Annotated in this window: 54 protein-coding genes and 1 tRNA gene; 39 read left to right on the top strand and 16 right to left on the bottom strand. The window is 29.4% G+C overall.

The window, feature by feature from the left end; genetic code table 11:
* The first annotated feature begins 15 nt into the window (after window positions 1-15).
* Both ACEG17_RS03320 and ACEG17_RS03325 read left to right on the top strand, forming a co-directional pair.
* Complete coding sequence (locus ACEG17_RS03320; RefSeq protein ID WP_372582543.1) at window positions 16-2,061, top strand: transglycosylase domain-containing protein; 2,046 nt, start codon at window positions 16-18, stop codon at window positions 2,059-2,061.
* An 18-nt stretch (window positions 2,062-2,079) separates the two neighbouring features.
* The gene (locus ACEG17_RS03325) at window positions 2,080-2,337 is read left to right on the top strand and encodes a type II toxin-antitoxin system Phd/YefM family antitoxin (protein ID WP_372582544.1); all 258 of its coding nucleotides are present in this window, start codon (window positions 2,080-2,082) and stop codon (window positions 2,335-2,337) included.
* Window positions 2,338-2,419: 82 nt separating this feature from the next.
* On the opposite strand, the gene ACEG17_RS03330 is transcribed toward ACEG17_RS03325, so the two are convergent.
* The 7 genes from ACEG17_RS03330 to argH form a co-directional block, all read right to left on the bottom strand.
* Window positions 2,420-3,802: an NCS2 family permease gene (locus ACEG17_RS03330; protein ID WP_372582545.1), complete on the bottom strand. Its 1,383-nt coding sequence runs from the start codon at window positions 3,800-3,802 to the stop codon at window positions 2,420-2,422.
* Between the two features lie 49 nt (window positions 3,803-3,851).
* Window positions 3,852-5,204 (bottom strand): hemolysin family protein, encoded by a 1,353-nt coding sequence (locus ACEG17_RS03335; RefSeq protein ID WP_372582546.1) that lies wholly within the window; start codon window positions 5,202-5,204, stop codon window positions 3,852-3,854.
* A 293-nt stretch (window positions 5,205-5,497) separates the two neighbouring features.
* Complete coding sequence (locus ACEG17_RS03340; RefSeq protein ID WP_372582547.1) at window positions 5,498-8,242, bottom strand: N-6 DNA methylase; 2,745 nt, start codon at window positions 8,240-8,242, stop codon at window positions 5,498-5,500.
* A complete protein-coding gene (locus ACEG17_RS03345) occupies window positions 8,239-9,075 on the bottom strand; it encodes a DNA-methyltransferase (protein ID WP_372582548.1) in 837 nt (278 codons plus the stop codon). The genes ACEG17_RS03340 and ACEG17_RS03345 overlap by 4 nt, the downstream gene beginning before the upstream one ends.
* A 390-nt stretch (window positions 9,076-9,465) precedes the next feature.
* Complete coding sequence (locus ACEG17_RS03350; protein ID WP_372582549.1) at window positions 9,466-9,738, bottom strand: hypothetical protein; 273 nt, start codon at window positions 9,736-9,738, stop codon at window positions 9,466-9,468.
* 342 nt (window positions 9,739-10,080) lie between these two features.
* Entirely contained in the window at window positions 10,081-10,473 is a 393-nt protein-coding gene (locus ACEG17_RS03355) for a GNAT family N-acetyltransferase (protein ID WP_372582550.1), read from the bottom strand.
* Window positions 10,474-10,892: 419 nt separating this feature from the next.
* Window positions 10,893-12,272, bottom strand: a complete 1,380-nt coding sequence (gene argH / locus ACEG17_RS03360; protein ID WP_372582551.1) for an argininosuccinate lyase — start codon at window positions 12,270-12,272, stop codon at window positions 10,893-10,895.
* A 420-nt stretch (window positions 12,273-12,692) separates the two neighbouring features.
* Between argH and pepF the strand changes: the two genes are divergently transcribed.
* The 4 genes from pepF to ACEG17_RS03380 all read left to right on the top strand — a co-directional run bounded on the left by pepF (window position 12,693) and on the right by ACEG17_RS03380 (window position 15,805).
* On the top strand, window positions 12,693-14,492 hold the full coding sequence (gene pepF, locus ACEG17_RS03365; RefSeq protein WP_372582552.1) for an oligoendopeptidase F: 1,800 nt from the start codon (window positions 12,693-12,695) through the stop codon (window positions 14,490-14,492).
* 106 nt (window positions 14,493-14,598) lie between these two features.
* Complete coding sequence (locus ACEG17_RS03370) at window positions 14,599-14,874, top strand: type II toxin-antitoxin system RelB/DinJ family antitoxin (protein WP_006804298.1); 276 nt, start codon at window positions 14,599-14,601, stop codon at window positions 14,872-14,874.
* A complete protein-coding gene (locus tag ACEG17_RS03375) occupies window positions 14,867-15,139 on the top strand; it encodes a type II toxin-antitoxin system YafQ family toxin (RefSeq protein WP_372582553.1) in 273 nt (90 codons plus the stop codon). The genes ACEG17_RS03370 and ACEG17_RS03375 overlap by 8 nt, the downstream gene beginning before the upstream one ends.
* 297 nt (window positions 15,140-15,436) lie before the next feature.
* Window positions 15,437-15,805: a hypothetical protein gene (locus ACEG17_RS03380; RefSeq protein ID WP_372582554.1), complete on the top strand. Its 369-nt coding sequence runs from the start codon at window positions 15,437-15,439 to the stop codon at window positions 15,803-15,805.
* Window positions 15,806-15,854: 49 nt separating this feature from the next.
* Here ACEG17_RS03380 and ACEG17_RS03385 read toward each other — a convergent pair whose 3' ends face one another.
* The 4 genes from ACEG17_RS03385 to ACEG17_RS03400 are packed head-to-tail and all read right to left on the bottom strand — an operon-like array spanning window position 15,855 to window position 18,872.
* Window positions 15,855-16,667, bottom strand: coding sequence for a phospholipase D-like domain-containing protein (locus ACEG17_RS03385; protein WP_372582555.1), 813 nt, complete (start codon window positions 16,665-16,667; stop codon window positions 15,855-15,857).
* Window positions 16,639-17,550 carry an esterase/lipase family protein gene (locus ACEG17_RS03390; RefSeq protein ID WP_372582556.1) on the bottom strand — a complete coding sequence of 304 codons (912 nt, stop codon included), beginning with the start codon at window positions 17,548-17,550 and terminating at the stop codon, window positions 16,639-16,641. Before ACEG17_RS03390 ends, ACEG17_RS03385 begins: the two co-directional genes overlap by 29 nt.
* A 13-nt stretch (window positions 17,551-17,563) precedes the next feature.
* Window positions 17,564-18,097, bottom strand: a complete 534-nt coding sequence (locus tag ACEG17_RS03395) for a hypothetical protein (RefSeq protein WP_372582557.1) — start codon at window positions 18,095-18,097, stop codon at window positions 17,564-17,566.
* Window positions 18,081-18,872 (bottom strand): type III pantothenate kinase, encoded by a 792-nt coding sequence (locus ACEG17_RS03400; RefSeq protein WP_372582558.1) that lies wholly within the window; start codon window positions 18,870-18,872, stop codon window positions 18,081-18,083. Before ACEG17_RS03400 ends, ACEG17_RS03395 begins: the two co-directional genes overlap by 17 nt.
* 164 nt (window positions 18,873-19,036) lie before the next feature.
* On the opposite strand from ACEG17_RS03400, the gene ACEG17_RS03405 reads away from it, so the two are divergent.
* The gene (locus ACEG17_RS03405; protein WP_282705129.1) at window positions 19,037-19,162 is read left to right on the top strand and encodes a hypothetical protein; all 126 of its coding nucleotides are present in this window, start codon (window positions 19,037-19,039) and stop codon (window positions 19,160-19,162) included.
* A gap of 133 nt (window positions 19,163-19,295) precedes the next feature.
* Here the strand turns inward: ACEG17_RS03405 and ACEG17_RS03410 are convergent, their stop codons facing one another.
* Window positions 19,296-20,948: an OPT/YSL family transporter gene (locus ACEG17_RS03410; protein WP_372582559.1), complete on the bottom strand. Its 1,653-nt coding sequence runs from the start codon at window positions 20,946-20,948 to the stop codon at window positions 19,296-19,298.
* Between the two features lie 293 nt (window positions 20,949-21,241).
* Here ACEG17_RS03410 and asnS point away from each other — a divergent pair, with 293 nt between their 5' ends.
* The 12 genes from asnS (at window position 21,242) to ACEG17_RS03470 (ending at window position 35,892) form a co-directional block, all read left to right on the top strand.
* Window positions 21,242-22,630 carry an asparagine--tRNA ligase gene (asnS, locus tag ACEG17_RS03415; protein WP_021743824.1) on the top strand — a complete coding sequence of 463 codons (1,389 nt, stop codon included), beginning with the start codon at window positions 21,242-21,244 and terminating at the stop codon, window positions 22,628-22,630.
* A 198-nt stretch (window positions 22,631-22,828) separates the two neighbouring features.
* The gene (locus ACEG17_RS03420; protein ID WP_372582560.1) at window positions 22,829-23,518 is read left to right on the top strand and encodes a tetratricopeptide repeat protein; all 690 of its coding nucleotides are present in this window, start codon (window positions 22,829-22,831) and stop codon (window positions 23,516-23,518) included.
* 18 nt (window positions 23,519-23,536) lie between these two features.
* On the top strand, window positions 23,537-24,628 hold the full coding sequence (dprA, locus tag ACEG17_RS03425; protein ID WP_314115009.1) for a DNA-processing protein DprA: 1,092 nt from the start codon (window positions 23,537-23,539) through the stop codon (window positions 24,626-24,628).
* A 363-nt stretch (window positions 24,629-24,991) separates the two neighbouring features.
* Complete coding sequence (gene topA / locus ACEG17_RS03430; protein WP_372582561.1) at window positions 24,992-27,388, top strand: type I DNA topoisomerase; 2,397 nt, start codon at window positions 24,992-24,994, stop codon at window positions 27,386-27,388.
* Between the two features lie 188 nt (window positions 27,389-27,576).
* A complete protein-coding gene (locus ACEG17_RS03435) occupies window positions 27,577-28,689 on the top strand; it encodes a tyrosine-type recombinase/integrase (RefSeq protein WP_372582562.1) in 1,113 nt (370 codons plus the stop codon).
* A gap of 51 nt (window positions 28,690-28,740) precedes the next feature.
* Window positions 28,741-29,862, top strand: a complete 1,122-nt coding sequence (gene yqeH, locus ACEG17_RS03440) for a ribosome biogenesis GTPase YqeH (RefSeq protein ID WP_372582563.1) — start codon at window positions 28,741-28,743, stop codon at window positions 29,860-29,862.
* A 153-nt stretch (window positions 29,863-30,015) separates the two neighbouring features.
* Window positions 30,016-30,456 carry a competence protein ComE gene (locus tag ACEG17_RS03445; RefSeq protein ID WP_299570522.1) on the top strand — a complete coding sequence of 147 codons (441 nt, stop codon included), beginning with the start codon at window positions 30,016-30,018 and terminating at the stop codon, window positions 30,454-30,456.
* A 61-nt stretch (window positions 30,457-30,517) separates the two neighbouring features.
* A complete protein-coding gene (locus tag ACEG17_RS03450; RefSeq protein WP_299570524.1) occupies window positions 30,518-31,291 on the top strand; it encodes an MBL fold metallo-hydrolase in 774 nt (257 codons plus the stop codon).
* 31 nt (window positions 31,292-31,322) lie between these two features.
* On the top strand, window positions 31,323-31,856 hold the full coding sequence (locus ACEG17_RS03455) for a uracil-DNA glycosylase (protein ID WP_372582564.1): 534 nt from the start codon (window positions 31,323-31,325) through the stop codon (window positions 31,854-31,856).
* Window positions 31,857-31,880: 24 nt separating this feature from the next.
* A complete protein-coding gene (gene ychF / locus ACEG17_RS03460) occupies window positions 31,881-32,984 on the top strand; it encodes a redox-regulated ATPase YchF (protein ID WP_006803975.1) in 1,104 nt (367 codons plus the stop codon).
* 84 nt (window positions 32,985-33,068) lie between these two features.
* On the top strand, window positions 33,069-33,533 hold the full coding sequence (locus ACEG17_RS03465) for a hypothetical protein (protein ID WP_372582565.1): 465 nt from the start codon (window positions 33,069-33,071) through the stop codon (window positions 33,531-33,533).
* 826 nt (window positions 33,534-34,359) lie between these two features.
* A complete protein-coding gene (locus ACEG17_RS03470) occupies window positions 34,360-35,892 on the top strand; it encodes a contractile injection system protein, VgrG/Pvc8 family (RefSeq protein ID WP_372582566.1) in 1,533 nt (510 codons plus the stop codon).
* Between the two features lie 84 nt (window positions 35,893-35,976).
* Here ACEG17_RS03470 and ACEG17_RS03475 read toward each other — a convergent pair whose 3' ends face one another.
* Genes ACEG17_RS03475 through udk form a run of 3 tightly spaced genes read right to left on the bottom strand, consistent with a single transcriptional unit; the run spans window position 35,977 to window position 38,806 of the window.
* Window positions 35,977-36,759 (bottom strand): potassium channel family protein, encoded by a 783-nt coding sequence (locus tag ACEG17_RS03475; protein WP_314115419.1) that lies wholly within the window; start codon window positions 36,757-36,759, stop codon window positions 35,977-35,979.
* A 13-nt stretch (window positions 36,760-36,772) separates the two neighbouring features.
* Window positions 36,773-38,110, bottom strand: coding sequence for an FAD-dependent oxidoreductase (locus ACEG17_RS03480; protein WP_372582567.1), 1,338 nt, complete (start codon window positions 38,108-38,110; stop codon window positions 36,773-36,775).
* A 54-nt stretch (window positions 38,111-38,164) separates the two neighbouring features.
* The gene (udk, locus tag ACEG17_RS03485; RefSeq protein WP_021743808.1) at window positions 38,165-38,806 is read right to left on the bottom strand and encodes a uridine kinase; all 642 of its coding nucleotides are present in this window, start codon (window positions 38,804-38,806) and stop codon (window positions 38,165-38,167) included.
* A 221-nt stretch (window positions 38,807-39,027) separates the two neighbouring features.
* On the opposite strand from udk, the gene ACEG17_RS03490 reads away from it, so the two are divergent.
* From ACEG17_RS03490 to rpmA, 8 genes are all read left to right on the top strand, one after another.
* Window positions 39,028-40,305 (top strand): hypothetical protein, encoded by a 1,278-nt coding sequence (locus ACEG17_RS03490; protein WP_372582568.1) that lies wholly within the window; start codon window positions 39,028-39,030, stop codon window positions 40,303-40,305.
* Window positions 40,295-41,125 carry a hypothetical protein gene (locus ACEG17_RS03495; protein ID WP_372582569.1) on the top strand — a complete coding sequence of 277 codons (831 nt, stop codon included), beginning with the start codon at window positions 40,295-40,297 and terminating at the stop codon, window positions 41,123-41,125. Before ACEG17_RS03490 ends, ACEG17_RS03495 begins: the two co-directional genes overlap by 11 nt.
* A 21-nt stretch (window positions 41,126-41,146) precedes the next feature.
* Window positions 41,147-41,611, top strand: coding sequence for a hypothetical protein (locus tag ACEG17_RS03500; RefSeq protein WP_372582570.1), 465 nt, complete (start codon window positions 41,147-41,149; stop codon window positions 41,609-41,611).
* 343 nt (window positions 41,612-41,954) lie between these two features.
* A complete protein-coding gene (locus tag ACEG17_RS03505; RefSeq protein ID WP_372582571.1) occupies window positions 41,955-42,725 on the top strand; it encodes an SDR family NAD(P)-dependent oxidoreductase in 771 nt (256 codons plus the stop codon).
* A gap of 127 nt (window positions 42,726-42,852) precedes the next feature.
* Window positions 42,853-42,939, top strand: a tRNA-Ser gene (locus ACEG17_RS03510).
* A 114-nt stretch (window positions 42,940-43,053) separates the two neighbouring features.
* Window positions 43,054-43,362 (top strand): 50S ribosomal protein L21, encoded by a 309-nt coding sequence (gene rplU / locus ACEG17_RS03515; protein ID WP_021769501.1) that lies wholly within the window; start codon window positions 43,054-43,056, stop codon window positions 43,360-43,362.
* Between the two features lie 46 nt (window positions 43,363-43,408).
* On the top strand, window positions 43,409-43,753 hold the full coding sequence (locus tag ACEG17_RS03520) for a ribosomal-processing cysteine protease Prp (protein WP_372582572.1): 345 nt from the start codon (window positions 43,409-43,411) through the stop codon (window positions 43,751-43,753).
* A 69-nt stretch (window positions 43,754-43,822) separates the two neighbouring features.
* Window positions 43,823-44,116: a 50S ribosomal protein L27 gene (gene rpmA, locus ACEG17_RS03525; RefSeq protein ID WP_026746154.1), complete on the top strand. Its 294-nt coding sequence runs from the start codon at window positions 43,823-43,825 to the stop codon at window positions 44,114-44,116.
* A gap of 576 nt (window positions 44,117-44,692) precedes the next feature.
* Here the strand turns inward: rpmA and ACEG17_RS03530 are convergent.
* A complete protein-coding gene (locus tag ACEG17_RS03530) occupies window positions 44,693-46,327 on the bottom strand; it encodes a malolactic enzyme (RefSeq protein WP_372582573.1) in 1,635 nt (544 codons plus the stop codon).
* Between the two features lie 661 nt (window positions 46,328-46,988).
* Between ACEG17_RS03530 and ACEG17_RS03535 the strand changes: the two genes are divergently transcribed.
* From ACEG17_RS03535 to ACEG17_RS03590, 12 genes are all read left to right on the top strand, one after another.
* Window positions 46,989-47,483, top strand: coding sequence for a hypothetical protein (locus ACEG17_RS03535; protein ID WP_372582574.1), 495 nt, complete (start codon window positions 46,989-46,991; stop codon window positions 47,481-47,483).
* A gap of 301 nt (window positions 47,484-47,784) precedes the next feature.
* Window positions 47,785-48,897 (top strand): tRNA 2-thiouridine(34) synthase MnmA, encoded by a 1,113-nt coding sequence (gene mnmA / locus ACEG17_RS03540; RefSeq protein WP_372582575.1) that lies wholly within the window; start codon window positions 47,785-47,787, stop codon window positions 48,895-48,897.
* A gap of 45 nt (window positions 48,898-48,942) precedes the next feature.
* Window positions 48,943-49,389 (top strand): hypothetical protein, encoded by a 447-nt coding sequence (locus ACEG17_RS03545; protein ID WP_372582576.1) that lies wholly within the window; start codon window positions 48,943-48,945, stop codon window positions 49,387-49,389.
* Window positions 49,390-49,397: 8 nt separating this feature from the next.
* Window positions 49,398-50,342: an AEC family transporter gene (locus tag ACEG17_RS03550; protein WP_372582577.1), complete on the top strand. Its 945-nt coding sequence runs from the start codon at window positions 49,398-49,400 to the stop codon at window positions 50,340-50,342.
* Window positions 50,343-50,431: 89 nt separating this feature from the next.
* On the top strand, window positions 50,432-51,421 hold the full coding sequence (locus ACEG17_RS03555; RefSeq protein ID WP_372582578.1) for a YiiG family protein: 990 nt from the start codon (window positions 50,432-50,434) through the stop codon (window positions 51,419-51,421).
* Window positions 51,422-51,707: 286 nt separating this feature from the next.
* Window positions 51,708-52,496: an amino acid ABC transporter substrate-binding protein gene (locus tag ACEG17_RS03560; protein WP_372582579.1), complete on the top strand. Its 789-nt coding sequence runs from the start codon at window positions 51,708-51,710 to the stop codon at window positions 52,494-52,496.
* Window positions 52,497-52,498: 2 nt separating this feature from the next.
* On the top strand, window positions 52,499-53,155 hold the full coding sequence (locus ACEG17_RS03565; RefSeq protein WP_372582580.1) for an amino acid ABC transporter permease: 657 nt from the start codon (window positions 52,499-52,501) through the stop codon (window positions 53,153-53,155).
* A 51-nt stretch (window positions 53,156-53,206) separates the two neighbouring features.
* A complete protein-coding gene (locus ACEG17_RS03570; protein WP_372582603.1) occupies window positions 53,207-53,938 on the top strand; it encodes an amino acid ABC transporter ATP-binding protein in 732 nt (243 codons plus the stop codon).
* 215 nt (window positions 53,939-54,153) lie between these two features.
* Window positions 54,154-55,227, top strand: a complete 1,074-nt coding sequence (locus ACEG17_RS03575) for a methionine ABC transporter ATP-binding protein (protein ID WP_372582581.1) — start codon at window positions 54,154-54,156, stop codon at window positions 55,225-55,227.
* Between the two features lie 44 nt (window positions 55,228-55,271).
* Window positions 55,272-55,916, top strand: coding sequence for a methionine ABC transporter permease (locus tag ACEG17_RS03580; protein WP_197735206.1), 645 nt, complete (start codon window positions 55,272-55,274; stop codon window positions 55,914-55,916).
* A gap of 54 nt (window positions 55,917-55,970) precedes the next feature.
* A complete protein-coding gene (locus ACEG17_RS03585) occupies window positions 55,971-56,777 on the top strand; it encodes a MetQ/NlpA family ABC transporter substrate-binding protein (protein ID WP_372582582.1) in 807 nt (268 codons plus the stop codon).
* A 48-nt stretch (window positions 56,778-56,825) separates the two neighbouring features.
* Window positions 56,826-57,641 carry a MetQ/NlpA family ABC transporter substrate-binding protein gene (locus ACEG17_RS03590; RefSeq protein ID WP_372582583.1) on the top strand — a complete coding sequence of 272 codons (816 nt, stop codon included), beginning with the start codon at window positions 56,826-56,828 and terminating at the stop codon, window positions 57,639-57,641.
* Window positions 57,642-57,671 lie beyond the last annotated feature (30 nt).

Consider the following 57,671-nt stretch of genomic DNA (forward strand, 5'->3'; position numbering starts at 1 on the left):
CGAAAAGAGGTAGTAATGAAAAAGAATAATAAAGAAGAAAAAATTGCAAAACCTAGAAAAAAATTTAGTTTATTTTCATTTTTTTTCAAAGTTTTTGTGTTTTTGTTTATAATCGGAGCGGGAGCGGGAGCTTATCTTGTTTATACGGTAAGCAAGGAAACGCCAGTTGATTTGATTGATGGATATGCACCTGTATCGCCATCGGTAATTTATGACATCAATGGAAATCAAATAGATACGATAATGGTTCAAAATAGAGCTCCAATTGGAATTGGAGAAATTCCTTTGCATGTGCAGAATGCGTTTTTGGCAATTGAGGATAGAAAATTTAGGACTCATCATGGATTTGATTTTGTGAGAACGGCAAGAGCGGCTTTTTTGACAATTACAGGAAGACGGCGTGAAGGAGGAAGTACACTTACTCAGCAGCTTGCAAAAAATGCGTTTTTATCGCCAGAACAAACAATGACAAGAAAGATTAAAGAAGCGATTTTAGCAATAGAAATTGAAAGAAAGTATACAAAAGATGAAATTCTGGAAAATTACTTGAATACAATCTATTTTGGACAAGGAGCTTACGGAATAAAAAATGCGGCTATAAAATATTTTAATAAACAGCCAAAACAACTTTCTATTGCACAAGCGGCAATTTTAGCGAGCCTTCCAAAATCTCCAACAAAATATTCAAAAATAGAACATGCGTTGGAAAGACAAAAGATTGTGCTTCATCAAATGAGAAATTTTGGATTTATAACAGAGGAAGAATATGAGAAAGCGGTTAAAGAAAAAATTACGTTTGTAAATGGAAATATTAAAAGCCGTAATGAAGAGGAACAGATTTCGACTTCAAATGTGGCACCTGAATTTACAACAGTTGTATTAAGTGAAGTAAGAAAAATATTGAAAATACCTGAAGAAGATCAAAAATTCTTATTTGACGGTTATAAAATTTATGCGACAGTTGATTTAGATTTACAAAGGGCAGCTTATTCAGCATTTAATAATAATTATAACTTGAAGAGCCGAGCGAACTTAAATGGTGCATTGCTTTCTATTGACCCAAGTAACGGGTTTGTAAAAGCAATGGTTGGAGGAAAAAATTATAAAAAAGGTAACTTTAATCGTGCATTAAGTTCATTAAGACAGCCAGGTTCATCTTACAAGCCAGTAGTTTACCTTGCGGCATTGCAAAAAAACATGGCAATGAATACCGTTATGGAAGATTCGCCAGTAAAAATTGGAAACTGGAGTCCAAAGAACTATGATGGAGTATTCAGAGACAGCATGACACTTGCCAAAGCATTGGAAATTTCCAACAATATAATACCAGTAAAACTATTGCAACGTGTTGGAATCAATTCGGCTGAAAAAGTATGGCGTGATGCAGGAGTTGTAGGAGGAGATTTTCCGAAGAACTATACGTTGGCACTTGGTTCAATTTCTACAAGACCAATAGACATGGCAATGTTTTATGCGGCACTTGCAAATGGAGGATATCAAGTTCAGCCTCAATATATCTACAAAATCGAGAATAAATATGGTGAAGTTGTTTATGAAGCAAAACCAAAAATGAAAAAAGTTTATGATTCAAAAGATGTTGCAATATTAACTTACATGCTTGAAAATGCTGTAAATTATGGAACTGGGCAATCTGCAAAAGTCTTTAAAAATGGACAGCTTATTCCAATGGCTGGAAAAACGGGAACAACTTCTGATTACGTTTCAGCATGGTTTACAGGTTACACACCTACTCTTGCTACAGTAGTTTATGTCGGAAATGATGACAACAAGTCAATGGGGCCTGGAATGACCGGGCCAGCTGCAGCTGCACCAATTTGGAAAACTTACATGCAGACGGTAGTTGACTTGCCAAATTATAACGTTGGAGTCTTTGAATTTATAGACGATTATATTACAAGAAAAGATTTAACAACAAGAGATATTGACTTGCAAATTGGACTTCTTGACAGAGATGGAGTAAATAAACGAACAGCACTATTTAAGACTGGAACAGAGCCAGTTGAGTCGGAAGGTAAGTTTAGGAATGGGATTACGTTTTAAATTAAGGAATTGAAATTTATGATAGCAACAAGTTATTCTAATTTTAAGAACAATCCTGAAAAATACTTTGAAAAAGTGATACAGAATTGTGAGACATTGATTGTAACTAGGAAAAATGACGAAAATATTGTTGTAATGAGTGAAGATGAATATAGTAATTTGATGGAAAATTTATATATTATGTCAAATAATGATTATTACAATAAATTAATTCAAGGAAAAAGAGAAGTTGAAGAGGGGAAAGCAGAAATACACGATTTAATTGAAGTAGAATAAGAGCAATAAAAAAATATGATTTCAAATACAGATTAATGTATAAGAAATCATATTTTTTGTTTATAAGAATTTATAAATTTGATTATGACATAAATAATAATTTAACTATGAATAACGCTCCTAAAATAACCATTACCCATGAAACGTGTCTTCTGTCTTCTTTTTTCGAGAATAAATTGTAAAACAGATTTATTAAAACATAAGATAAAATTCCTAATGTTAAACCATCACCAATACTGTAAGTTAGAGCCATTGTTGTAATTGTTATGAAAGATGGAACTCCTTCTAGAATATCGTGCAAATCTATGTTTTTAACTGAACTTAGCATTAGGTAACCAACGTAAATTAGGGCTGGAGCTGTGGCACATCCTGGTATTGAGATGAATATTGGCGAGAAAAACATTGATATTAGGAATAGGAATCCTGTTGTGATAGCAGTCCATCCCGTTCTTCCTCCTGCGATAACTCCTGTTGAGCTTTCTACATAAGTTGTAACTGTAGAAACTCCAAGTGTGGCGCCAGCTGTAGTTGCGATTGCGTCTGCCATTAAAGCTCGTCCTACATTTGGTACATTTCCATTTTCATCTAGCATATCAGCTTTTGAACATACTCCTACTAATGTTCCGACAGTATCAAAAAAGTCTACAAACAGAAATGTGCAAACTATGACAAATAAATTTCCAAACATTTTAAAATCAGTAAATAGTCTAAAGTCTAATTTTCCCATAACAGGCATCATTGACTCGTATTTAAAGATACCAGATGGTAAATAAATTCCTAATTCTTTTGCATGTGAAGGGTTTATAAGAGCATATCCCCAGGCCAGAAGAGAACTCAATACTATTCCATAAAGAATTGAACCACGTACATTTTTTTTATCTAAAATAGCTATTAAGAATAATCCGATAAATGAAATAATAACTGCTGGAGAAAAATGTCCCATACTAACTTTGGTAGATTCATTTAAAACAACCAGTCCACTTCCTGAAAAGCCGACAAATGCGATAAATACTCCAATTCCACCAGTAACAGCGTGTTTCATATTTTCTGGAATGGAATTTACTACAGCTTCACGTACTTTAAAAAGTGTTAAAAAGATAAATATAATTCCTTCACAGAAGACAGCAGTCAAAGCAGTTTGCCAGCTGATACCACCTTTTAGTACAACTGTAAATGCAAAAAATGCGTTTAATCCCATACCTGAGGCAAGGGCAAAAGGCAGATTTGCAATAAGGCCCATAAGAAAACAGCCAATTGCGGCTGAAAAACAAGTTGCTGTAACTAATGCTCCTGCATCCATACCAGTTTTTGACAAAATATTTGGATTTACAGCAATTATGTACGCCATTGTAAGAAATGTTGTAATTCCTGCCATAATTTCCTTTTTCATATTGACATTTTCATTTGCTAGAAGCGGGAAAAGTTGTTTAAGTCCGCTTGTTTGTTGAACATTAGTGATGCCCATTTTGATTAATCAACTCCATTTCTATGTATTATTTATGTTGTTACAAATATTATTCATCTTCATTAGATTTATTTTTAGACTTTTCATCATCTTGCTGATCTTTGTCAAAAGTCATAAGGACTTTTTCGATTTTTTTATTCTTAACTCGCTGTGGCTTGAATACAACACCATTAATTGTGATTGGCTCAATATTTTCATTATCTTCGGGAATATATCCCAAATTTTCGATTAAAATTCCACTTAAAGTGTCATAATATTTTGATTCAAGTTCAAAGTGAAAGTTATCATTCAGGTCATTTAAGGAAACATCTCCATTAATTAAGTATTTATTTCGTGACAATTGACGGATTGACAAGTCTTCATCATCAAATTCATCAGCAATATTTCCCATAACTTCCTCAATCAAGTCTTCAAGTGTAACAATTCCCGAAAAACCTCCGTATTCATCAATCAGTATAGTAATATGCTTTTTCTCCAGCTGCATTTCATTAAATAGTTCATTTACATTTTTTGTTTCAGGAACGAAATACGCTTCTTGCAGTAAATCAGCAACTTTTATGTTATCAAACCCTTTTTTGTAGGCTTCCATCATCAAGTCCTTGGTTAATAGCACACCAACAATATTGTCGGCTTCATTTTCATAAACAGGAATACGTGAATATTTTCCAATTTCCTTATTTTCAAAAAGTTCATGAATTGAGATATTTTTATCAATCAAAAATACTTTTGTTCTTGGAATCATTATTTCACGTGCAATTTTTTCATCAAATTCAATAATATTCTCAATCATTTCCTGTTCAGCTTCATTAATAACACCGTGTTCCTTACCGACTTCTACAAGCGAACGCAGTTCCTCCTTAGAAACTTTTTCTTCAATATTGTCTTCTTTCATTTTCAAAACTGTAAGTACCAAATTTGTAGAAAATGTCAAAAATTTTACAAATGGAGAAAATAACCTTGAAATAAATACAACAACTCCGACTGATGATAAAGCAATCTTTTCTGAATTTCTAAGTGCAATTCTCTTTGGAATTAGTTCACCAAAAACAAGTGTAACATATGACAATAGAAAAGTTATTAAAATCATTGAAATTTGACTACTGTATGGGATATTCAAAGGTTGTAATGCACTTGACAAATATTGCGATAAACCAGTCGCTGCCGATGCTGATGCAAAAAAACCTGCCAAAGTAATCCCAACTTGAATAGTAGACAGGAATTTACTAGGTTCCTGCAGTAAATTGTCAAGTAAAATTGCTTTTTTATTTCCATCTTCAATTAATATTTTTAATTTATTTTTGTTTAACGAAACAATCGCCATTTCCGCACTGGAAAAGAAAGCATTAATTCCTGTTAAAATTATTATTATTACAATCTGTAATAATAAACTGCCCTCAGACATTTTATTTTTCCTCCTAAATTTTTTAAATTTACCAACTTTTATAGTAACAAATTTTAAAATTAAACTTAAAAAATGTAACTATTTATTCAAACTCTAACTTTTTATTTTGTATTAATTTAAAGAGTTTAAGCATATTATAGCATATTTTTAAAAAATTTAAAAATTTTAATCTTAAATCTTATATATTCCAATAATCAAGAGATAAATACTTTATTTGAGTATAATAAATATATAATAAATATTGTATAATATTTTTCTACAAACACAAAAAAGAATATATCAAGTTTTAATATTTATTTTTTGACACTTAATCTCATTTGTACAGCTTTTTCAAGTGCAGAAATAATATCATTTAACAACTCACTTTTTCCATATTTTTCAAGAACCAATTTATTAAAATCTATCCATTCTTGATTATGAAGTTGATCCAAAATTTTAGGGACTTCTTTCTTTGATAAATTTTTCCAAGCATCAATTATCTGACTTTTTGCTTCAATTGATAGTCGTTTAGGGTCTAACATTATACTATCTAGTACTCCATCTTTTGTTGTATCAAGAACACCTAAGCCTCTACCAAATCCTGTTGCTTCAATCATAAACTGACCAAAATATGTATTTAATAAAGCATGAACTATTGTTCTATCTATTTCCTTATTTTTCAATTTAAATACAGTTAATCTCTGATTGATTAATAAATCTGGCGATACACTTGACCAAAATAGCCTTTCTTCAGGATTAATTGATGTTACGAAATCTCCAACAATTCTTGTAGGAAATTGATACCATTCATTTAATTTTCTTTGTGATTCATTTTTAGGATTATTATCAAATTTTGATATATAAGCTTGAGCTCCTGGTTTTAGATTTGACCTTTTTTCTGTTACAACAAAAGCATTTGAATCTGCAGCGGCAAAAAATCCCTGTACATTTGCAGGAGATTTTAGTATGGGTAATAAATATTCTTTTTCTATTCCTTCAGAATCTGAAATATCATAGAAGAACTTATCATTAGTTGATTTTGTCCCTCTATTACCTTCAAAAATGGTATCCATTGAAATTGTTACATCTATAATATTATTAAACCATTTTATATTTTGAAATAATATATTTAAGGATAAACCATTTTTTATGAAAGTCTGAATTTCATCTTTTGTATATTCAACATATTCAAGATGTTTATCTTCATCAATATCATCAATTAGTAACGAATCTGAGATATTTTTAATGTCTTCATTACTTAGAAAATCTAAGTCTGAATTTATTTTTATAAATTTTGTATTTTTTTTAATTAAAGAAACTCCTTTTTTTAAAACAAGTATAACTGTTACCACTTCAGCATTTTTAAACCAGCGTCCTCTTGAAGAAGTAATTACTTTTTCAACTTCAAATAGCTCAAAAAGAATATTTATATAATTTTGCTTTTTTTTAGTTTTTAGCCAAGAATTTGAAGTTATAATTGCTGCAGTTCCATGCTTCTTTAATAAACGTTCGATACCTATTATGCCAAACTGATACCAATCGTGTTTCAATTCTAATTTTCTTATATTTTTAGAGTGTAAATAGTTATTAATTTCTTTCAAACGAGATTCCTCTTTGGTATCATTTTTCACTCTCTCGTTTCTAATAAAAGGCAGATTTGAAATTATATAATCAAACTCTGGAATACTTTTTTTGATAGTTTCACCATTTTTTGGATTAGTTATTTCAATTTGTTTCCCAATTTTTAAACTTAGTAAATCATTTTGGAAGACTTGATTCGGTAAATTCAAACTATCCTTTGAAGATAATGATATATTTGCCACTTGCAACGGTAGACGATATTTATCTGATGCCCAAATATTTTCATGAGCTTCTGTAATACTTCCCCCATTAGTTAATAATTTAAGTGCTGAACTTGCAATAGTTCCTGATCCAACACAAGGATCGAGAATTTGTGAATGAATGTTCTCTATAGTTGAATTGACTAATAATGTCGCTAATTTTTTTGGAGTTGTATACAAGCCCATTAATTCTCTTTTAGAAAGATTAATAATAGACTCTAGTGTATTTTGGAACTCTTCTTGATCTATATTTTCAAAATTTTTATTATACAAAAATGAATTGTATTGTCTGATAACCATTTCAGAAGTTTCTGACAAGCATATATCTATATCTTGACAATTTAAAATTGTAAAAAAATCAGAAATCTTAGTTGCATTATTAAAGTTATCTCGAACAACTTTAAATGATTTTTCGCTTTGAAGCAATGTTTTTAATGCATTATTAACTGCATTGTGGTTATTTTTCAACAAATTTGCAAAAGTAATTCTATTAATCCAATTTAGTAGAGTATTTTTTGCAAAAGCTCTTGTTTTTTCAGAGTCTGATATCCGATTGGGTTTATTCGCACTGAATTCCATTAATTCTTTATTATACCATTTGTTTATGTTAGCAATTAATTTTCTATCACCTAATTGATAATAGTAGTCTGATAACTCATATGAGTATATTTCAGCTATATCTTGTGAAATATTTTCTGCTGATTGTAATACTGGTACATCAGTAACGACTTTATCTATAAATAATTTATTCAGATGAATAATGACGCATTTCAGCCTTTTTTTCCATAGTTTTCGATTTTTTTTTACATCATCTCTTGTATTAATATTAATTAATTTTTCCCATTTCTTATTTTCTTTCCAAGAATTTTCTTTATTTCTACAATAAATAACAGCTTGTTTAAAATTCCAAAGTACAAATACATTTGTTCTTAATCGGTTCGCTTTATCTACTGCATTACTAAATAATTCATTATCATCAATATCAGTATTTGGCATTTTTAATTCCCAACCTAAAGCTACATTATTTTGATATACATCGTTATAGTATAAGACGTCTGGAAATAGAGTGTTTGCTCTTTTGTCATTATTACCATTTTTTCCTAATGACTGTTCACCACCTGCATCTTTGAAAACAAAATCGTTCTTCGCAAATAAGGATTGTGATTCTTTAATTAATTCAATAGCTTCACTTCGTTCATTTGATTTTAGTTGTCTCATATTTTACTCCTCTCAAGTATATTTTTACACAGAATAGTTTTCTTTTGATTTTCAGTTAAATTGATATAAGCATTTTGAATTCTTTTAATTGACTCTTTAATATAATCTATATCTTTGCTTTTAAATAACTTTGAATGCTCATTTTTCTCAATTCCAATAAAATTTCTTCCTTCCAACACCGCTGAAACTAAAAATGATCCACTACCTGAAGTATTATCTAAAATAATATCGCCCGGATTGGAATATGTTCTAATGAGATATCGACCTAATTCAACTGGTTTTTGTGTCGGATGTATTACAGTTCCTTCTGATTCTGCAGTTTTAAAATATACTACATCTATAGGATACCTATAGCCATTGCTTTTTACATGGATAGGCTCAAAATCTCCATATGAACCAGTTAACTGCTTCTTCCTAATTCCCTTATCATATGAATCACCTAATCGCATTTGTGGATTATAAGTTGGTTGTTTTCTGTAAAAGACAAGTATTTCTTCAAATTTTCTAAGTGGTTGCTTTTTTACATTTAGAAAATTTGTTGCTTTAGATTTTTCCCAAATTATTTTATATTTATATTCATTGGGATTTGAAAGCATTAATTCAGCAGAAAAAAGTCCTGAAGCCGTAAAAATCATAGCTCCATTTTCTTTCACTATTCTTCTATATTCATTCCATAATCGGTCTAATGGAATGATACAATCCCATTTATTTTGTGTTGTTCCATAGGGTAAATCAACCAATAACATATCTACTGAATTATCTGGTAATTTAGACATCACTTCTAGCGTATCTCCTTCAATAATATTATTTAAAAATTTATCTATTTTAATCATATTTCACCCCTAAATTTCATTATAAGTAGATATTTTTAGGTAATTTTTATGAATTGTCAAATTGTATTTATCTTTCTAGAGATGTATAATTTATTTCTTTTGCTAATTAAGTATAACATAAAAAATAATTTAAATATTAGTTTTTAATTCATTAAAACTCTATTATATTACCTACTATTTGGTTTGATGGAATATTTTTATCTATTTTAAAAAATACATATTTTTTATTTATGATAATATCTTTATTATAAAACTTTTTTTTACTAGATTGGACTTCTGTTTTTATAAATAACATCACCTAAATTAAAATCTTTTTTATATTTCATGAATTGCAATATTTTACCAAATTTTTTTGTCATTTTATAAATTCGACATTCTTTCTATGTGAATTTAATAATTACTCTCAATAATACCAATAACCTTATTTCCATTGTCAGTAATAATATATTTTCCTTTAGTATTATTAAAATTATTGATAAAGTTATCGTTTTTAAGTTCTTGTATTATCTTATTAGTTTTATTTTTAGAAAAATGCAAAATATCAGCAATTTCTTGTTGAGATAATGCAATATATTTATTATTTTTAACTTCTATTTGATTATCATATAGAAATTTTAATACTTTATATTTATCATTAGTAAATTGTATTAAATTTTTCAACATCATCACTTCCTTTCTTTAATTGATTATAAAATATTTATATAATTTTGTCAATTATAAATACCATTATAGTGTATTTATTAAATAATTATAATAAAAAATAAAACTTCATAATTGGAATTCTATTTTAACAATAATTTTAATATATTACATAGTAAAATATTACTTGATATCTTATTTTAGATTAGTTGTGTTATCCTTTGTTAAATAGAAAATACAACCTTAAATATATTTTACAATCTATAAATTATAAATAATAGAAAATTACAAAATTTCTTCAAAGACATATTTCTGAACTTTCATTCCCAATCTTTCATAAAATCTGACAGCTCCAGCATTATCAGCCTAAGCATCCAATGTTAAATTGTAACAGCCTTCCTTTTTTGCAAAATCCAAAGCAAAATCATACAATTTTTTTCCAATGTTCTGCCCACGAATACTTTCATCAACACAAAGATCATCAATAAATAACGTTTTTATATCAGTTAGGACGTTGTGATTTGTTTGTTGTTCAAAAATGCAGAAAATATAGCCAATTACGTTATCATTTTCATCTGTTGCTACGAATATTGGCTTATTTGAATCATTTAACATTTCTGTTAATTCTTTTGCTGTGTATTTTTTCCCATTTGCCTTGAAAATGTCTAGACGCCCTTTGTGATGAACTAATAAAATCTGTTCCAGTAAATTTTCTATTTTTGGAATATCTTTTTCTTGTGCTAGTCTAATCTCTTTCATTGTAGTAATTTTTCCTTTCATTTGCATTTTTATGTAATAATTTTAATAAATAAAAAATTTAAAATTTCTTGTTTTATTCTAATTTATAAGAATATAAACTTAATATTTTCAAGTAATTTAAGATATAATTTTTATCTTTTAAACAGAATCTGCTATAAACTAATCCGTCGGAGCATTTTTCTGTGCTGGCAAAACTGTTTGAGCATAGCGAGTTTTTTGTCAGTGCAGAAAAATGTCGGAGACTAGCCATAGGTTATTGCGTAGCAATCTTGCCACAATTTTAATTATCAGGATAAATCTTTATTGCAAGATAAGGTTTTGTAGCAATGAGCAATCCTACAAAAATAAAAAATAAAAAAGTTGAATGATGATGAAACCTAATTATAAAAATTTATTCTCATTTTAAAATGGGGATAATATTATAAAGTTTCTAAAAATTTCCTTCCATTTTCAATTTGCATTTCAACATTTTTTATGGAAGTTCCACCAAATGAATTTCGCTTGTTTACGCAGTTTTCGATTGTGATTTCTGAAAGAATGTCATCTTTGAAAACATCAGAAAATTTATGAAATTCTTCGAGTTTCATGTCGTCAATTGCGATTTTCTTATCTTCGCAGTAGGATACGATTTCTCCAACGATTTTATGTGCCTGTCTGAATGGAACGTTGTGTTTTGCAAGGTAATCGGCTACATCTGTTGCGTTTAGGAATCCTGCTCGCATTGAAGCATAGATTTTTTCATTATTTACTGTTATTGTGTCAAGCATTAGGTAGAAAATTTCGATGGATAATTTGATGTTGTCAATAGAGTCAAAAATTCCTTCCTTATCCTCCTGCATATCCTTATTATAAGCTAGCGGAAGTGCCTTCATTGTTGTTAAAATTCCCATAAGATTTCCGTAAATTCTGCCTGTTTTTCCTCTTACAAGTTCGGCAATGTCGGGATTTTTTTTCTGTGGCATAATTGAAGAGCCAGTTGCAAAGGCATCATCTAGATTTATAAATGAAAATTCGGATGTGCACCAAATAATAATTTCTTCTGAAAATCTTGACAAGTGCATTGAAATTACTGAAATAATCATTGCAAGCTCAATTATAAAATCTCTATCGCTTACAGAATCAAGGCTATTTTCAGTAGGCTTTGAAAATCCAAGCTCTTCTGCCACAAAATGTCTATCAAGATTAAATGTAGTTCCAGCCAATGCCCCTGCTCCAAGTGGCATTTCATCACTTCTTTTGAGAAAGTCCTCAATTCTCGAAATATCCCTTTTAAACATTTGAAAGTAAGCCATCAAGTGATGAGAGAATAAAATTGGTTGAGCCCTTTGTAAATGAGTATATCCAGGAATAATAACATTTTTATATTTTTCAGCAAGCCCTAGCAGTACATTTTCTATTTTTACAAGTAAATTTGAGATTTCACGAGCTTCTTTTCGTACATACATTCGCACATCAAGAGCCACCTGATCGTTTCGGCTTCTAGCAGTATGCAGTTTTCCAGCCACAGGCCCAATAATCTGTGTCAGCCTTTTCTCAATCGACATATGAATATCTTCATCTTCAATTCTAAACTCAAATTCTCCCTTTTCAATTTCATCCTTTATCTGAAGCAACCCATTTTCAATATCTTTTTGTTCATTTTTCGCAATAATCCCTTGCTTAGCAAGCATTCTGCTATGTGCAATACTTCCAGCAATATCTTCCTCATACATTCTTTTATCAAATGTAATTGACGCATTAAATTTTTCTAACAATTTATTAGTTTCCTTATGGAATCGACCTTCCCACATTTTTTTCATATTTCTCAGCCCTTTCCTGTATATATTGGATTTTTTAGTCAATCTATTTAAAAAGCAATAAAAATACCTATAAATCCAGTCTAACTCTTTACTCACATTTTAAAATAGAATTGCTATATTTACAGCAATAATCCTTTTTTATTATCATTATATCAAATAAAAGCTAATTTTTAAAGGAAATAAAAATTAAATAAACTTGGAATTTGTATAAATTATAAAAAATATCTTTTAAAAATTTGCTAAAAAAGGTATAATATCATAACAATATATGAGTTTTTTAATTATATGCTAAAACCTATTTTAAATTAAACTGCTAAAATTATATAAATTTAAGGTTTGAGTAAAATAGTCATAACTTTTGAGTTTGGTTTTAAATAAGTTTTACTATACTTTAGTTAATTTTAGAAAGGAAAAAATAAAATGGAAAGAAGTGAAATAAAACAGGAATATAAATGGAATTTATCGGATATTTATGAAAATTATTCAGCTTGGGAGAAGGATTTTGAGAAAGTTAGTGAGCTGAAAAAAAAATTGGCTGGATTTAAAGGGAAATTTGGGAATGAAGGAAAGTTATTGGAGTTTTTTCAAAAGCAGGAGGAGATGGATAAGATTTCTTATAAATTGTATCGGTATCCTCAGCTTGCGAGAGATTTGAACTCATCGGATAAGGAGGCTGTGGAGCATTTGCAGAAGGTGCAGTTTTTGTTTGCAGAGATTTCTACTGAATTGTCCTGGGTAAATTCAGAACTGGTTGATAATCGTGAGAATATTGAAAAATGGATTGAAAAAAAAGAATTTGATGATTATAGATTTGGACTGAAAAATTTATTTAGGTTGCAAAAGCATATTCTGGAAGAAAAGGAAAGCAAATTGCTGTCGTACTACAGTTCATTCTTTTCAGCACCGAGAAGCATTTATTCGGAAGTTACGGTTACGGATGTGGAATGGCCTCAAGTTACGCTTAGTTCTGGAGAAAAAGTGGATGTAACGCCTGCTAATTATTCTAAAATTTTGTCTACAAATAGAAATCAGGAAGACAGAAAACTGATGTTTCAGACGTTTTATACAATTTATGAAAAGAAAAAAAATACGATTGCTGCAATTTATAACTCAATTTTGCAAAAGGGAATTGCTTCAAAGAAAGCCTACAATTACGATTCATTTTTGTTAAGCCATCTGGAAAGTGACAATATTCCAGAAGAAATTTACTTAAATCTTGTTAATACGGCGAAAAATAATACAAAACCATTGCAAAGATATTTAAAATTGAGAAAGAAAATTTTAGAACTTGAAAAATATTATAATTTTGACGGCTCAATTAACCTAATAGAATTTGACAAGGAATATGAGTATGATGATGCGAAGGAAATAGTGTTAAATTCAGTTGCTCCACTTGGAAAAGATTATGTAGAAAAAATGAAAAAAGCGATTTCAGAAGGCTGGCTGGATGTATTTGAGGCAAAAGGGAAAAGAACGGGAGCGTATTCTGCTGGAGTTTACGGAGTTCATCCATATATGCTTCTAAATTACAACAAGACTTTAGACAGCGTATTTACATTGGCACACGAACTGGGACATACTTTGCACACTCTTTATTCAGACGAAAATCAGCCTTTCTCGATGGCAGACTACACAATTTTCGTAGCGGAAGTGGCTTCCACATTTAACGAAAGATTACTGCTCGACTATATGCTGGAAAATACCAATGATCCAAAAGAAAGAATCGCACTACTGGAGCAGGAAATTGGAAATATTGTTGGAACTTTTTATTTTCAGGCATTGCTAGCAGATTATGAATATCAGGCACACAAGCTGGCAGAAGCTGGAGAGCCGATTACAGCGGAAGTTTTGAGCAAAATTATGGAAGACTTATTTGACAAATATTACGGCGACATAATCGAAAAAGATGATTTAATCTATATTTTCTGGGCAAGAGTTCCACACTTTTTCAACTCACCATTTTACGTATATCAATACGCCACTTGCTTTGCCTCATCAGCAATTTTATATGAAAAAATGATAAATTCAAACGATGAAAGCGAGAAAAAACAAACATTAGACAAATACATTCAATTATTAAGCTCAGGAGGAAATGACTTCCCAATGGAACAGCTTAAAAAGGCAGGAGTTGATTTGTCAAAAATTGAAACAATCGAGGCTGTGGCAAAACAGTTTGATTTGCTATTAGATAAATTGGAAGTGGAGATTGGGAAGTTGTAGAAAGATATTGAAATATATAAAAAGAAAATATTTATTTTTTGTATGGTCTTGTATTGACAATATAATTAAAAATTGATACAATGAAGAAAAAAAGGAGGTATTTGTTATGGCAAATGCAAATTTAAGTATTAGAGTTGATAAAGAAACAAAAGAAAAAGCGAACGAGTTGTTTAACAAATTTGGCTTGACAATGACAACAGCAGTAAATATGTTCTTAAAAACTGCAATTAGGGAAAATAGAATTCCTTTTGAATTGAAATTGGAAGAAGAGCCAAACGAAGTGACTTTAGAAGCAATGAGAGAAGCTGATAGAATTGCAAGAGATGATAGTGTAAAGGGATATGACAGCATAGAGGAGTTGAGAGAGGCACTTGGTGTATAAAATTAAATTTACAGGACAATTCAAGAAAGAATTGAAATTAGCCAAAAAGCAAGGAAAAGATATTAATAAATTATTTAAAATCGTTGATATTTTAGCTGAAAAGAAAGTATTAGACATTAAATATAAAGATCATGCATTAATCAGTAATTACAAAGGATTCAGAGAATGCCATATAGAACCTGATTGGCTATTAATATATAAATATTATGATGACATTTTAGTATTATCCTTATCTCGTTTAGGTTCACACTCAGAACTGTTTTAGTATAGTTCTGAGTTTTTTATGATATTATGTTGTTTAAAAACTGTGTAACTATTAAAATATTTTTTAATTAAATTTATCATTAAGTATTTATCTTAAAGAGTTTTATAATTTAATATACAATGTCGTGATTTTTTTGGAATGAAAACGATTGTTTGAGCGTTAGCGAGTTTCGTTTTTGTTTCAAAAAAATGCTTAGACAAGCCAGGGTTGCAAGGGAAATGGCGATTGATTTCCCTTGCTTTATAAAAAAAATATGGTATAATTATATGAAAAAGATTGAAAGAGAAGGTGGTTTTGATGAAAAAAATTTTTAATAAAAAGATTGGTGTTTTGATTTTTTCTTTGGTATGTGCGGGATTGGCAAATGCTGTACCTGTGAGAAGTGAGAATGAAGCTTTGAGACTTGTGCAAAATTCAATAGCTAAGCATAAATTTGGTGGTAGTCAAGGGACAAAATGCATGAGATTTTATGTTGATGAAACTGATGAGGAATTTGAAATTGATGTGCGAAGCAATAATATGAAATGCGGTGGAGATCCAAATGTTGAGCCACGTTTGTTCAGTTATACTGTAAATAAGAGAACTGGTAAACTTGCAACAGATAACATTAGTTATGCTAACGGTTTAGGGTTGGAATGGGACGGAAGCTATAATCCGATAGATTAATTGTAATCGTATAAAAAAAAGAGTTGCCTAAATTGTTGACTAGACAACTCTAATTTTTTTTGCTAATTTTATATTTTAATTCTTTTAGTGATATTGAGTTTACTTTTAGTAAATCTTTATAAACGTTATTTAGGTGCTTAATTGCAGTTTTGTCTGTTGTTTTTATGCAAGTTTCGTGATTTAGCATAAACCCTGTGTCGGTAAAGTTTAAGGAGCCTAAAAATGCAATTTTATTGTCAATTATGTAGATTTTGCTGTGAAGATCGTAGTTCTTGCTTAAAATATGAATATTAAAATTATCACGCAATGAATAGTAAAATTCGTTGTTTTTTATTACTGTTCTTAGAAAAAATGTAAAAATTCCTAGAAAAATTGTTAAAACTAAAAGATTGTTTTTTGTAATTGGAAATACAGACTTTGTAAAGGAAATATCAAAAAGAAATAGTGTAAAAATTTCTAGTGCTGCAATTGACAAAATTAAATAGAGTGCTGTTAGTATAATTTTTCCAAAGAGAAGAATGAATTTTCCAAAACCTAGTATTGAATGATATTTAAATAAGTTTTTTCGTAAAAAAGGATAAATTTTTTCATTATCTTTTGAAACGATATTTACCTGTACGTCTTTATTTAATGAACTAAAAATATCTTCAGTTATCATATCCCCACTTAAAAAGGGAGAGATTACCGTGATTGATTTCTTGGCTTTTTGGATTGCATTTCGTACACTAATGCCAGCTTTTTTTCCAACATAGATATCACAGGAAATCCCTTCTAAGAAAGGTTGCTCAACTTTTGGAATATTTCTTGTTCTTGTAGTTTTTTTTGTTGTGTAGTTAGTTCGTTTTGTTGTCTTTTTTTTCATCATTTTCTTTTATATCAGGACTTTTTAAAAAGTCAGAAATCTCCTTCATTGTTCGATTATCTTTCAAAATACTCGTGTGAGTAGTGTTATTAATAATTTTAAAATTATCAGATTCCATTTTTGCAGTTTCCAAAGGCACCATCCCATCGTCTTTTCCACGAATAATCATAGAATACAGCGGATTATTTGTCTTATTTCCAATCAGAATCATATAATCGTAATTAGGCTCGCCAAGCTGATTTACAAAACTATCCTTTTTTGTACTAAATTGTGGGACGACTTTTCCAAGCATAAATGGAAGTTTGTCTACAAATGGAACATCTGCGAGATGGCTTCCGTGGGATGGTGGTGAAATAAATACAACTTTTCCTAAATTTTCAAGAGGATTTTCCTTTAAATAATATCGTAAAATCCCAGTTCCCATCGAGTGTGCAACAAAATTAATCTTTATATTTTTTTGTGTATTTTCATCATTTTTTTTATCTTTTCGTTTACCATTTTCGTCAATTTCATAATACTGATTTTCTATTTTTCTATGTAGATTTTCTGCATAAATTTGCCCATTAATATCCTCAATATTTGGCTTTATATAACGTTCAACAATCTCTTCAGCAGTGTCCTTGGTAGTAGGATACTGAATATTGATAATTCTGTAATCATTCTTAAATTTTTGTGCGATATTTTCCATATCCGAACTTTTCCCGTAAATACCGTGAAGAAGTACCATAAAATCCTGATTTTTTCGAGATTTGTCATCTTTTTCATAGTAAGTCTTGATTTTGTACTCATGGTAAAGAATTCCAGCAACAACATTTTGAGTTGCAACTGCTCCAGCTATTGTAATTATTGAGCCGATTAATATATTTTTTGCTATTTTATTCATTTTATTTCCTTTTTTAAATATTGTTTTTTAAATTATACTTTTTGAATTTATCATCTAATCCTTTTGAACACATCAATTTTTTTATGTTGTCATGAATTTTAAAATCAAGTATATTTAAATCATTCGTATCGAATTCTACATAAATATCTCCTAATGTCTGAAATAAAAATCTTGCTGGAAGGTTTGGAAATAAAATTCCAGTCTCAAATTCATTTATAGGGATATTTGAATCAAAATCACTGTATATTTCTTCCATTATTTGCATATTTTCTGAAAATCCTATTTCTATACTGTACGCTGTTATGTTTGTTATATAGACCTTAGCAATATCAAACCAGACTATATCCATAACTCCTATATATTTATAAATTTGATTTTTGGCTTCTTCGGAAAGTTGATTTAATATGTTAGGAGTTATTTGCAGTCCAGCATATTTCACATAAAACTGTAATTCCTTATTTGAAATAAAAGGTATATTACAATATGATTCCATTATCTCCAGTTCACATTCATATTGAACAGTATTCAATTTAACTTTTACTTTCATCTTTCTCTCCTCTTTGTAATTTATAAAATTCAAAAATTCCCATTTCTCCAAGTTTTGCTACATATTCATCAATTTCTTCGATATATTCGGAAATTTTTTGTCCCTGTCCGCCAGTTGCAATAACATAAGCGTTTGGAAAGGAATTTTTGTATTGTAAAATTAATTCCTTTATTGCACCAACATTTCCATAAAAGATACCGGCATTTATTTGTGAAATTGTATTTATTCCCAAAACTGTTTCAGGATTGGTAAATTCAATTTTTGGCAAAGCGGCGGTATTGCTAAACAAGGCATTTATTGAAAGTGTGATTCCAGGAAGAATGCAGCCACCCATATAAGTGGAATCTTTTATCATGTCAAAAGTTGTGGCTGTACCAAAATCAATTATTAAAAGTTCCTTTTCTGGATACAGTTTTTTTGTGGCCAAAATGTCTACAATCCTGTCTGCACCGAGACCACGCTCCATATTTGGCAAAATTTTTATTTCATTTTCTACATTGTCAAGTGTTACAAACATTGGATTGATGTTAAAATATTTTTTTCCAAGCCTTGTAAAATTTTCGTTAATATTTGGAACAACTGATGAAACAACAATATTTTTAATATTTGAAATTTCTAAATTGCTGTTTTTTGCAAACTCCTTTAACATTACAAAAAGAGTATCTTCGGTAAATTCCAGATGTGTCGGTATTCTGAAAGTTGCTAGAATATCACCATTTTCATTATAAAAAATCGGTATAATATGTGTATTTCCAATATCAAATCCTAAAATCATTATTTTTCCTTTCTGTTAGTGATACTAATCCCCTTTTAAATAGCGGATTTATTATAAACTTATCTAATAAAGGATATAAACCCAATATTTTCAAATAATTTAAGATGTAATTTTTATTTTTTAAACAGGATTTAGTATAAATTAATCCGTCGGAGCATTTTTCTGTGCTGACAAAACTGTTTGAGCATAGCGAGTTTTTTGTCAGTGCAGGAAAATGTCGTAGACTAGCCATAGGTTGTAGGATTTGCGGCAATGAGCAATCCTACGAAAATAAAATAGAAAAAAATTGAATGATTATGAATGAACTATTCAAAAATCCTATTATAAAAATTTATTCTCATTTTTAAACGGAGTTTTAGTATGAGTTTATTAAAAGATTAAACTCAAAATCTTGTCTAACTTTAAATATATAAAGATATTTTTTTATTTTACAAACAGCTTAATATAAGCAACAATTGATAAAATAACGCCTATAATCGCTTCTCCGCTCATTAATCCATTAGAAATTAAAAGCAGATTTGAGTGAGATTTTTGTGAAATTCTGTTTCCAAAAAAACTTGCAAGTCCGCCTGAAAATACAGTTGAAGTTAAATAAAACGGTACATAGATTCCAATTCCAAAAGTTAAAACTGGTAAATTTAATAGGCTTAAAAGCAGTCCTGTTACAAGTCCAATAAAGAAAATATTCAAAAACGGAATTCCGTTTATTACTGTTGCCACAATTGAGGCTTGTAATGCTATCAAATCGGTATTTTCTACTGGACCGATAGTTTTATAGACTCTGAAAAATACAAAAAATAAGAATGTTATTACAAAAGAACTTGCGATTGAGCCGATTAATTCACCAAAAAGCTGTTCTGATGGATTTACTTTCATTTTATATCCTGATTTAAAATCGTTTAGAATATCGCCAGAAAGTCCGCATGCTACTGCTATAATGCAAGCCAGTAAAAATAACGTCAGAGTGTTTAAGTTTGTAGAAAATTTTATTCCGCCAATGTTTAATCCATTTAACATTTTATTTAAAAATGAAATTACTAGAATTGTGATTATGGCGTAAATTTCCATTGGATTAACTCCAGTCTTTCCAGTCGAATAACCTGCAATTATTGTGCATAAAATCGAGATTAGGACTAAAACTAACGCAAGAAATATAGGAAGTTTATAAATAAAAATTATTACAATTATCGAAACGGCTGATAAAATAAATAATTTGGTAATGATACTTCTATTTTCAGAATTATTCTTTGATTTATTTGAAAAAATAATTTTCAAAATTACAGCAATTCCAATTCCAATCATAAATCCCATTCCAAAACTATTTTTCATAATGGGAAAATCAGCAATTTTAAACATTTTTGCAAGCGGTTCCCCAACAAAAATAACAGCAGCGCCACCTAAAAACCAGACAAATGTATTTAAAAATCCAAGCACATACCCGATTCCGACTAAAAGAGGCGAAACATAAAAGCTGAAAGGCACATTTTTTAGTGAAACTAATGCTGGAATAATAGGAGCTTTTCCTTTTGAAAAATTAAAATCACGCAAGAGAGCAACAATAGAGCTAAATAATGTCCCAAAACCGACATAACGGATACTTCCTGTATTTTTTCCAGAATTTACAAGGTTATATGCCGCTTCTCCGATTGGAAATTCCAATTTTTCCTCTTCAATCAGCTTTGTACGAAAAATATACGATAAAAATGCTCCAGCAATACTTCCAATCAAAATAGTCAAAAATAACAGCTGCTGATTAATATCCGTAAGCTTTCCGCCTAAAATAAGATAAGCAGGCATTGTGAAAGCGACTCCGCCAGCCACCATTGATCCAGCACTCATAATTGTATGTGTAATTGTAATCTCTTTATTATTAGCCTTTTTAAAGAAATTTAGAGTCATCATAGATAAAAGTGTAACCATTATTGTAGGCCATGGTAATGCTCCAAATTTCAGCACGATGTAAAAGGAACTTGCAGATACTAGGACTGCTCCGATAATTCCTGTAAAAATTGCTGAAAATGTTATATTTATTTCATTATTTTTAGTTCTAGTTCTTGTTTTTTTTGTTTTTGCCATTAAGTTTCCTCCTGTAGTATTTGTTAAAATTTTACTTCATTTTTGGGTTATTTGTCAATTAAATTTTAGAAATAGCGATAGACTGAAAAAAGTAGTATAATAAAATAAAAAATAGAGAAATTGTTCAAAATTTTTAACGAATATTTCTTTTTAAATTTTTATTTAAAGGAAAATATAATAAATTTTTGAATTTGTTATTAAAATATATGGTAAATTATGCTATAATGTGAAAATATAGAGATAAATAAAAAAATAGAATAAAAAATAATTTTTAGGAAAAGGAGAATTAATAAATGTTATTAGAATTAAGAGAACTTCAAAAAAATACGAAGGAGTATCTAGGTAAAGAAATTGAAATTAATGGATGGGTAAAAAAAATTAGAAGCCAAAAGAACTTCGGATTTATCGAACTGAATGATGGAACTTTCTTTACTGGAATACAAGTTGTATTTGATGAAGAATTGGAAAATTTTGAGGAAATTTCTAAACTTACAATTTCTACTTCTGTTAAAGTTACAGGAATTGTAGTTGAATCATTAGGAAAGGGACAAGCTTACGAAATTAAAGCAACAAAAATTTCTGTTTACCAAAAAGCTGATTCAAATTATCCATTGCAAAATAAAAGACATAGTTTTGAATTTTTGAGAACAATTGCACATTTACGTCCTAGAACTAATGCTTTTTTTGCAACATTCAGAGTGCGTTCAATTTTATCTTATGCAATTCATAAATTTTTTCAGGAAAAAAACTTCGTGTACGTTCAAACGCCTATAATTACTGGAAGTGATGCTGAAGGTGCTGGAGAAATGTTTAGACTTACAACACTTGATATAAACAATGTTCCGAAAACTGAAAATGGAAGTATTGACTTTAAGCAGGATTTCTTCGGAAAAGAGGCAAATCTTACAGTAAGTGGACAGTTAAATGTTGAAACATTTGCAACAGCGTTTAAAAATACATATACTTTCGGACCTACATTTAGAGCTGAAAAATCTAATACTCCAAAACATGCTGCAGAATTTTGGATGATGGAGCCTGAAATTGCATTTGCAGATTTGGATGTAAATATGGATATTATTGAAGAAATGATAAAATATATTGTAAACTATGTAAGAGAAAATGCTAAGGAAGAAATGGAATTCTTCAACCAATTTGTAGACAAGGACTTATTTAATAGGCTTGATACTTTAGTAAACAATGAATTTGGGAGAATTACTTATACAGAAGCAATTGAAATTTTGAAAAATTCAAAACAGAAATTTGAGTATGAAGTAGAATGGGGAATTGACCTGCAAACTGAACATGAAAGATACTTGGCAGAAAAACACTTTAAAAAACCTGTATTTGTAACTGATTATCCAAAAGATATAAAAGCGTTTTATATGAAGTTAAATGAAGATGGGAAAACTGTAAGAGCAGTTGATTTATTGGCACCAGGAATTGGAGAAATTGTAGGTGGAAGCCAAAGAGAAGATGATTATGATGTTCTTTTAGGAAAAATTCATGAAATGGGATTAAAAGAAGAAGATTACTGGTGGTACTTAGACCTTAGAAAATATGGAAGTGTGCCACATTCAGGATTTGGACTTGGGTTTGACAGAATGCTTATGTACATTACTGGAATGACTAATATAAGAGATGTAATTCCATTTCCAAGAACAACTAAAAATTTGGAATTCTAATTTAATCTTCGATTCCTCAAATTCAGCTTGACAAATATTAAAATTATATTCAAAGAAAAGTCCAATATAAGAGGCATGTCTTTTGTATATAATTTAAGTGAAAATACTTGAAATTCTGAAATTAAAATTTTTGAATAAATAAATTTTACTTGATTTTAGATGTTATATAATATTAAAATTATACAGTCAGGAGGGAAAATGGAGAAACTAAGACGAATAATGATGGGAATATTAATCCTTTCTTTTGCAACTATAGTAAAGGCAAACTACTATATTGCAGAAAAAATAGGAACCAATAATGGTGGAGATGCAACAACTATTGAAGAAGAAAGAACGCCAGTAGTTCCACCAACAACCGAAGCTGATGACAATACAAAAAAAGCACTTGAACAAGGAAATGAAAAAGACAAGCCTAAAGAGGAAAAAAATACAGTTGACACAGGAACTATGCCCGCAACACAGACTGAAGACATATCAACTGAGGCAAAATACAATTCCTATGCAAATTATGAAAATGCTACACTTGCTAAAAAAAGTTCATCAGCTACATTCAGAATGGCACAGCTTTACTTTCGTGACGGACTTTACGAAAAAGCAGTAAATTTGGCATTAAAGGATGAAGCACCTGATATTCCTGTAATGTATGTAATTGCTATTGGTTCACGACTAATGGGAGATAATGACAAGTCAATTGATTACTATACTAGAATATTATCGCAGGATGAAAATCAGGCGGAAGCAAAATTGGGAATAGGCATTGCCTATAAATCAAAAGGGGATTTTTCAAAAGCGTTAGGATATTTGAAAGACTATAATTCAAAACATTCTGATGATGAAGTAAAAAAAGAAATCGCAGTATTAAATGAAATATTAGCCGGTTCAAGATAAAAATTAGGGGGGATTATTGTGGAATGGCTTAGATTAAAGGAATATGGGATGAAAAATGCTCATATAAAAAAACTTATGTTAATTTTTCAAGATTTTGAAGAATTATTTTATGAAGAAAATTTTAAATTGTTTAACGATGAGCTGAAAAATCAATTGGAAGAAGCAATGAAAATTGATTTGAAGGCAAGACTGGAACTTTACGAACGAAACAGAGTAAGAATAATAAGTGCAAATGATAAGGAATATCCGAAAAAACTAAAGGAAATAAAAGATTTTCCAGTTTTTTTATATTTGAAAGGAAAAAAATTAAAAGATTACGACAAAATAAAAATGGATAAAGATAAAATTTCAGTAGACAATAGACGAAATATCGCAGTTGTAGGCACGAGAAGAGCAACAAAATTTGGAAAAACTGCCTGCGAGAAAATAGTAAATGAGCTAGTAAACTATGATGTAACTCTAATCAGCGGACTGGCAGACGGAATTGACACAATCGCCTTAAAAACTGCACTTGATAAGGAAATTGAAGTTGTCGCAGTAGTAGGAACAGGACTGGATGTTGTATATCCTTATGAAAATCGTAATCTATGGGAAAGAATATCAGAAACAGGTACAATCATAAGCGAATATCCGCTAGGAACACAGCCTACAAGGTGGACTTTTCCTAGAAGAAACCGAATTATAGCAGGAATGTCAGATGGAGTCCTAGTAGCCGAAAGTTTCAAAAAAGGTGGTGCATTAATTACAGCAGAATTAGGATTTAGTATGAATCGTGAAATTTTTGCTGTACCAGGATTCATTAACTATCCTTCATTTGAAGGTTGTAATAATCTAATAAAAAACAACAAAGCAAAATTAGTAACAAGTGCAGATGACATTGCTGAAGAATTCCTATGGGATATTCGTAAAGAAAAAAGTAAATTACAAAAATTAACAGAAGAAGAACAAATTGTATTCGAAACAATAATGGAAGAAGTAAGTTTTGAGCAAATACTGCAAAGCGTAAAAGAAAAAATCGAAAAAAATAAATTGTTTTCAATAATTATGAGCCTAAAAATTAGAGGATTAATTACAGAAACAAACGGGGCAAAGTACATAAGGATAGTGTAATTAAAGTAAGAGAACAGTACTACACCCTTGCATCTTGCGATTGTCTAAGTATTTTTAATTCAGTAATACCAATTGTAATAAAAATAATAAGCAAAATTTCGTTAGAAGAAAAATAGCTGTTTGAGCTTTTGGAATAGATTTTAAATTAAATAAAATTGTTCAATTAAGAATAATTTATATTCAAAAGCGAGTTCTATTTTTCTTTTATAAGAAAGTTTTGCGTAGAGCGTGGGTGCAGGGAGAGGGCGTTTGTTCTCCCTGCTTAAAAACTAATATGAATAAAGTAAGAAAAGTAATTATTAATCAAAATAATTTAAAAATAAAAATATATTAAATAGATAAAGAAATAAGGAGAAAATAAAGTTGGCTAGAAAGTTAGTTATTGTTGAGTCACCGTCGAAGGCAAAAACTATCGAAAAGATACTTGGTAGGAATTATGAAGTTGTTGCATCTTACGGACATGTGATTGATTTACCAAAAACGAAAATTGGAATAGATGTGGAAAATAATTTTGAGCCTCAATATAAGGTTATAAAAGGGAAAGGTGAGGTTTTAAAGAAATTAAAGGAAAAAGCGAAAAGTGCAAACGCTGTTTACCTGGCATCAGATCAGGATAGGGAAGGGGAAGCGATTGCTTGGCATATTTCTAATTATATTAAGCAGCCTGACAAGGTAAAAAGGATAGAATTTAACGAGATAACAAAGACGGCTGTAAATAATGCGATTAAAAATCCAAGAGATATTAATGATAACCTTGTGAATGCACAGCAGGCTAGAAGACTATTGGATAGAATTGTGGGATATAAGATAAGTCCGCTTTTATGGAAAATAATTAATCGTAACGCCAGTGCTGGTCGTGTACAGTCAGTTGCATTAAAGCTGATTTGTGACCTGGAAGATGAGATAAATGCGTTTGTACCCCAAAAATATTGGGAAGTAAGTGCATTAATTGAAAAAGATATTAATCTTAATTTAGTAAAAATTGCAGATGAAAAAGTGGATAAAATCTTTGATGAAAAAGTTGTAAAAAAACTGAAAAAAGATTTGAAAAATGAAGCATTGACGCTTGAAAAAATAGAAGTTAAGAAAAAATCACAAAGACCGCCACTTGTATTTAAGACAAGTACACTGCAGCAGCTTGCTTCATCATATCTTGGTTACGGTGCAAGCAAAACGATGAGAATTGCACAGCAGCTTTATGAAGGACTTGCAATTAATGGCGAAAATAAAGGGCTAATAACATATATGAGAACAGATTCTACAAGAATTTCTGTTGATGCCCTAAATATGGCAAAAGATTATATTACAAAAAATTATGGTGAAAAATACGTTGGAAAATATATTGTAAAAAATTCAAAATCAAATGTTCAGGATGCCCACGAGGGAATCCGTCCATCTGATATTAACTTAGTCCCAGATAATATAAAAGCTTATTTGACTAATGATCAGTACAGATTGTATAAATTGATTTGGGATAGATTTCTAGTTTCACAGTTTGCAGCTATGCAGTATGAGCAGATGCAAATTAACGCTGTGAATGGAGATTACAATTTTCGTGGGACTATTAATAAAGTAACTTTTGATGGATATTACAAGATTTTTAAAGACGAGGATGAAATTAAGACTGGAGATTTTCCAGAATTAAAGGAAGGCAGTATTCATCCAATAGACAAATTAAATGTGGAAGAAGGAATAACAAAGCCTCCAACAAGATTTTCCGAAGCGACGCTTGTAAAAAAACTGGAATCAGAGGGAATTGGACGTCCATCAACTTATGCTTCAATTGTCGAAACGCTTAAATCAAGGGAATATGTTGAACTTATTGAAAAGCGTTTTCATCCAACATATTTGGGATACGAGGTAAAGGATGAACTTGTCAAGAACTTTAAGGATGTTATGAATGTGAAATTTACGGCGAATATGGAAAAGGAACTGGATAAGGTTGAAGAAGGGAGAGTTGAATGGATACAACTTTTGAGAACTTTTTATGATTCGCTTGAAAAGGATATTGACAAGTTTGAGAAAGAAATTGATAAAATAAAAAATCGTAGAATTGTATCGGATGTGCTGGATTCAGAGGGAAATCCAATGATTTTAAAAACGGGGCTTTATGGAAAATATTTGATTAGTGAAACAAATGAAAATGAAAAAATTTCGTTAAAAGGAATTGCAATATCGCCAGAAGCTCTTAAAAAAGGAGAAGTTTTTGTAAAAGAGGAAGTAGAGAAACTTCAAAACAATAAAAAAGGAATTTTGACTGATTATTTTGATGAAGATGGAAACAGATATGTGCTTAAAGTTGGACGTTTTGGAGAATATCTTGAAAGTGAAAATTATGAAAAAGATGAAAAAAGAATGTCGTTGCCAGCTGAATTGAAGCAAAAATATAAAAAAGGTGCTGTAATAGAGCTGGATGGAGTATTGCAAATAAACGATGAAATGAAACGGTTGCAGGAAATTGACAGAAAAATAATAGAAGAAGCAGGAACATGTGAATTTTGCGGAAAACCGTATGAAATAAAAACTGGAAGATTTGGAAAATTTTTGGCTTGCACAGGATACCCGGAATGTAAGACTATAAAAAATATAAAAACTGGGAAAGTTACAAGAGTGACTGAAAAAGCAGAAAAAGCCAAGAAAACTACAAAAAAGGCAACTAAAAAAACAACTAAAAAAACAACAGCTAAAGCAAAATCTACATCTACAAAGGCTAAAAAGACAGCAGCAACTAGAAAATCTACAGCAAAAAAGTCTAAATAGCTAGAAAAAATAATTAATTTATTAAAATTAAAGTATAAAATTATTTTGTTTTTTATTATCGGACTAAAAAAATGAATAATATAGAGTGTTATAGATTTTAAATACGATTTTAGATAATTTTTAAATAAAAAATAGAATTAATCTGTATTGCTGTGAATGATTGTGTTATAATAAATGGAGAAGTTTTAATGAATAATAGTGACAAAGGTATTGAGAAAGAAAAGGTAACTGAAAATAAGGACAATATAAAAAATGAAAATCTTGTGATGTATGTAGACAAATTTTTGTATTATGAAGAGGTTATTCTTGGAAAGAGTTTTAATACGATTAGAAGTTATCGGCGGGATTTACTGCAGTTTATGGAATATCTGGATGAATATGAGGAAATTCATAATTTTGAAGAAATTGAAATGATGACATTCAGATCCTTTATTGCATATTTAAATTCTCCTCAGAAGCTGGCTAAAGAGGAAGAGAAGGAAAAAAAGCATTCTCAGAAAAATACTGCAAATACAGAAATTGATGATACAGAATCAGAGATTGATAAGATAAAAAGTATTGAAGATATGGAAGAATTAAATACAAAAATGAGTGTCAAGCCAGTGTCTAAAAGAACTATAAATAGGAAGATTTCAGCACTTAGGACATTTTTTAAATATCTTCAGGAAATAAAAGTGATTGAAACGAATAAGGCGGCTTATATTAATGTTCCAAAATTCGAGAAGGAATTGCCAAATGTATTGAATAGAGATGACTTAAACAGGTTGAGAAATGTTATAAATACCGAAAAAATTACTGGGATTCGGGATAGATTAATTATTGAACTTCTTTATTCTAGCGGGCTTCGTTCGATAGAACTTATTAATTTGAGTGAATTTATGATTGATATTGAAGAGCGGGAAATTAGGGTTATTGGAAAAGGGGATAAGGAACGGATAACTTTTTTTAGTGAAAATGCTAAGAAATGGCTGATAAAGTATATTGAGGAAAAGAAAAAGCAATATGAAAACTACACTAGGGAAGTATTGATTGTAAACAGTAAAGGGAAAAAATTGACAACACGTTCATTAAGAAGGCTTATTTCGGCACACGCACATGAAGCTGGGATACAGAAGGAAATAACACCGCATGTATTTAGGCATTCATTTGCAACAGAACTTTTAAATAACGGAGTGGATATCCGATATTTACAGGAATTGCTTGGGCATAGTAGTATTGCTACAACACAGGTTTACACACACGTGAGCAAGGCTTTCTTGCGAGATATTTATATGAGTACTCATCCATTAGCTAAGGAATAATGGATTGGATTCAATTTTAATGTAAAAGGAATGAGAAAATAGGAGGAAATTTTGATTAAAAAAAAATGTAGCGGTTGCGGAATTGAACTGCAGTTTGAAGATAAAAATAAGGAAGGATATGTTCCTGAAGAGAAGTTTATAACAGAGGATAATTTACTTTGTCAGAGATGTTTTAAAATTAAAAATTATGGGGAAAACCTTGTAAATAATTTTAGTAGGGAAGATTATCTGAAAGAAGTAAATGAATGTGTAAAAAAATCTGATATAATACTTCCAATTTTTGATATTATTGACTTTGAAGGTTCATTTACTGAGGAAATCTTGGATTATCTAAGAGATTACAGATCTATAATTTTAATTAATAAAATAGATTTACTGCCTGACTTTATACATCCAACTGAAATTTCCAACTGGGTAAAGGATAGGCTTGCCGAAGAAGATATTGTACCCGATGATATCGCTTTTATCAGCGCAAAAAATAAATACGGAGTAAATGGAATAATCAGAAAAATTAAAAATATTTTTCATAACAAAAAAGTAAAGGCAACTGTACTTGGAGTTTCAAATGTTGGAAAATCATCAGTTATAAATTTACTTCTTGGGAACAATAAAATAACAACTTCTAAATATTCTGGAACTACTTTAAAATCAATTAATAATAAAATTCCAAATAGTGAAATTACGATAATTGACACACCTGGACTTATTCCAGATGGGAGAATTTCTGATTTAATCAGTGTAGAAAATGGATTAAAGTTAGTGCCAGCTGGAGAAATTTCACGAAAAACTTTTAAACTTGAAGAAAATCAAGTATTTATGTTTGATGTTTTCTGTAGATTTAAAATACTTGGAAATGAACTTCTAGAAAGTGGGAGCAAGCCTATATTTTCTGCTTATGCTTCAAAAAGCGTGAAGTTTCACGTGGCTCGTGAGGAAAGAGTGCAAGACTTGCTAAATGGAAATTACTTTGAAATTTTACAGGGAAGTGAGAAAGAAAAGTATTTTCAAAATGAATTTGTAACTCATGAAGTGGAAATTGAGCAAAACGAGGAACTGGTAATAGCAGGATTAGGCTGGATAAATGTCAAAAGAGGACCGCTAAAGGTACAGCTTGAAGTTCCAAAAAATGTGAAAGTGATTGTTAGACCGTCAATTTTTAAAAATAGAAAATAAATTTAAGAAATTATAAAACTCAGATTTATTGAAGATTTGATTTTTTTAAAAGAATAGAAATTTGAAATATAATAAAGAATTTGAAGGAAGGAGAGCATGATTTTTACATTTAAAAAATATAAATTAAAAAATTCGTAAATTTCATGCAGAGAAATGGCTTTTTATAATAATAATTATTATGAGAATAATAGAACAAGAGCAAATAGAAAAATTATTCTTCGTGGTATAACTTTTCTTTTGGTAGTATTTATTGCGATATTTAATGTTGTGATTTTGTTTTCAAGAAAAGTAGACAAACTTATAACTGCTGATATTCAAGTGGAGACAGTAAAATTACAAAATGCAATCAAAAAGTTTAATGAAGTTACAGGATCAAATCCTAAATTAGCAGGTCTTGAGGATAGTTTACAAAATGTAAAAAGTTCAGATGGAAAATATAATTTTGAAACTTTTTATGGAAGGGATAAAATTTATGAAATTCCTGAAAGCATAAAGGATTCAAGAGAAAGAAGCAATAGAATTGTAACAAAAAAAGATAAAAAAGGTGGATGGGTTTACGATCAATTAAAAGGAACAATTTCACCAAATATTTAATAATACAAAATGAAAATGGGGGAGTTGAAAGAAACTTAGTTAGAAAGAAGATTAGGAAAAAATGAAATTTTCAAGTTTAGGAAGTGGAAGTAGCGGAAACTCCAGCTATATTGAAATGGGAAACAAGAAATTTCTTATAGATGCAGGATTTAGTGGAAAAAAAATTGTAGAAAAATTGAACAATATTGAAAAAAGGATTGAGGATGTAATGGGGATATTTGTGACACATGAGCATTCTGACCATATTCAAGGGCTTGGAGTTATATCAAGAAAATACGATATTCCAATTTATCTTCATGAAGTGACTTATAATGTAATTAAGGACAGAATTGGAAAAATTGAGAAAAAAAATTTAAATTTTATAAGAGATGAAAAAATTGTTATTGACAATTGCGTGATAAATAACTTTGAAGTAATGCACGATGCTGAAAAGTGCTTGGGATATACATTTGAATACGAAGGGAAAAAATTGTCCTATGCAAGTGATGTTGGCTGTGTAAACAATATTATTAAGGAAAATTTGAAAAATAGTGATGTAATTGTGCTTGAAAGTAATTATGACTATAATATGCTAATGACAGGGCCTTATCATTGGGAACTGAAAAATCGTGTGAAGGGAAGAAATGGACATTTGTCAAATGCAGAAGCATCAAAGCTGATTGGGCAGGTGCTTTGCGAGAAACTGAAAAAGGTTTATTTAATGCATATAAGCAAGGATAATAACACGCCAGAGCTGGCTTATAATTCGCTGTATCAAATTTTGGAGCGAGAAAATAAAAGCCATTTGGAAATTGAAATTATTAACGAAGAGGGAACAGAAATTTATAAAATATAGAATATTAGAATAAAGAATAAGGAAAAAAGTTATGTGGAATGACTTAAAGCTGGAAATCGACATTTGTACTAAATGTATATTAGAAAAAACGAGAATTAATCCAATTGTTGGTGAAGGGAATAAAAAGGCAGAAATTTTATTTGTACTGGATAGCATAAGTGAGGAAGAGGATGTAAAGCAGAAACTTTTGATTGACAGAAATGGAAAATATTTTAAAAAATTTTTGGAGTATTCAAAGCTCGATTTGAAGAAATGTTATTTTACAACTCTCACAAAATGCAGCTCACATGGTAATTTAATCGAGAAAGACAGTATTATAAAGTGTAATGAGTTTCTTGTAGCACAAATTGCCTTAATTAACCCAAGGTACATTGTAACAGTTGGAGAAAGGGCAACTAAATCACTTTTAGAAGATGTAGAAAAAGAGGATATAAAAGATTTAGTGGGTAAAGTGTTTGATTTTTATGGAGAAATTAAGGTTGTACCGATTTACGATATTTCCTATTTGTTTAAAGCGACAGATAAGGAAAAATGGAAATTAATAAAAATTTTGGAAAAATTATAAAATAAGAAAGGAAATAAAATAAGAATGATAGGAATAGGAATTGTAGGATTACCAAACGTAGGAAAATCAACATTATTTAACGCGATAACAAAAACACAGAATGCAGAGGCGGCAAACTATCCATTTGCAACAATTGAGCCAAATGTAGGGCTTGTAAGCGTGCCAGATCCACGTTTAAAAGATTTGGAGAAAGTAGTTAATCCAGAAAGAACGGTTGGAGCGACAGTTGAATTTGTAGATATTGCAGGACTTGTAAAAGGTGCATCAAAAGGGGAAGGACTAGGAAACCAGTTTTTATCAAACATTAGAAACACAGCTGCAATTTGTCAGGTTGTAAGATGTTTTGACGATGACAATATTATTCACGTGGAAGGAAGCGTTGATCCTATAAGAGATATTGAAACGATTAATGCAGAATTGATTTTTGCTGATTTAGACACAGTTGAAAGGGCAATTCAGAAAAATCAGAAGCTGGCTCGTGGAGGAAACGCAGAAGGAAAAGAATTAGTTGCAGTTCTCGAAAGATGTAAAGTTCATCTGGAAGAATTTAAATTATTAAAAACATTGGAATTTACCCAAAGAGAAGAAGAATTAATAAAAGTTTATCAATTTTTGACAATAAAACCAATGATGTTTGCTGCAAATATTTCAGAAGAAGACTTGACGGCTGGAATTGAAAATGATTATGTAAAAAAAGTACGTGAATTTGCAAAGCAGTATGACAGCGAAGTAGTAACCTTTTCAGCAAAAGTAGAAGCAGAATTAATTGAAATAGAAGACGAAGAAGAAAGACAAATGTTCATTGACGAATTAGGAATAAAAGAACCAAGCCTAAACAGACTAATTAGAGCAGGATTCAAATTGTTAGGGTTAATCACATACTTTACAGCTGGAGTAAAGGAAGTAAGAGCATGGACAATAAAACAAGGAACAAACGCTCAAAAATCTGCCAGTGAAATTCATACAGACATTGAAAAAGGATTTATCAGAGCCGAAGTAGTGTCTTTCGACAAATTCATCGAACTAAACGGATGGAACGGTGCAAAAGAAAAAGGTGCAATGAGACTGGAAGGAAAAGAGTACATTGTGCAAGATGGGGATGTAATGTTCTTCAGATTTAATGTTTAAGAAAATATTTATTAACTTTAGAAGCTCTTTTTTAAGTTTGTTGCTTATTAAGGAGCTTTTTTAAATTCTTTAGGAGAAAAAACTATGAAATATAATAAAGTTATGCTAGAAGAAATAGAAAGAGATATATTGAATGCAAAGTATGAGCAAGCAGCAAAAAAATTTAAAAATATTAATAATGAAGAGATACACGATATAATTTGGTTTAATATTGCAGATAGATTGGAGAGTTTGACTGTTTATGGCTTTACACAATATATGTTTAAAAAAACAGAAAATACAATTTGGTTAAGTTTATCAGTAGTTATAATGTCTTTTACATTATGTTGGATGGAGGGTGCTTATGCTGTTGGAATTTTTCATGCTAGAGAATTAGTGTCGCTAGAAAAAAATATTGATAATTTGATATTATTATTAAGTTTTTATGGACTTCCAGAACGTTTAATGAAGGAAGAGGAAGCAGAAAGTATAGCCAAAGAAATATTAAAATTAGATATAAATAATGAAATAGCACTTAACGTATTAAATGAAGTTTCAAAATCTAAATAAGAATACAGAGAATATTAGGTTTTAAGCAACAAATAGAAATTTGATAAGATAATTTTCAAAATAATTTTAAGTTGCATGTTTTATAAATAATAATTATTGAAATTAAATTGAAAATATAGTATAATAAAAAATATATTAATATTTGATTAATAAAATTATTACAAAAATACTTTCTTAAGTATAAAAATTAATAATTATTTCTAATTTTTGCAAGGAGATTTGTTGTTAATAAAGATTTTTTGATAATTTATAGATTTTTTCTTTTTTATAACGTAAAGGGGATCAATTGCCATCCCCTTTACAATCCCCGCTCGTCTAAGTATTTTTTTGAAACAAAAACGAAACTCGCTACGTAAAACTTCGCTCAAACAGTCGTTTTTATTCCAAAAAAATCACGACACTTTAAATTTAATTATAATAAAAAGAGTAATAAGCAAAATTTTGTTAGAAAAAAATAGTTGTTTGAGCTTTTGGATAAAATTATAAATTGGATGTGTTTATTTATATTTAAAATAACTTTTATTCAAAAGCGAATTCTATTTTTTTCTATAAAAAAGTTTTGCGCAAAGCGGGGTAGTTCGTAGAACGTTTCGGCAGTATCTCTAAGTAGCAGTTAGTTAAAGATGTTAAAATAACTGTTATTGCGAAAGAGGGCATGGCGATTGATGCCCTTACGTTAAAAAAATTTTGAAAAATATAAATAAAAAAATAATTATTAGTCAAAATAATCTGAAATTTAAAAATTTTTTATTTTTGTACTTAAGGATTAAACTGTAAAATGATTGTTAAATAAAATTAATAAAAGGAAATAATTGAGGTGGTAAAAATGAGTAAAGATGTAAATGTTGAAAATATGTATGAAGGGAAAAATATTGGAATCATACTGAATAAAACAAAGTTAGAGAATTTTGTGATTCAGGAATTTGTGCTGGATGAAAATATTAATGAACATCAGAAGCTGGAAATTCAATTGGAAATGGATGATGAGCAGAGAAAAAATCTGGAAAGAATGATTGAAAAGGAAGATGTTGGGATTGAAATTGAGCTTGCTAATGTAGATAAGGATATCAAAAGGAAAATTTTTAGTGGAATTGTTGATTATTTTGAGATTTTGGATTATGGGAGTTATGGGTGTAGAATTTTGATGAGAGCGTTTTCTAAGAGTGTGCTTTTTGATAGAAAAAATGAGAAAAAGTATCGGGTTTTTCAGGATAGAAATTTAATGTTTTCAGATATAATTGATGAGATTAATAAGGATTATGCTGATAAAAAGTTGGAAATAAAGTGTTCTGATATTGCGAAAAAGCAGATAGGCAGTTTGATTGTTCAGTTTGATGAAACAGACTGGGAATTTTTGGTAAGACTTGCAAGTCAATTAAAAACGGGGATGTTTGTAATAGAACAGGGAATAATATTGTTTGGAATAGTAGAAATGGGAGAAATTAAGAAGGAAAATAAATATTTTTCAGATTATTCGCTGGTAAGAGATTATAAAAATCTATATTATAAAGTGCAGTCAAATAAAGTAATAAATTTGGGAGATACTGTTTCTATTTCTGAAAACGCTGTAGAAAATGAAGGAAATGATAAAGATTCTAGTGGGAATAGAGGCAATTTTTCTGTATTAAAAACTAGGATATTTTTGAAGGATTTTATTTTAAAAAGTGAATTTTTGGCAACGGATATGAGCAGTTATCATATATTTAGGAAATATAATGAAAAAATAAAAGGATGCAGAATTGAAGCAAATGTTGAACGGGTGTTTGAAGATAGCGGAATTGCGAAAATGGAAGTCAGATTTGCAGAAGGGCTGAAAAAAATTGTTCAGGAAAGAAGCAATGAGGAAAGTAATGACAAAGCGTACGATGATTATGGAATAAAAAGATTTCCATTAAGTTATCAGACTTTTTATTCGCAGACAAATACTGGATTTTTCTGTACTCCTGAAGTAAATGATACTGTGGAAGTTTATTTTCCAAATGAAGACGAGCGATTTGCAAAAGTGTCATGGGCAATAAACAATAAAGGAAATGGAAGGTTTAGCGATTATACCAAAAGAAATTTTCAGGTTAATCAGAGTGATTTTAATTTTAGCTTGAATTTGAACAATTTTGAAGTGAAAACGGCTGAGAAATATAGCGTAGAATCACCAAATATAGTTGAAAATGCAGATAATTTTGTAAATAAGGCTAATCAAAATATGATAGTGGCTTCTAATAATTATTTGGGGATAGAGTCGATTGGGGATGCTGATTTTTATGGCTCTAAGATAAATATTATTGGGAAAGAGAAGGAAATAACGATGGAATCATTAAGTTCAGATGTTAGAATTAAAGGAAAAAAAGTTCACAGTAATTAATAGCAGTTAATAAAAAAATACAGGAGAATAATAAGATTAGTTAAAGTTTACTGTTCTCCTGTATTGAAAAGATTTTAGTATAATTTATTTTTTTCTTTTGTTTCTTATAAATTGTATAAAAGTTATAATTTCCTGTTTTTCTGTATCTGTGTAATTTTGGGAGTTTAAAACATATTCATCTAAATCATCATCTGGAATTAAATCAGTTTGCCGATTTAAGAAATAACTCGTGATTGCTCCCGTAATCATTCCAAAAGTTCCCATTCCAATCAGTATCAGAAAAATAGCAATTATTCTTCCAATAAATGTATGCGGATAGACATCTCCATAACCAACAGTAGTTGCAGTTACAAAAGCCCACCATAGGCTATTAAAATAAGAGAGTTTTTCGACATAGGAAACTATTAGGGCAGATACTATGATTCCAAGTACAGCAAATATTAACAAATAAATAAGTCCATTTGCTCTCAAGATTTTTTTTATTTTTTTGTAGAATTTTTTTACAGACAAATAAGCTTTTGTCAGCTTTAAATGCTTAAAAACTCTTGCTAAACGTCTAATCTTAAAAATTCTGAATAGCCTAAAAATAGAATAATACGGAATAATTGAGATTAAATCAGGAATGTTGCTTTCAATAAAATCTAATTTATTGTCTGAATTTGTAAAACGTATAAAATAATCCACTGCAAAAATTAAATAAATTGATACATCAATAAATTCCAGGATTGGATTATTAAAAATGCTAATATCGCCATGTAAATCTAAAAGTGTAGTGACAAAGCTGTATAATGCCAAGAAAATAAAAATAACCTGATAACTTATACGAAATCTTTTGTTTTTATGTAATTTTTCAATTTTCTTTTTCATAAAAACTCCTGTTTTATTTAATAACTTTTCTGTATGTTACTAATAACGGATTCCAAACACTTGCATTTGTTGGGGAATATGCAAAGTCAATCTCTATGAATTTTTCAATAGGTGTTTCAAGAGCAATAACAATAGCCATTTGATCTACAAATTGTGCTACTGCTTCTTTTCCTACCATTGCTCCACCAAGAACAATTTTTCTATCTTTATCGTAAATAATTTCAGCACTTGCAGGAACAGAATCTTCAAAGCCAGAATTTTTATACATTGCTTTCATTGAAACTACATCAGCATTGTATCCTAATTGTAGAGCTTCTTTTAGAGAAAGTCCAGTTTGTGCTAATTTTACATCATAAAATGAAGTTGCAAAAGAACGGATTAACCCTTTCCAGCTCACATCTTTTCCAGATAAGTGTTTTGCAAGGAACATTCCATGCTTGTTTGCTACATCTCCAAATGGAGCATATAGATTTCTGTCAGTTTTGTAATATTTGTTAAAAACGCAATCTCCAACGGCATACACATCTTTAATATTTGTCTCAAATTTATCATTTACAACAATTTTCCCAGAATCAGTTTTTAATTCTTTTGGCAAGAAATCAATGTTTGGAGTAATTCCAATACTAAATAGTGCAATATCAAAGTCTACAGTTTCCCCATTATCCAATTTTACTGATTTTGCTATATTATTTTCAGAAATTATTTCTGAAACACCAGAGTTTAATTTTAATTCAACATCATTATTTTCTATTTCTTTATAAATTCTTTTTTTCAAGTTTTCAGAAACATTTGGAAAAATTTGATCAGCCTTTTCAATAAGTGTAACGTTTAATCCATTTTTTCTGAATGATTCAGCCATTTCAAGCCCAATGAAACCAGCTCCTACGACAACTGCATTTTTTAATTTTGATTTATTTTCGTTAAGATAATCTTTTATTTTAAAGGCATGTTCTGCGTGAGATAGAGTAAATACATTTTCCAGATCCTTTGAATATCCAGTAATATTTGGCACAAATGATTTTGCCCCAACGGCAATTACTAGTTTGTCGTAAAAGATTATTCCATTAATTTCATCTCCTTTTACTGTTATAGTTTTATTTTGAAAATTTATTTCTGTAACTTCGTGATGAATTTTTACTTCAATTCCACGATTTATAAAATCTTCAGGTGTTCCGTGAAGAACATTACTTTTTTTCAATTCATCAGCGATAAAATAGGGTGTTGGACATCCAGCCCAAGCCACATAAGAGGATTTTTCAAATAAAATAACCTCATCTTCAGGATTTGCTTTTTTATATTGAGTCGAAAACATCATTCCAGCTGCTCCGCCTCCAATTACAACTATTTTCATAATATTTTTTGTATGATAATTTAAGAATCATACACTCCTTTCATTTTATTATTTTTATTTTTGATTCATTTTGTTAAATAAATATCTAAGTCTGCTTGCTACCATGTTTATACCGACTTTGTTGTCTTTTCCACGTGGAATTATAACATCAGCATATCTTTTGGAAGGTTCAACAAACTCCAAGTGCATAGGCTTTACAGTATCAATATATTGATTTTTTATACTTTCAAAACTTCTTGCCCGCTCGTTTAAATCCCGCTCAATTCTTCTAAGCAGCCTTTCATCATCATCAGTGTCAACAAAAATTTTTGTATCAAAAAGACTTCTGATTTTTTCCATTGCAAGTACTAAAATACCTTCAACGATGATTATATTTGCAGGCTCAATATGCTGAGTTTCATTAACTCTGTTGTGAACCTGAAAATCATAAATAGGCTTTTCAATAGATTTTCCATCTTTTAATGCCAGTATATGCTTTTCCAGCAAGTTAAAATCAATTGCATCAGGATGATCATAATTTAACTTAGCCCTCTCTTCATAAGTTAGATGATCATTTCTCTTATAATAAGAATCCTGCTCCAGCAAAATCGAATGAATTCCCGTTCTTTCTAAATTTTTGATAATAGCTTGAGTTACACTAGTCTTACCAGAACCAGTACCTCCAGCAATTCCAACAATTATAGTTTGATAGCTCATAAAAATATTTCCTCCTGAATAGATTTTTGTAAATTTTGAATTTTTTAGAAGAATTGTATCATATTGTATTTTTTAATAATTTTATCATTTTTTTTGCAGTTTTACAATAATGTAAAGGTTTAAAATTTTATATTTTTTAAAAATTAAAAAACAAATAAAAATGTTTGAAAAAAATTTAATTATATGATAAAATTAAAATATAATTAAATGTTGGAGGGGTTATGAATAGAGAGAATGAAATTTTTGAAAAGGAAATGCTTGGAAAAAGTCTGAGAGAGATGTTTTTTGAGATGAATGTGGAGATGCAGGAGAGATTTCGGGAAATCAAAGATAAGTTTTTAGAAGCAAAAATTAATGAGATTTCAGAATATGAAGATATTTTTGTTGAAACAGTATTAGTGGAAAAAGAAGATGTATTTAAGATGGATGGAGTGTTTTTTCCTGTGGTTGATAAAATAGATATTATTGATGAGAATTATAAGGATATTTATTTAGAAAATGTCTATTTAAATTTGGATTTACGTAAGATTAATGAGGTTCTGGAAAGGGAATTTTTAGGGTGGATAGATATTGACGGAGATAATTATGAGGTTAAAGTCAGGTTTGTAAAAGATGAGAGATATTTTGATGAAATAAAAAAATTGTATAATTCTTTTGAACTTAATGGAAAAAAATGGAAAACTATTAATATGGCACATTTTATGAGGTGTTATAAGATTAAACTGGCTGAGTATGGTTTTGATATGTCGCAGGATATTTTGGAGAAAATTCAAAATGGGAAATATGAGATTACTTATGATTTTGAAGAAATTCAGGATAAAGTTCTAAGAGATAGGGAATTGCTTTGGAATATTGAAAAGAAAAAGATAATAAGCACCATTTTTGTACGTCCAACAAAAATTGACTTATCTTTTGAATATACAATAAATTTTGAAAGCGATGAACAGATTTTGGTATCGAATCATGAAAATGAAGATATTTTATGTTGCTATTACAGTGGAAAAAACAAATTAAATATTGTTTCAAAGAAAAATACAGGCGACATTTGGGATGTGTTTTCAATAAAGCCAATCGAAAAATGCAGAAAAATTCTTGAACTTTATGGAAAAAGTAGCGAGAATCAAGAAGACTATTTTCATTTTACAAATTTTAGAAATAAGAGCTTTATTGATAAAATTCAAACTAAAAATAAAAATACTAGAAGCCGTGCATTTTTAGAAAAATATTTTTTGGAATATGAATTTACAAAAGATAAAATTTTATTAAAAGATATTAATTTTAAAGAAAATATTGAAAAAAATCTAGATACTTATGACTGTAATGAAAGTTTGAAAAATGATTTTCAAAATGGTTATTCTGATAAAAAGCCAAAGATGAATTTGTTTGTGGAAATAAAGGATTTTGATAATTATTCAGAAGATAAGGTAAGTTTTTTGATTTCAGAAATTCAAAATGATTATAATGAATTTGAATGCAGGGGGTACCTGTATGGCGAATAAAAATAAAAAAGGATACGCATATATATGGGCAGTTCCTCCAAATGTGCAATTTGAACTGTCAAACACTGTTTCAGCATATATTGAGATAAATGCAGATTTTTTGAATAATAAAATTGTGAAAAAAAAGACTGTAAAAGTAAATCCATATATGAGGTTTAATAAAATTTTTACCAGTTTTGTCAATTATTATGATAATTTTTTTGAGTTTGAAAATAAACTGGAGAAAGATACTAAAATTAAAAATCTGACAATAGAGAATGTATCTAAAAAAGAGTCTAAAATAAATAGTTTTAGACGTAGGGACAATATAGTTAAAGAAGAAAAGGGAAATATATTAGTTTTGAAAAATTTTAAGAAAAATATTGAAAACGATGTGATAAATTATTTACAGGAACTTGATTTTGTGAGTGGAACAACGGTAATTGATGTTATTTGTGAAAAAATTTTGGAAGATATAAAAAATGGAATTCTAGGAATAAGCTTGAAAAAGTATTTTTTGCTTTTGAATAGCGAAGAACAGGAATATATAGCACTTTTAATTTATAATGAAAAAATAAATAATGTAAATTGCATGAGAAATTTTAGATTGGGAATAAAATATTTTTTTATTGATTCTATTATTTATAGACAAAAATCAGAAAAAAATAAAATGATAGTTTATATAAATAAACCCAAAAATAAGGTAAATATTGCAAAAATAAAAACTTTGGAATTACTGTTCCTGGAACTTGGAATGGAATTAAAAGTATTTTGGCAAAATCATTTTGGAGTTGTAAATGTTGATGAAACAGTAAAAATTGATGAAATAGCAGTTTTTTAGAAAAATAAAGGGGTGGAATAAATGAAATATAGATTGAAGATTACAGATGAGGAAAATAAAAAGGAAATAAATGTAAGTGAAGATGAAATTATGGAAGTGAAGTATAAAATTGGACTTGCAGAAGATACAAATCTTGCAAACAGTAGAAGCACAGTAGAAATGGAGATTATCGGAAAAATCATTTCAAACTTGGAAAACACAGGAAATAATTTGGAAAATGAGAGTATAAATGATGATTTGTATGAAAGAAATAAAAAGAATATAATAGATTTGGTGGAATGGGCAGAATCCTATCTGGAAAAAAGTGATTACAGAAATTTGGAAATGTTTGTTGATTTAGGTTCAAATAAAAAAATGGATTTAAAATTTACAAATATGTTTGTGTATAATTTTTCACAGGAAATGAGCATTGAAAAAGGGATAGGGATTTTTAAGCTGAAGTTGAGACAAAAATTTCATCAGAAAAATAAACTGGATATTGTTTAAGCAGGGGTATCAACGCCATACCCTTGCACCCTGGCTAGTCTAAGAATTTTTTGAAAATAAAATCGAAACTCGCTACGTGAAACTTCGCTCAAACAATTAATTTTATTTCCAAAAAATCACAACAGTTTTAATCGGATTACATCAAGTAAATTGATAAAAATAAACTTTATTTTGAAAAAAATGATTGTCGATACTTCTTTGGTTATAATAATTGTCATAATTTTTTATAAAAATATTTTGAGATGTAAATTTTTAAAGGTATAATATATTAGAAATTTGTAATTTATATTAGCACAAAACAATTTGTCTAAAATAAAAATAAAACTAGAGGAGATGAGTTTTTATGAATAGAAATATTTTTATTACTGGAGCTACAAGTGGAATTGGGAAGGAAACAGCTTATGCCTTTGCAAAAAATGGGGATAATGTGATTTTGTGTGCTAGAAATATAGAAAAATTAAAGGAAATAAAGGCTGATATTGATAGAAAATATGGTACTAATGCGTATATTTTTGTGCTTGATGTTACGAAATATAATGATGTTGTAAAATTTACCAAGAAAATACTAGATGATGTGAAAAAGGTAGATATTCTTGTAAATAATGCAGGACTTGCCTTGGGGCTGGATAAATTTCAGGAATATGATATTGTGGATATTGAACGAATGATAGACACTAATATAAAAGGATTATTGTACGTTACAAGACAAATTTTACCAAGCATGGTTGCAAATGATGAGGGGCATATTATAAATATTGGCTCAACTGCTGGAATTTATGCTTATGCAGGAGCTGCTGTATATTGTGCGACTAAATCTGCTGTAAAGGTTTTGAGTGATGGAATTAGGATTGATACAATTGATAAAAATATTAAAGTAACTACTGTTCAACCTGGAATTGTGGAAACTAATTTTAGTAATGTAAGATTCCATGGGAATACAGAGCAGGCTAAGAAGGTTTACGAAGGAATTGAGGCATTGAAGCCAGAAGATATTGCAAATACAATAGTTTATATTGCAAATCAGCCAAAACATGTACAAATTTCAGATATTACAATAATGGCAACAAATCAGGCAACTGGATTTAATATTTACAGAAAAAATCAAAATAAATAATACTGGGTGATAATGAATTTACAAGAAAACAGTAGTATCTACATACAAAGAGATATACGGGATATAATAAATTCGTTGACTTTTATAGGCAAGTTTAGTATAATGTTTGTAGTTATTTTGTAAAAGTGGAAGTATCGCCTAATGGTATGGCAGCAGCTTGGAAAGCTGTGGGCGGTTAAACGTCTTGTGGGTTCGAGTCCCTCTACTTCCGCCATTTATAAAAATAATTTGACAAATTAGTGAAAATATAGTAAACTAATTAAGATATACGCATAAAATTGGTGGCTAATACCAATGATAGCGATAAATTATTTGGAGGTGAACATAAATGTTTGCAGTAATTAAAACAGGTGGAAAACAGTACAAAGTAGAAGTTGGAACTGTATTAAAAGTTGAAAAATTAGCAGCTGATGTTGATTCAGACATCGAAATTAACGAAGTTCTATTAGTTGGAGAAGGAGATAATGTAACAGTTGGAACTCCAGTTGTAGAAGGAGCTAAAGTTGTAGCTACAGTTAAATCTCATGGAAAAGCTGATAAAAAAATTAACTTTAAATATAACAAAAAAACTTACTACAGAAAAAAAGGGCATAGACAATCTTTTACAGCAATTGAAATCAAATCAATCAATGCTTAATGTATTTTTTTATATAATTTAGATTGTGAAAGCTGTTGTGGTTTGAATGATAAGAATAGAAATTCAAAGACAAAAAAATAAAATAACATATTTTGAAATAAAAGGACATGCAAATTTTTCAGAATATGGAGAAGATGTAATTTGTGCAGCTGTTTCATCAGTAGGACAAATGACAGTAAATGGACTTATTGAAACTTTAAAACTTAAGAAAAAATTGAAGTTTATTGAGGAAGATGGGTATATTGAGTGTGATTTGAAAAATTCTGAATTGACTGATGATGAACTTAAAAATGCAGATATTTTGGTTGAATCAATGTATTCGTATTTGAAGGAAGTTGCAAAAAAATATAGTAATTTTGTGAAACTTAAAGAAATAAAAGATAAATTTTAAGTTCAGAAGTTAAGATTTGAAAAGAATCCAAGAAATAAAATATGAAAAAGAAATCGAGGAGGTTGGAAAATGTTATTAAAATTAAACTTACAGTTATTTGCCTCAAAAAAAGGGCAAGGATCAACTAGAAATGGTAGAGATTCTAACCCTAAATATTTAGGAGTAAAAAAATATGATGGAGAAGCTGTAAAAGCTGGAAACATTATTGTAAGACAAAGAGGAAGTAAATTTCACGCAGGAACTAATGCTAAATTAGGAAAAGATTACACTTTATTCGCATTAACTGATGGATATGTAAAATTTGAAAAATTTGGAAATGGTAAAAAAAGAGTAAGTATTTATCCTGAAAGAGCAGAAGCATAGTAATAAAATTTTATAATATAATTTTAAAATACTGTCTTAGAAATAAGATGGTATTTTTTATTTGAATTTTATAAAATAAATACTTATTAATGGATATTTTTCTAATGATTTATACTTCTTTAAAAGTGAACTCAAAAGCAATGACTACTAACTCAACCCTTATATTTATATGATTTTTAGTATTTCAATTTTGAATGAGTTCAAGTACACATATTTTTTAGTAAAAGAAGTCAATTGAAATTTAGTTTATATCTTTTGTTATCTATAACTTAATGAATAATACCTAAAGGACTATGCAGTATTTTTTTGAAAAAAAATTAAATTAAACTTATTAAAAAAATAAAAATATATTATTTCTTTATTTAGTAGAAAGGGGAGTAAGCCTTTGCAAAAAAAGTTTATAATAAGTTTAAATCTACTGTTTTAGTAGTTAATAACAATAAATATCTTTTTTACTGTATTTTTTAACTCGTTACAACCCTATCTACTCTATCCATGTATTTTTCATTTATCAAATAAGCAGTAAGTATCTAAGTTTTTAGAATTTATTTTACTCTTAAAAATTGGAAAAATTAATTAAAAATCCTTGTATTCAGGAATCCATTTTGCATTTTTTATTGCTTCTTTTAAATCGCTTATGGGTTCTGTATTTAATTTTTGATCTAGTACGCTTTGTCCAACTGACAGTGCCACTGTTTCAGAAAATTCTGTCAGTTTTGATACTGGAGGAAGTACGGCAGCTCCAGGTTTTGTTGTGTCAATTATTCCACCTAGTGAATGTGCGGCCGCTGAGATTATTTTGTCGTTTACAATTTTTGACTTTGTTGCGATAATTCCAAGTCCCAGCCCAGGATAGATTAAAGCATTATTTGCTTGCCCAATTTCGTACGTAATTCCGTTGAGTTCTATTGGATCTGATGGGATACCTGTTGCAACGAGAGCTTTTCCGTTTGTCCATTCAATAAGATCTTTTGCACTGGCTTCTGCTAGTTTTGTTGGGTTGCTAAGTGGGAAAATTATTGGTCTTGCAGTGTGTTTTGCCATTTCTTGAACTATTTCTTTTGTGAAAGTATTTGGCACTGTGGAAGTTCCGACAAGTATAGTTGGTTTTACAGCTTTTACAGCGGCTTCCAAAGTAGTTAATTCATTTGCATTTGTAAATTCGCTTCGTTTTCTTGCGAAAGGAATTTGTTCTGGAGTTAGTCCTTCCGTGTCTTCAAATAATAAGCCTTGTCTGTCAACTAGATAAAACCGTTTTTTTGCCTCTTCTTCAGAAAGCCCCTGCTCTACCATTTCATTGAAAATTCTTCTGGCAATTCCAGCTCCCGCAGTTCCTGCTCCAAAACACATATAAATCTGGTCAGTAAGCTTTTCACCTGAAATTTTTAATGCTCCTAAGATTCCGGCTAAAGTGATAATTCCAGTTCCTTGTATATCATCGTTAAAAGTTGCGATTTCATTTTTATATTTATTTAAAATATTTGCCGCATTTAATCTTCCAAAGTCTTCCCAGTGAAGATATAAATTTGGGAAAAGTTTTTCAGCTGTTTTTACAAATTTGTCTATAAAGTTATAATATTCATCTCCTCGAACTCTCTCAAATCTATTTCCTAGATACAAGTCGTTTTCCAGCAGTTCTTTTCTATTTGTTCCAGCATCAATTACAACTGGCAGGACAGTAGCGGGATCAATTCCAGCGGCGGCAGTGTAAACCATCAGTTTTCCAACTGAAATGTCAACTCCGTTAGTTCCCCAGTCACCAATTCCAAGGATTCCTTCTGCATCAGTAACGACAATTAAACGGATTTTTCTGTTGTCAGCAGCATTTCTTAAAATAGTTTCTATGTTTTCGGGCTCTTTTACTGACAAATAAGCCGCATTTTGAGGATTTACAAATAATTCACTGTAATTTTCTATGCTTTCTGCAATTACAGGATCATAAACAATTGGCATAAATTCAACTACGTGTTTGCTAAATAAATAATAAAATAATGTTCTGTTTGTATTAAAAATTTCCATTAAGAAATGTCTTTTTTCAATTAACTTGTCTTTTTTCAGAAATTGTCCATAAGCCTGTTTTGCCTGTTCATCTATAGTCTGAATATACGGTGGTAAAAGTCCTAATAATCCATATTCTTCTCGTTCTTTTTTTGTAAAAGCTGTACCTTTGTTAAGGAATGGATTGTTTAAAATTTCATAACCTAATTTCATAAATAATCACCTCTAAATAATATTTCAAATTTATTTTTTGCAATAATCAGATAATTCAAGTATAACACTAAAATATTCTTAAATCAATTTGTTTATCCTGTTATTTAAATTATTTTTTTTGTCTGTTGTAAAATAATGTAATAATATATTGTAACAAATTTAAAAAATTATGACAATTATGTATTAAAATATTAGTAAGGATAGAATATTAATGAAAAAATATTATAAAAATTGCATTGAATATGTCTTAAGAATTTTTGTTAAATGCCCGAAATCTATAATTTTGTGTCTTTGAGATTACATTCACTCTTTAATTTCTTTTTTATTTAAATCTAGTATGTTTTTTAGTTTAGTATAAACATTTGTTAAATAAATACTAGAACAAAATTCTGTTTATAAACATATTCCGCTATTAATATATTCTGAATTCGCTATTAATATATTCTGAATTATATTATAGTAAAACTTCTTTAAAAGCGAATTCAAAAGCTATGACTACTTAACTCAACTTCTCAATTTATATAATTTTAGCAGTTTCATTTTAAATAGGTTTGGGTGTATATTAAATTTTATTTTTTAAAGTATTTTTTTCAGTTTATTTTAAGGTTCGTATGATAGAATCAATTTGTAAATCAAAATTAGAGCAGGAGAGTGGAAAGTTATGAAAAAATTAATTCTAGTATCAATGTTGGCAATAGGAATGTCTGTATTTGCAGAAAAATTTACACCTTCAAATAAAACATTGGAAATTTCATTGAAGGAGGTGTTGGAAGGAGCAACTCCTAACGGTTATTACTGGATGGATGGAAGTTTTGATAACAACAAATATCCTGAAAAATATTCATTTTTTATAATGGAGGATAATAAAGGGAAAATAGATGAATTAGTCCAAGGCTATGAAATTGGTAAAAAAACAGGTGGAGAAATACAAGAAAAAATCTATGACGATATTGATGATGACAGTACAGTATACGGATCATATAAAATTTATTCAGCAGGGAAAAAAGGTGTATATTATGTAAATAATTATGTAGCCTTGGATGGGAAAAAACACGCAAGATTGTATTTCGGATTTGATAAAAAACAAAATACAGTAGTTATACTTGATAAAAACTTAAATGTAATCGAAGTTCTACAAAGAGTAGCCGTAAATTAAAATCTTAAAATATAAATTAAAAAGTAGAGAGCAGTTCAATATAAGATTGCTCTTTTTTAATTTATTTAATAGTCTTGTCTGATTTTATATATTGTGTTATACTAATATTATTTATTATATAGTAAGTTATTGAATTTTAAATGAATAATGAGTTGTTTGCTTGTGAAATAAAGCAAAAATTTAAAGTTGTAATAAATTTTATTACAAATATGCCTAAATAAAAAAGTATAAAAATGAAAGAAAAATAAAACTTAAACTAAAAATCAAAAACTGTCAAAAATAGAAGGAGCAATAGGGATTTATGAATAGAGAAAATATTGTGGAAAGAAGAAAGAAAGTGGTACTAGGAATGTCTGGCGGAGTTGATTCTTCCGTTGCGGCAATTTTGCTTAAAGAACAGGGTTACGATGTAATCGGAGTTTTTATGAAGAATTGGGAAGAGAAGGATGAAAATGGAGTTTGTATGGCAGAAGAAGATTATAAGGATGTGATTGCTGTGGCAGAGCAGTTGGAGATACCTTATTATTCGGTGAATTTTGTGAAAGAGTATTGGGACAAAGTATTTACATATTTTCTAGATGAGTATAAAAAAGGAAGAACACCTAATCCCGATGTGATGTGTAATAAGGAAATCAAATTTCGTGCATTTCTAGACTATGCGATGAAACTTGGAGCTGATTATGTGGCAACAGGGCATTATGCGAGAATTATTCACGAAGAAAAAGATGGAAAAATCAAATCGACTATGTTAAGAGGAATTGATGATAATAAAGATCAGACATATTTTCTTTGTCAGTTAAGTCAGGAGCAACTGGAAAAAGTTCTGTTTCCATTAGGAGAATACACAAAGCCACAGATTCGTGAAATAGCTGAAAAATATAACTTGGCAACAGCAAAGAAAAAAGACAGTACAGGAATCTGCTTTATTGGAGAACGTGATTTTAATAAATTTTTATCCCAATACTTACCAGCAAAGGGTGGAAATATTGTAAATACACAAGGAAAGGTATTGGGTCATCATAATGGACTTATGTATTATACAATCGGACAGAGAAAAGGAATTGGGATTGGAAATACAAAGGAAGGAACTGGAGAGCCTTGGTTTGTTGTGGATAAGGATTTACAAAAAAATGAATTGATAGTAACACAAGGTGATAACTCGGTACTTTATTCAAAAGGGTTAATTGCAACAGATTTTAATTTTATAAATGAAGTACAGTTTCCGTTAGAATGTACTGTAAAATTTAGATACAGACAAAAAGATACAAAAGTTGTGATTAATAAACTTAACGAAAATGAATATGAAGTGATTTTTGATGAGCCGCAAAAAGCTGTAACGTTAGGACAAATTGTGGTTGCTTATGATGGTGAAGTTTGTCTTGGTGGAGGAATTATTGACAAAATTATAAAATAGTTTTTGACTTATAAAAAATATTAAAAATTAAGAGGTGAATAAAATATGGCACTTGATGATGTTATGTGGACGTTTAGTAAGAAAATTTATGAAAGTACAGAAGAATTTAATAAGGATATAAAGGCATATTATGATAGAATGCGTGAATATATTGACAGAGAATGGAATCCTGATAAAGTAGCTGTTAACCAGCCAGAAATTTATGTTGACTATGAGGCATGGATAAAAGGGAAAGAAGACTTACTGGAAAATGAAACAACTGATGAAGAAGAATTATCTGAAGAATATGCAGAGGATGGTTATTTTCAAGTTGATGTAAGAGCATTGTTAAAGGCTGATAATGGAAAATATTTTACAAATCTTGAATTAATGACAAAAGTACATAATCAGCAGGCAAATAAAGAATTAGGAGATCATGTGTTTTTTGAAGGTATGGATTCAGATAATGAGGTAGACGGAATTCCTGTGTTTTATGTAGCGTGTGGAAGTTAAGGAGAAAAATGGAAGAATTGATATTTTGCTTAAATGCTACGATGCCTGTATTTCTGATTATGGTACTTGGGTATGTCTTTAGGAAAATAGGAATTATAGATTTAGAATTTGCGGATAAGATGAATAGATTTGTATTTTTAGCACTTTTGCCTGTACTTTTGTTTAAAGAATTATCATTATCTGATTTTTCGGCAATCTGGGATTTGAAATATTTGATGTTCTGTTTTTTTGCAACATTTTTATCAATAATGATAATGTGTATCATCTCACTTTTTCTGAAGAATAAGTCAATTCGTGGAGAATTTATTCAAGCTGGATTCAGAAGCAGTGCTGCTTTACTTGCTTATGCTTTTGTGCAGAATGTGTATGGAGAGGCTAAAATTGTGGCTCTTATGGTAATTGGAGCTGTCCCTTTGTACAATGTTGCTTCAGTTGTGATTTTGATGTTACTTAGTCCAGAACAGGGGAAATTAAATAGAGTAGTTTTAAAAAATACGTTAAAGGGAGTTATGAAGAATCCTTTAATACTTGGAATTTTGGCTGGAATGATTTGGGCATTGTTAAAAATTCCACAGCCAGTAATTATGAAAAAATCAATTTCAACATTTGCCTCAGCCGCAACTCCGCTTGGACTATTAGCATTAGGAGCAAGTTTTGATGTAAAGGAAGTTTTTTCAAAAATAAAGATTGTATTAGTTTCGTCTTCATTTAAGCTACTGATTCTTACAGCAATATTTTTACCAATAGCAATAAAATTTGGATTTAAGGACGAAAAATTAGTTGCAGTACTTGGAATGCTTGGAAGCCCAACGACACCAACTTCGTTTACGATGGCAAGAGGAATGGGTCATAATGGTGCTGTAACTTCGGGAACCGTTATGATCACTACAATTATGAGTATTTTTACATTAACAGGGTGGCTTTACATATTGAAGATTGCAGGATTAGTATAAATTTGTTAAATAAATAAAAATTTGGTATAATAATAGAGTATTGTAAAAATTATAAATTTTAAAAAATAAAACATTCTGGAGGAAAAATAATGAAACTGAAAAAATATGCAGTGATTGGAATAATGGCATTGCTAGTTATTGTGGGATGTGATAACAAGGGCAATGACAAAAATAATAAGGATAAAGTAAAAGTAACAAATGTGAAAAGGGATATTTCAACAGAAGAAATCGCAAAATATAATGAATATTCAAAATTAAGCGATGTACCAAATTCTGAAGAATGGAATACATTTTTTACGGAAATAAAAAAAGAGGAATTTCTTAATGAAACTGGAAATATAAAAAATATTTCGGAAGTTCCGACATTTACTGAAAATTTGGATAGTTCAATTAACCTGATTGGTGAATATATAAAAGAAATTACTGATGTAATGCAAAAAAGTCCCAAAATGGAAGCTATTGATAAAAATGCTGAAAATCTGATAAATTCATTGGTAGAGGAACAAAAGGTATTGACAGAAATTAACGATTATTTTGAAAAAGGTGATTATAAAGCTGATAAGTTGGCAAAAGTGGGAGAATTGAATGACAAGTATAAAGTTGTATTGCAAAATAGACAGGAAAATCACAAAATTTTTGCTAATTCATTACATGAAATTGCTCAAATAATCAATCAAAAAATGGAGAGTCAATTACAAAAAGACGGCAAAACAGCAAAATTAAATATTTTAAAATTTGTAAATTCAGTAAATGAATTTGGAAAAACAGCATTTGGAAAAAATAATCTAAACTTTGATGAAAATGAAGTAAAAACACTAGAAGAAGCTAATAATAATGTGCAAAACACATATAAGGCAGTATCTGAAATAACATTAGAAAATGCTAAGAAAGAAAATATAAGTGAGGCAGATTTCAAAAAAATAAAGGAAAGTTCAAAAACGTTATCAGAAAACATGCAAAAAATGGTAGCAGGCGTAAAAAATCAAAATATTCAGGATGTAGTAATGAGTGCAAGTAATATTTTGAGTTCAAAGACAGATTTAGAAAATGTGTTTAATGTTTTAATGGTACAAAAATAGAATTTATACTAAACTCTATTTATAATAAAACTGTTATTAAATAAAATAAGCTGATATTTAAATGAGAAAAATGTGGATAATTATAAAATAGGTGGGTAATAATCGCTCACCTTGTATTTTTTATTCTGATTTTTTAGTATTTAACCATAAATAAAATATATCGAAATATATAAAAGTTATATATTATAATTATTGACAAAATATCGAAAAAAGTGTTATTATTATAATATATTTAGAAATTAATTTGTAAATTTTAGTATATAAATGAAAGCAGGAGGCGGTAGAAATGAAAAAAATAATGTTGCTTATGGTTTTTGCATTAAGTGTATTAATGTGCAGTGTTCAGAAAGATGAAAAAGAAGAAAAAGCCAATGCTAACGGTATTCCTAAAAAAATAGTGATTGGGCTTGATGATTCATTTGTTCCGATGGGATTTAAAAATGAAAAAGGAGAGATTGTGGGGTTTGATATTGATTTGGCGAGAGCAGTTGCTCAAAAGTTGGGTGCTGAAGTTGAATTTAAGCCAATAAACTGGGATTCAAAGATACTAGATTTGAATGGTGGAAATATTGATTTAATTTGGAATGGACTTACTATAACAGAGGAAAGAAAAAAAGAAACTGAAATGTCAAAACCTTATTTTACAAGTCATCAGCTTATAGTGGTTAAGAAGGATTCAAGTATTAATGCAAAAGCTGATTTAACAGGAAAAAATGTTGGAAGCCAAACTGAAAGCAGTGGAGAAGAAGCTGTGAAAAAATCAGGTGAGGATAAAAAATTTAAGGAATTTAAAACTTATGCTCAATATGACCAGGCATTTATGGATCTTGATGCAGGGAGAGTTGATGCAATTGTAGCAGATGAAGTGTTGGCAAAATATACTAAAAAAACAAAAGAAACTCAGGCTAAAAAAGATCTCTATAAAATTTTAAGCGAGAACTATGGAGAAGAAGAATATGGAATTGCTGCTAAAAAAGGAAACACAAAATTAATTGAAGCTATAAATAAAGCTATTGAAGAATTGAAAACAGACGGGACTTATCAAAAAATTTATTCAAAGTGGTTTAAAGATTAATAATGAATCAATCATTGTCAATATTTGTAGAATTATTAAAAACATTACCTAATGTTGCAATATTATATTTGTTTACAATCCTATTTTCCGTCCCGTTAGGAATTTTAGGAGCGTTAGCATATACAGGGGAAAATAAGACTGTAAAATTTTTTATTTCAGTTTACACTTGGATATTTAGAGGAACTCCTTTAATGCTTCAGTTAATGGTGGTTTATTATGGAATACCGCTTATGAAAATTGGCGGATACAAAGTTGTGTTAGAGCCATATACGGCGGCAACTATTACTTTTATTATAAATTATGCGGCATATCTTGTGGAAATTATGAGAAGTGGAATAGAAAGTATTGATAAAGGACAGCATGAGGCTGCAAAAGTCCTTGGTTATAGTTACTGGCAAAAAATAATATATATTATTTTGCCACAGGCAATAAGAAGAGTACTGCCAACATTGGGAAATGAAGCAATTACACTTATAAAGGATACTTCATTAATCTATGTTCTCGCTGTAACTGAAGTTATGAAGCGTACAAAGGAATTAGCAAACATTTACTATAATATTACGCCATATATTTGTGCAATAATCATTTATCTTGTATTAAGTTTTGCAGTTGATAGATTGTTTAAAAATATTGAGAAAAGAAATAAAGTCAGAATTTAAGAAATTTTAAAATTAAGGTGGACTAGGAGATAAAGAGTGAAAAATGAAAAAATAGTAGAAGTAAAAAATTTAAAAAAACAATATGGTGATAATATAATTTTAAAAGATATTAATTTATATATTAATAAAGGAGAAGTTGTCTCATTAATAGGGCCTTCTGGAAGCGGAAAATCGACAATTTTACGTTGTATTGTAGATTTAGAGTCGATAACATCAGGAGAGATTTTAATTGAGGGGAATAATCTGACAGATAAAAATGTAGATAAAAAAATTAAAAAGGAAATCCTGCTAAAAACAGGAATGGTTTTTCAAACTTTTAATTTATTTCCTCATCTGTCAGTTAGAAATAATATAGTAAAGACTTTAAAGCTAGTAAAAAAAATTGATACATCAGAAGCAGAAGCTATTACCAAAAAAATGCTTGATTTAGTAGGATTATCAGATAAGATGAACAGTTTTCCAAATGAACTTTCGGGAGGACAAAAACAGCGTGTGGCAATCGCAAGAGCATTAGCATTGCAGCCAGACATACTACTTTTTGATGAGCCAACTTCAGCACTTGATCCAGAACTTGTAAAAGAGGTACTGGATATAATTAGAAAATTGAAAGAGCAAAAGATAACGATGCTAATTGTAAGTCATGAAATGAACTTTGTTCGTGAAATTTCAGATAGAGTAGTAGTTATGGAAAAAGGTAAAATACTGGAAACAGGTACCTCGCAACAAATTTTTGAAAATCCATCTTCTCAAAGAGTAAAGGAATTTTTAAATACAAATAGTTAATCTAGGTTAATTTAAGGGTATCATAAGTATACCCTTTTATAATTTTATAAAATTTTTTGTAAATCCTAAATTTTTACTTGTATATACAATATAAAGATGATATAATATGAAAAAGTATTTAAAATAGTTAGTTGACTTTTAAAGGAATAAATAATATAATCTTTTTAACTATAGAAAGTAAGAATAAGGTAAAACAAATGAAAAAGAGGTGAAATATGGACGGTTTTATTAAGATAAGGAATTTGGTAAAAAAATATAAACTTAATAATGGACAAGAATTGCTAGCTGTAAACGACGTAAGTCTTGACATTGAGCAAGGCGATATATATGGAATTATGGGGCTTAGTGGAGCTGGTAAGTCTACTCTTATAAGGCTTCTTAATAGGCTGGAAGAACCTACTTCTGGAGAAGTTTTAGTAAGACATGAAATTATTGACAGAAAAAAGAAAAAAAGCCTTGGATATGAAGATAAAAATATTCTAAAATTTAATACAAGACTTTTGAGAGAATATAGAAAAAAAACTGGTATGATTTTTCAGCATTTCAATTTGCTAAATTCAAAAAATGTTGCTGATAATATAGCTTTTCCGTTGCAAATTTCAGGATGGAAAAAAAGAGATATTAAAAAAAGAGTGGATGAACTGCTTGAAATTGTAGGGCTTTCAGATAAAAAGCTAAATTATCCCGAACAACTTTCAGGAGGACAGAAGCAACGTGTGGCGATAGCTAGGGCATTAGCAAACAATCCGCAATTACTGCTTTCAGATGAAGCAACATCAGCACTTGACCCAAGAACGACTAATTCTATTCTGGAACTGTTAAAGAATATAAATAAAAAATTTGGAATAACTATAATTTTGATTACTCATCAAATCGAAGTTATAAAGAAAATCTGTAATAAAGCTGCAATTATGTCAGATGGACAAATTATTGAAAAAGGTGAAACAAAAGAGATTTTCCTAAATCCAAAAACAGAACTTGCAAAAGAATTTGTACAAAATATTTCACACGAAGAATTTAGAACAGAAGAAGAGATAAAGAGCCGTGAAGAAAATAATGGAAAATTGCGTCTAAGCCTTAAATATAACGAAGAACAGGTAAATGAGTCATATATTACAAAAATTATTCGTAAATATGATGTTGAAGTAAATATTCTAAGTGGATTTATTGATAAAGTAGGGGATATTATCGTTGGAAATTTATTAATAGAAATTTCGGCAAGTGAAGAGAAAGCAAAAGATATTATTGAATGGCTGAAAGAAAATAAAATAGATTCGGAGGTGGTATAATGGGAGTAAGATTTGACTGGATTAAATTTTTACAATTTCAAAATATGGCTGAACCCCTTTGGGAAACAATTTATATGGTATTTATTTCGACAATTATAGCATTAATTATCGGACTGCCAATTGGAATTCTACTTGTTACATCTGATGAAAAGGGTGTAAAGCCAAATAAAACAATTCATAAAATATTAGATATGATTATTGTAAATATTACAAGATCAATACCATTCATAATCTTAATGGTTTTATTAATACCGCTTTCAAGGATGCTTGTTCATAAATCTTACGGAAGTGTTGCATTTATTGTTCCCCTTTCGCTAGGTTCTGCTCCATTTGTAGCAAGAATCATAGAAGGAGCATTAAAGGAAGTAGATGACGGGCTTATTGAAGCTTCGAAATCTATGGGGGCAACAGTTTCTGAAATTATTTTTAAAGTAATGATACCAGAAGCACTGCCTGCACTTGTTCATGGCTTGACATTAACATTAATCAGTCTGATTGGATATTCTGCGATGGCTGGGACAATTGGTGGTGGTGGACTTGGAAATGCTGCTGTAATTGACGGTTATCAAAGATCTAAGCCAGAAGTAATGTGGCAGGCGACAATTGTTATAATCGTACTTGTGCAAATTATACAGTTTGTTGGTAACAGTATTGTAAAAGCTCTTATGAATAAGAGAAAAAGAACATAACATAATAAATTAAAATAATAATTTTGTAGGTTATACAAAAAGGGAGATGATTATATGAAAAAAATTTTGTTAGTTTTAGTAACAGCATTATTTTTAATAGCTTGTGGAAATTCAGATAAATCTTCAAAAGATTCTAGAAAAACTGAAAAATTAAAAGTTGCTGCTACACCAATTCCTGCTGGAGAAATCTTGAAATTTGTAAAGGATGACTTAAAAAAGGAAGGAATAGAGCTTGAAATAGTAGAGTTTAATGACTATGTTCAACCAAATAAAGTGCTGCAATCAAAAGAAGTAGATGCTAATTTATTCCAGCATACTCCATATATGGAAAATTTTGGAAAGAAAAATGGATTTGAGATGACAGCAGTTGGGAAAATATATTTACCTACACTTGCACTTTATTCAAAAAAAATAAAAAATATTAACGAATTAAAAAATGGTGATACAATATTGTTGCCAAATGATCCTACAAATTTGGCTCGTTCATTAATTCTGTTGGATAAAGCTGGAATTATAAAATTAAATAATAACAAGAATGTGGATGCAACATTAAAAGACATTGTAAGTAATCCAAAAAATATAAAATTTGAAGAGCTTTCGGCAGAACAGCTTCCACCAAGATTACCTGAAGTTGCTGCTTCAATTGTAAATAGCAGTTTTGCATTAAATGCAGGGTTGTCATATAAAGAAGATGGACTTGTAAAAGAAGATAAAGATTCACCTTATGCAAATGTTCTTGCAACATTGAAAGGGAATGAAAATGATCCTAGAATTCAGAAATTGTTAAAGGCATTACAAAGCGAAAAAGTAAAAAAATATATGGAAGAAAAATATAAAGATGTAATTGTTCCAGTATTTTAGTAAAAGTTTGTAAAATAAATTATAAATAAAAAATTTTTGGAGGTATTTATGAAAAAAATATTATCATTATTATTAGCAACAGCACTATTTTTAGTAGCTTGCGGAAGTAAAGGAACAGAATCAAAAGGAGGAGTTCCATCAGGAAAAACTGAAAAATTAATTGTAGGTGCGACACCAGTTCCTCACGCTGAATTATTGAATTTGGTAAAGGATGACCTGAAAAAAGAAGGAATTGAACTTGAAATAGTTAAATTTAATGACTATGTTCAGCCAAATAAGGCACTTGCAGACAAAAGTATAGATGCAAACTTCTTCCAACATGTTCCATATATGAATGATTTTGGAAAGAAAAATAACATTGGATTGTCAGCAGTTGGAAATATTCATTTGGAGCCAATGGCATTATATTCTAAAAAAATAAAAAATATTAACGACTTAAAAAATGGAGATACTTTAATTATTCCTAACGATCCAACAAATGGAGGACGTTCATTAATTCTACTTGATAAAGCTGGAATTATAAAATTAAAAGATAATACAAAATTAGATGCTACACCAGCTGATATTGTTCAAAATCCAAAAAATATCAAAATTGAAACATTATCAAACGAACAAATTGCACCAAGATTATCAGAAGTTGCAGGAGCAATCATAAATTCAAACTTTGCAATTGATGCTGGAGTTACAAAAAATGAAATTATCTTGATTGAAGGTAAAGACTCGCCTTATGTAAACATTGTTACAGTCTTAAAAGGAAATGAAAATGACGAAAGAGTTAAAAAATTAGTAAAAGCACTGCAAAGTGAAAAAGTTAAGAAATATATTGAAGAAAAATATGAAGGTAGAGTAATTCCTGCTTTCTAATATAAAAAATATTTTTGATAAAGATAGCCT

Source organism: Leptotrichia hongkongensis (genome assembly GCF_041538065.1).
Classification (GTDB): domain Bacteria; phylum Fusobacteriota; class Fusobacteriia; order Fusobacteriales; family Leptotrichiaceae; genus Leptotrichia; species Leptotrichia hongkongensis.

Bases quoted from the DNA above. Each gene is read 5' to 3' on its own strand.
- ACEG17_RS03320 (WP_372582543.1), top strand. From the start codon at position 16: ATGAAAAAGAATAATAAAGAAGAAAAAATTGCAAAACCTAGAAAAAAA.
- ACEG17_RS03325 (WP_372582544.1), top strand. From the start codon at position 2,080: ATGATAGCAACAAGTTATTCTAATTTTAAGAACAATCCTGAAAAATAC.
- ACEG17_RS03330 (WP_372582545.1), bottom strand. From the start codon at position 3,802: ATGGGCATCACTAATGTTCAACAAACAAGCGGACTTAAACAACTTTTC.
- ACEG17_RS03335 (WP_372582546.1), bottom strand. From the start codon at position 5,204: ATGTCTGAGGGCAGTTTATTATTACAGATTGTAATAATAATAATTTTA.
- ACEG17_RS03340 (WP_372582547.1), bottom strand. From the start codon at position 8,242: ATGAGACAACTAAAATCAAATGAACGAAGTGAAGCTATTGAATTAATT.
- ACEG17_RS03345 (WP_372582548.1), bottom strand. From the start codon at position 9,075: ATGATTAAAATAGATAAATTTTTAAATAATATTATTGAAGGAGATACG.
- ACEG17_RS03350 (WP_372582549.1), bottom strand. From the start codon at position 9,738: ATGTTGAAAAATTTAATACAATTTACTAATGATAAATATAAAGTATTA.
- ACEG17_RS03355 (WP_372582550.1), bottom strand. From the start codon at position 10,473: ATGAAAGAGATTAGACTAGCACAAGAAAAAGATATTCCAAAAATAGAA.
- argH (WP_372582551.1), bottom strand. From the start codon at position 12,272: ATGAAAAAAATGTGGGAAGGTCGATTCCATAAGGAAACTAATAAATTG.
- pepF (WP_372582552.1), top strand. From the start codon at position 12,693: ATGGAAAGAAGTGAAATAAAACAGGAATATAAATGGAATTTATCGGAT.
- ACEG17_RS03370 (WP_006804298.1), top strand. From the start codon at position 14,599: ATGGCAAATGCAAATTTAAGTATTAGAGTTGATAAAGAAACAAAAGAA.
- ACEG17_RS03380 (WP_372582554.1), top strand. From the start codon at position 15,437: ATGAAAAAAATTTTTAATAAAAAGATTGGTGTTTTGATTTTTTCTTTG.
- ACEG17_RS03385 (WP_372582555.1), bottom strand. From the start codon at position 16,667: ATGAAAAAAAAGACAACAAAACGAACTAACTACACAACAAAAAAAACT.
- ACEG17_RS03390 (WP_372582556.1), bottom strand. From the start codon at position 17,550: ATGAATAAAATAGCAAAAAATATATTAATCGGCTCAATAATTACAATA.
- ACEG17_RS03395 (WP_372582557.1), bottom strand. From the start codon at position 18,097: ATGAAAGTAAAAGTTAAATTGAATACTGTTCAATATGAATGTGAACTG.
- ACEG17_RS03400 (WP_372582558.1), bottom strand. From the start codon at position 18,872: ATGATTTTAGGATTTGATATTGGAAATACACATATTATACCGATTTTT.
- ACEG17_RS03410 (WP_372582559.1), bottom strand. From the start codon at position 20,948: ATGGCAAAAACAAAAAAAACAAGAACTAGAACTAAAAATAATGAAATA.
- asnS (WP_021743824.1), top strand. From the start codon at position 21,242: ATGTTATTAGAATTAAGAGAACTTCAAAAAAATACGAAGGAGTATCTA.
- ACEG17_RS03420 (WP_372582560.1), top strand. From the start codon at position 22,829: ATGGAGAAACTAAGACGAATAATGATGGGAATATTAATCCTTTCTTTT.
- ACEG17_RS03435 (WP_372582562.1), top strand. From the start codon at position 27,577: ATGAATAATAGTGACAAAGGTATTGAGAAAGAAAAGGTAACTGAAAAT.
- ACEG17_RS03445 (WP_299570522.1), top strand. From the start codon at position 30,016: ATGGCTTTTTATAATAATAATTATTATGAGAATAATAGAACAAGAGCA.
- ACEG17_RS03450 (WP_299570524.1), top strand. From the start codon at position 30,518: ATGAAATTTTCAAGTTTAGGAAGTGGAAGTAGCGGAAACTCCAGCTAT.
- ACEG17_RS03455 (WP_372582564.1), top strand. From the start codon at position 31,323: ATGTGGAATGACTTAAAGCTGGAAATCGACATTTGTACTAAATGTATA.
- ychF (WP_006803975.1), top strand. From the start codon at position 31,881: ATGATAGGAATAGGAATTGTAGGATTACCAAACGTAGGAAAATCAACA.
- ACEG17_RS03465 (WP_372582565.1), top strand. From the start codon at position 33,069: ATGAAATATAATAAAGTTATGCTAGAAGAAATAGAAAGAGATATATTG.
- ACEG17_RS03470 (WP_372582566.1), top strand. From the start codon at position 34,360: ATGAGTAAAGATGTAAATGTTGAAAATATGTATGAAGGGAAAAATATT.
- ACEG17_RS03475 (WP_314115419.1), bottom strand. From the start codon at position 36,759: ATGAAAAAGAAAATTGAAAAATTACATAAAAACAAAAGATTTCGTATA.
- ACEG17_RS03480 (WP_372582567.1), bottom strand. From the start codon at position 38,110: ATGAAAATAGTTGTAATTGGAGGCGGAGCAGCTGGAATGATGTTTTCG.
- udk (WP_021743808.1), bottom strand. From the start codon at position 38,806: ATGAGCTATCAAACTATAATTGTTGGAATTGCTGGAGGTACTGGTTCT.
- ACEG17_RS03490 (WP_372582568.1), top strand. From the start codon at position 39,028: ATGAATAGAGAGAATGAAATTTTTGAAAAGGAAATGCTTGGAAAAAGT.
- ACEG17_RS03495 (WP_372582569.1), top strand. From the start codon at position 40,295: ATGGCGAATAAAAATAAAAAAGGATACGCATATATATGGGCAGTTCCT.
- ACEG17_RS03500 (WP_372582570.1), top strand. From the start codon at position 41,147: ATGAAATATAGATTGAAGATTACAGATGAGGAAAATAAAAAGGAAATA.
- ACEG17_RS03505 (WP_372582571.1), top strand. From the start codon at position 41,955: ATGAATAGAAATATTTTTATTACTGGAGCTACAAGTGGAATTGGGAAG.
- rplU (WP_021769501.1), top strand. From the start codon at position 43,054: ATGTTTGCAGTAATTAAAACAGGTGGAAAACAGTACAAAGTAGAAGTT.
- ACEG17_RS03520 (WP_372582572.1), top strand. From the start codon at position 43,409: ATGATAAGAATAGAAATTCAAAGACAAAAAAATAAAATAACATATTTT.
- rpmA (WP_026746154.1), top strand. From the start codon at position 43,823: ATGTTATTAAAATTAAACTTACAGTTATTTGCCTCAAAAAAAGGGCAA.
- ACEG17_RS03530 (WP_372582573.1), bottom strand. From the start codon at position 46,327: ATGAAATTAGGTTATGAAATTTTAAACAATCCATTCCTTAACAAAGGT.
- ACEG17_RS03535 (WP_372582574.1), top strand. From the start codon at position 46,989: ATGAAAAAATTAATTCTAGTATCAATGTTGGCAATAGGAATGTCTGTA.
- mnmA (WP_372582575.1), top strand. From the start codon at position 47,785: ATGAATAGAGAAAATATTGTGGAAAGAAGAAAGAAAGTGGTACTAGGA.
- ACEG17_RS03545 (WP_372582576.1), top strand. From the start codon at position 48,943: ATGGCACTTGATGATGTTATGTGGACGTTTAGTAAGAAAATTTATGAA.
- ACEG17_RS03550 (WP_372582577.1), top strand. From the start codon at position 49,398: ATGGAAGAATTGATATTTTGCTTAAATGCTACGATGCCTGTATTTCTG.
- ACEG17_RS03555 (WP_372582578.1), top strand. From the start codon at position 50,432: ATGAAACTGAAAAAATATGCAGTGATTGGAATAATGGCATTGCTAGTT.
- ACEG17_RS03560 (WP_372582579.1), top strand. From the start codon at position 51,708: ATGAAAAAAATAATGTTGCTTATGGTTTTTGCATTAAGTGTATTAATG.
- ACEG17_RS03565 (WP_372582580.1), top strand. From the start codon at position 52,499: ATGAATCAATCATTGTCAATATTTGTAGAATTATTAAAAACATTACCT.
- ACEG17_RS03575 (WP_372582581.1), top strand. From the start codon at position 54,154: ATGGACGGTTTTATTAAGATAAGGAATTTGGTAAAAAAATATAAACTT.
- ACEG17_RS03580 (WP_197735206.1), top strand. From the start codon at position 55,272: ATGGCTGAACCCCTTTGGGAAACAATTTATATGGTATTTATTTCGACA.
- ACEG17_RS03585 (WP_372582582.1), top strand. From the start codon at position 55,971: ATGAAAAAAATTTTGTTAGTTTTAGTAACAGCATTATTTTTAATAGCT.
- ACEG17_RS03590 (WP_372582583.1), top strand. From the start codon at position 56,826: ATGAAAAAAATATTATCATTATTATTAGCAACAGCACTATTTTTAGTA.